We start from the raw sequence: 57325 nt of genomic DNA on the forward strand, positions 1-57325 counted from the left end.
TTCTTGTCTAGCTCCGTGCGTCAGAAACTAGGCGGCTTCACGTATCGCCCTACGATAAGTCATCATCGGCTCGTAACCTCACCGTGATTCCTTTATCTCAGTTGATTCGTTCCATCCGCTACGTTTCTAAGCGACGCACTACGCTTTTCTTGATACTTAGCGATTTGCTCGTACTCATCTTCCAAAGATCTAGAGATCCGTATGAAAATGGCCATCAATTCACGATAAGATTCCGCGTGTGCGTTATCTGGCTCATGTTTGTTTGTATAGCCGATTAGGTCTTCTGCCACATCAAAGGAGTCAATTTTCCCTTCGGCATAAAGGCCTAATAGACAGGCACCAAGACAAGATGACTCATGGCTTTTCGGGATGATAACATCCTGATCAAAGATATCCGCCATCATTTGGCGCCATAACTCTGATCTGGCAAAGCCGCCTGTTGCCTTTATGGCCGTTACATCGGTATCCATGACCTCTACCAATGCTAGAAAGACAGAGTATAGATTAAAGATGACACCTTCTAATGCTGCACGTACCATATGTTCCTTTTTATGATTTAAGGTTAATCCAATAAAGGAACCGCGAACATTTGCATTCCATAGCGGTGCACGCTCTCCAGCTAAGAATGGATGGAAGAGTAACCCGTTTGCGCCTGGTTCAACACGACTAGCAATCCTCGTCAGAACCTCATAAGGATCGACACCTAAGCGTTTTGCCGTTTCTACTTCACTTGCTGCAAATTCATCACGAATCCAGCGCAACACCATGCCACCATTATTGACTGGACCACCAATAACCCAATGATCTTCAGTTAAGGCATAGCAAAAAATTCTGCCCTTTGCATCTGTTCTTGGCTCAGGGATCACGGTACGAATGGCACCACTTGTCCCAATGGTGACAGCAACTTCCCCTTCCTTGATGGCGTTTACACCAATGTTAGAAAGAACGCCGTCACTAGCACCGATAACAAAGCGCGTATCCGTTTTAATACCCATCTCACGAGCTAAATCAGAGTCACATCCAGTTAGAATCTCCGTCGTGGAAGCAAGACGTGATAATTGGTCTGCTGAAATCCCTGCGATTTCCAAGGCTTCCTTATCCCACTCCAATGATTTAAGGTTCATCATCCCTGTTGCTGATGCAATGGAGTGATCTACTACATAGTCGCCAAACAATTGATAGAAAACGTATTCTTTAATGCCAATGTATTTTTTGGCTTTCTGCGCAATTTCCGGCTTATCGTGCTGTATCCATGTAATTTTACTTAATGGGGACATCGGATGAATTGGTGTGCCTGTTCTTAAATAAACGTCATGCCCGTTCAAATCTGATTTGATTTTCTTAGCCCAATGGGCACTACGGTTATCTGCCCACGTAATACAACGGGTCAGAGGCTGATTCTTTTCGTCCATGGCGATCACACTATGCATGGCACTGCTGAACGATACAAACGATAGGTTATCAGGATCAATGCCTGAATGGTTCATCACATTTTTAATGGATAGGCGGACAGCTAAAAATATTTCTTCCGGGCTTTGCTCAGCTGTTGAAACATCTGGTGTACTTAGCTCATAACCATTGTTCTCCTGTGCCACTATTTCGCCCGTCTCACGATACAATACTGCTTTTGTGCTTGTTGTCCCAATATCGACCCCAAGCATATATTTATTTGAATTCAATACTTTCCCTCGCAATCTTCATCATTTCTTCATTACTCCATATCTTTTCTACTTTATTCTGGACATCATTAAAGTTTTTATAAAATGCTTGATTAATTAAATCGGTATCCTTGTTTTCGATGGATTCCATGATTAATTCATGATTGGCAATCACACGCTCAAAGTCTTTATCGTTTTCTTCCAATCGGTAGCGCATGGATAGAAGAATTAAACACTCCATTACGGGTTTAATGTTCGACCAAAGCATGGAGATATAACGATGATCAATGGATCGGATGATCGTTTCATGAAACTCTAGGTCGAGAAAAGAAAATTCGTCGATATCCTTATACTTGACCGCGATCTTCATCATTTCAATTAACTTTTCAAGCTCACCGACCAGTTTGCCGTTATCCTTATGCAGCAATCGCTCAAAGACAAAGGATTCCACCATCAGGCGTATATCATATATTTCTTCGATATCTTTTTCGGAAATTCCAACTACCACGACACCCATTCGTTCAGGTCGAACAAGGTTTTCAGTGGTTAATGTCCGGAGTGCTTCTCTGATGGGTGATCTACTTACTTGAAATTCTTTGGCAAGCTGGTTTTCGGTTAAAACGGTTTCATCTTTAATAGCCTTTGTAATAATCCGCATACGCAACTCTGCCACTACTCGTGCACCCATTGACGCATTTACTAGTCTCTTTTCTGGGTAAAGGGCTTTCATATGAATCAACATCCTTTAAATAGAAGATGAATACTTGTATACAAGTATCCTAACATATGTATTTTTTGTTGTAAACGCTTTTAATTGACTCTATTTAAGTTTGGATAATCGATGCTGTGGATGAAAGTATTGGTGTATAGCTTGAGCAGCCATTGGTAAATAACATTGTTAAGGAATGAGTTAAAGAGAACTGGTGCAAATTGCCATTGGTATTTTTAAAAAGGATTGTAATATCTTAAGGTACAACTTCCTGTATGATATTAATCTGCTGTGTAATCTACGGTTCTTATTAATAGGGGCACCTTCAAGTAGAATAATAGGTACATAGTTGGAATACAACATAATAATGATAGACAGCCCAATAGGTGTCTAATTGGGCCTTCATTAATTGGGCTAAGATGTTATTGTATCAACGTTGTAAGCGTTTTATAATTTGGAGGAGAGGTGGAGGGGTACTTTTGTTTGACCAGAGGTCCTATAGGCTTTTTGAAGAAATAACAAAACATGAACAGATTACGAAACAGGAGTTAATGAGGCAATTAAATTTGACTGATAGGCAGTTAATGTACGACTTGGAAAAAGTTAATCACGCATTAAGTTGTAATAAACTTCCTAAGTTTGATATTCATCATCCAACAATTCACGTTGACGATCAATTGAAAAAACTTCCCAAGGCAAACTTACTTCTTGAAATGCATACAAATCCATTCACTATTTCTGAACACGATAGAGTTTATCTGATTTACTTATATACTTTTATACGCAAGGAGCCAGTATCGAATTATCATTTTCAGCTAGTGCTACGTGTAAGTAAAAATACTGCACTAACCGATGTTAAAAGGTTAAAAGACATTTGTAAACAATGGAGTAGCGAATTTAATTACACGAGAATGGATGGCTATCATATTGTCGGACATGAGATGGACAAACGCAGAATGGCAATCTTCAGTGTGAATCATTTGCTTTCTCAACCTCTCGGAAAAGAAATTATTGTCTTAGCATTAAAGTCATGGGGAAATACAGAGATTTTAATAAAAACACAGCAGATAATAAATACTTTTTTGAAAGATAAGGGACTGAATCTTGTAAAAAGCAGAAAAGCGGAAATGATAATTCATCTGGCATTTATAAATGTACGTAATCAACATATGGATTTGTTGTTAACTGAATTTGAAAAGCAATTACTTGAACGGCAAAGCATGTTTAATTATGGGAAAGTATTGGCAGAAGAACTTTTCTCTGAAGGAGGTGGGAATGAGAGCTATTATGTAACGATTCAATTATTAACAGCACTTCAAGTTGTCACAAGTAAAGATAACCGCCCTTTGGAAGTTCTTGCGGGGCAAATCGTAGACGAATTTGAAAGAAATACACTCTTACCCATAAAGCAGAAAGAATTTTTGAAACAAAGTTTATTTGATCATCTTGTTCCTGCGTTTTTTAGAATTACGTTTGGAATACCATTAGTCAATACCCTAACGGAAACCATTAAAGCTGAGTATACCGAACTATTTCAATTCGTGGAACGGTCACTCGCTCCATTGACGCTCTGGACAGGTAAAGATATCAGTGAAGCTGAAATTGGATACTTTACAATGCACTTCGGAGGCTTTCTAGAAAACACGAAAAAACTTAAGTCCGATAAGATAACTGCTCTAATCGTTTGTTCAAATGGCTTAAGTTCGTCTATTATGCTTGAGGCCCAATTGAAAGATATGTTTCCTGAAGTAGTTTTTTGCAGAGTGAACAGCGGCGATAAGCTGGAGGATATTTCTACCAATACGTATGATTTGGTATTTTCAACTGTTCAGGTCGTATCTGTTAAGCCGTTATTTATTGTTAAACCGCTGTTGTCATTGGTGGAAAAGAACTATCTAAACCAATCTGTCATTAAGCAGTTCCCTAGCTTAAGCGAACGTAATTTCTCAGTAGATCAATTGATGGAAGTAATTAAAAAGCATACAGAAATTAAAAATGAAAACAAATTGTTTTCCGACCTAGTTAATCTATTTTACTCACATAACCAGAGCAAGGGGATGCATAAACCAATGTTATCAGAGTTACTGACACAAGAAACTATCTGTTTTACAGATGAAATTCTGGATTGGAAAAATGCAATCATGGAGGCATCACAGCCATTGATTCAATCCAATAAAGTAGATAAACGGTATGTTAATGCCATGATTACGAATGTAGAAGAAGTAGGGACATATATTCATATCGGTAAAGGAATTGCTATCCCACATGCTAGACCGGAAGACGGCGTTAACCAACTGGGCATGTCTTTCTTGAGAACGAGAAAACCGGTTTTATTGTTAGACCAAGATGATCATAAAATTGATATTTTTATCTGCCTAGCAGCTGTGGACAGTGAAGCACATTTAAAGGCGTTAGCGCAGTTGACTAAAATTTTAGGTGACAAAGATCTGCTTGAATCCATAAAGAGTGCAGAAACTGCTGAGCAGGTCATCGAAATAATAAAAAAGGGGGAGGAATAATGATGAAAATTTTAGCAGTGTGTGGATCCGGTTTGGGGACTAGTTTTATGGTAGAAATGAATATTAACCAAATTTTGGGTGAGTTAGGTGTTACGGATGTAGAAGTCTCGCATTCTGATTTAAGTTCAGCAGTTCCAGGAGATGCAGATGTATATTTCCTTGCAAAGGATATAGCGGATGGTGGGGCGCACCTGGGAGATGTTGTAGTCATGGAAAGTATTATTGATATGGATGAATTAAGAACAAAGGTAAAAAAGGTGTTGGAAGAGAGAGGAATCATTCTTTGAAAATAATAAGATCTTGGGGAGGATATGCTTATGAGTACACTGATTGATATTTTAAGTCAACCAGCAATATTAGTAGCATTAATTGCATTAATAGGTCTTGCTGCACAAAAGAAAAAAATGTCGGACACAGTCAAGGGAACGACCAAAACATTCGTCGGTTTCTTGGTGATTTCAGCTGGTGCGGGTATATTACAAACCGCTTTAACTCCATTTGGGGCAATGTTTGAAGAAGCATTTAATGTTTCCGGTGTTGTGCCTAATAATGAGGCAATTGTGGCACTCGCTTTGACTGACTATGGTACAAATACAGCACTTATTATGTTTTTTGGAATGGTTGTCAACATCTTAATTGCAAGATTAACTCGTTATAAATATATATTCCTGACAGGACACCATACTTTATACATGGCAGCTATGTTAGCAGTGATAATGGCCGTTGCAGGATTTAACACATTCGGATTAATTGCTGCGGGTTCTATTGCATTGGGTATTATTATGACTTTATCTCCAGCTATTCTTCAACCATTTATGCGACAGCTTACAGGGAATGACAATGTTGCTTTAGGGCATTTCAGTGCAGTCGGATATGCTGCAAGTGGCTTGGTTGGCAAACTGTTCAAAGGAAGTAAAGAAAACAACACTGAAAATATCAACTTTCCGAAGGGTCTTGGTTTCTTACGTGATAGTACGGTGAGTATAGCACTAACAATGATTATTATGTATGTTATTGTAGCTTTGTTTGCTGGCCCTTCATTCATTGAATCTGAATTAAGTGGCGGTACAAACTTCCTAGTATTTTCATTCATACAGGCTGGTAGCTTTGCAGCTGGTGTATTCATTATTCTATCAGGTGTTCGTTTGGTACTTGCGGAGATTGTACCTGCATTTAAAGGAATTTCTACCAAACTTGTGCCTGATGCCAAACCTGCATTAGACGTGCCTATTATATTTACATTTGCACCAAATGCTGTTCTAATCGGATTTTTTGCAAGTTTCATTGGTGGGATCTTTAGTATGGTAATTATGGTTTTCGCTGGGGGTGTCATTATATTACCAGGTGTGGTTCCACACTTTTTCACAGGTGCAGCTGCCGGAGTATTTGGTAATGCAACTGGTGGATTTAAAGGTTCCATTGCAGGGGCTTTTGTAAACGGAATCATTATCTCGTTCTTGCCTGTATTCTTAATGCCGGTGCTTGGAGAGCTAGGCTTTGCAAATACAACATTCTCCGATGCGGATTTTGGGGTTTCAGGCATATTCTTTGGTACATTGGCAAACTACTCCGGGCCAATAGCCATTACCATTGGTTTAATTGTAATTATTGCTTTAATGGCAATCCCTGCTAAAAAGAAAAAGTCTAGTCATAAAGGGGAAGAAAAAGCTGTTTAATTCAGGTTGTACATGGTGAAGTTCTGTTGAGCTTCACCATGTTAATGAATGAGCTACAGATAATTAATCTCTGGAGGTTTTGCAATGACAATATTACATTCAACAATACAGGACTTATCCATTAATACCATTCGTACTTTAACAATCGATAGTGTCGAGAGAGCACAGCATGGGCATCCTGGAATGCCGATGGGGGCAGCTCCCATGGCATATAGCTTATGGAAAAATGTGATGAATATTAACCCCGAAAATCCAAGTTGGTTTAATCGCGATCGTTTCGTATTATCCGCTGGGCATGGTTCTAACTTATTATACAATTTACTTCATCTTTCGGGATTTGACGTAACAATGGAAGATTTAAAGAATACAAGACAATGGGGAAGCAAAACTCCGGGTCATCCGGAATTTGGAATAACACCTGGGGTGGAAGCAACAACAGGGCCTCTAGGGCAAGGTATCCCTGTGAGTGTTGGAATGGCTTTAGCTGAAAGGCATCTTGCTGAAACGTACAATAAGTCAGATTATCCAATTGTAGACCACTACACCTATACAATATGTGGTGATGGTGACTTGATGGAGGGAGTATCTTATGAGGCAGCATCACTGGCTGGCCATCTAAAGCTTGGCCGTCTAATCGTCCTCTATGATTCTAATGACATCAGTTTAGATGGCGAATTAGATTTGACCTTTTCAGAGGATATTAAGAAGCGCTTTGAATCATATGACTGGCAGTATTTAAAAGTTGCAGACGGCAATAATGTAGAAGCGATCACAAAGGCCATAGAGGAAGCGAAAGCTGATGCGGAACGCCCTACGATTATAGAAGTGAAAACCGTTATTGGCTACGGTTCACCAACCTTGCAAGGTACACATAATGCACATAGTGATCCATTGGGAAAAGAAGAGATTGAACGTACCAAGAAGTTTTATAGTTGGAATCATGAAGATTTCTATGTCCCAGAGGAAGTCTACAAAGACTTTGGAAGTATAAAAGAAAATGGGTTGGCAAGAGAAAAGGAATGGAATAAGCTACTTGCTGAATATCAGCAGGAATACCCTGAACTTGCAAACGAGTTGGAAAGAGTTGAAGCCAGAGATTTACCTGTTAATTGGACTGATGAGTTACCAGTTTATGCAGAGGGTGATGAGCTCGCCACACGTGTTGCTTCAAGCGAAACGTTAAATGCTTTGGCTGAGAAACTAACCGAATTAGTGGGAGGGTCAGCTGACCTTGATTCATCTACCAAAACTAGATTAAAAGAATACGTTGACTTAAACAGCAAGGATTATTCTGGTAGAAATATCCGTTTCGGTGTACGAGAGTTTGCCATGGGGGCTATTTCCAATGGACTCGCGTTACATCACTTACGCCCATTTGTAAGTACATTCTTTGTTTTCTCAGATTACCTGCGACCAGCAATACGTTTAGCCTCGTTGATGAAATTGCCGGTAACCTATGTCTTTACTCATGATTCAATTGCAGTTGGCCAGGATGGACCGACACATCAACCCATTGAACAGCTTGCATCCTTCCGAGCAATGCCAGGGGTTTCTGTAATTCGTCCAGCAGATGCAAATGAAACTAGAGAAGCTTGGAAAGTAGCTATTGAGGAAACGGGTAATCCTACAATGCTAGTTTTGGGAAGACAGGGTTTACCAACATTAGCTAACACAGATAAATTGGCTACCAATGGAGTTCGAAAAGGAGCCTATACCGTTTCGGAAGCAGCAGGTAAAGCAGTTGGTATTATCATAGCAGCGGGTTCCGAGGTTTCGTTGTCAATTCAAGCTCAATCGTGTCTAGCTGAAGAAGGTATATTTGTAAATGTAGTTAGTATGCCATCGTGGGATTTGTTTGAAAAACAATCACCTGAGTATAAAGAAAGTGTACTGCCAGCCAACCTACCAAAACGCTTAACGGTTGAAATGGGTGCCAAAATAGGGTGGAGAGAATACGCAGGCTCAGAGGGGGCAGTGATGAGCATTGATACTTTCGGAGCATCAGCACCTGGTAATGAAGTTATAGAAAGGTATGGCTTCACTGTAAGTAATGTGGTTAATAATTTTAAGCAACTATTGTAAACTATAATGAGAGGGTAACCTTTTACAGGGTTGCCTTCTTGCTTTTGTAATGACAATATTACCATTCAATAGTTTTATAGCTAAATAGTCATAGGAGGAGACAAGATGTACCTTACAGATTATCATCATCATACAGATAATTCTTTTGATTCCAAAGCTAGTATGGATAAAGTATGCTCGGAAGCAATAAAAAAAGGGATTAATGAAATTTGCTTTACTGAACATTATGCAGTAAACCCTAATCTGCCTACATATGGTCATATGGATTTTCAAAGGTACTTTAACCAAATTGAACAAGTACGAAATAAATACGGCAAACATTTAGTAATTAAAGCTGGTATTGAACTTTGTGAACCTCATTTAATGATGGACACCTATAGGGAGGTTCTACAGGAACTTGAACTGGATTTCATTCTAGGGTCTGTACACAATATTAACGAAATAAAATTAAGAAAGTTTATGAGTGGTAAAACACCTGTTGAAGTTTATCAAAGCTATTTTAATGAAGTCTTCTCATTAGTGTCAAATGCTGATATAGACGTTATTGCACATTTGGATTTGATGAAGCGCTATGCTATCGAGGCAAAAGGTAATTACGATTTCAATTATTTCCGAAAAGATCTCGAAAGAATTCTCATTAAAGCAATTGAGAGAGGGATAGGCCTAGAAATTAATACATCGGGAATTTCTAATGTAAAGGTAAACGAAGCATTTCCGAACATAGACGTCTTAAAGCTTTACCATTCTCTTGGCGGACAAATACTGACCATCGGGTCGGATTCTCATCTTGCTGAAACAGTGGGCGCTCATCTTAAAGATGCTTTGTCAATTGCAAAAGAAGCTGGCTTTGAATACATCTATACTTTCGAACAAAGGCAGCCAAAGAGAATAAAAATTTAGCTTCCCTCCATGTCGTGCAACTTGTACTGGTATTCGTTATTGGGAAACTGTCAGAAGCAAATAGGATTGACATGTAAAAATGATTATGGTATTAAAAACATAGAGGGATTAGCACTCAAGCTAGTCGAGTGCTAATGAACAAAATACGAAGGGGAGTTATGTTACATGGCAAAGATGGAATTTAAAGCAGAATCAAAAAAGCTTTTGGATATGGTAATCAATTCGATTTACTCCAAGCGTGAAGTTTTCTTAAGAGAACTTGTTTCAAATTCAAGCGATGCAATGGATAAAATTTATTATCGCGCTCTTACAGATGATCAGATTTCGTTTGATCAAGATAACTACTACATAAAACTTGTCCCAAATAAAGATACACGAACTTTAAAAGTAATGGATACAGGGATTGGGATGACAAAGGAAGAACTGGAATCCAATTTGGGAACCATTGCTAGAAGTGGATCTTTTAACTTTAAAAATGAAAATGAAATTAAAGATGGGCACGACATTATCGGACAGTTTGGTGTTGGCTTCTATGCTGCGTTCATGGTGGCAGATAGAGTAACGGTCACTACAAAATCTATTGATAGTGATGAAGCGTATCAATGGCAATCTCAAGGCTCTGATGGCTACGAAATTAAACCAGTACAAAAGGACGAGCCAGGTACTGAAATAGTTTTAGAGATTAAAGAAAACACCGACGAAGATAATTATGATGAGTTTCTTGAAGAATACCGTTTACGTCAAATCGTGAAGAAATACTCTGATTTCATTCGCTACCCGATTAAAATGGATGTTACAGAAAGCAAACCAAAAGAAGGGTCAGAAGGAGAGTATGAAGAGGTTGTCTCCGAACAGACGATCAACTCTATGGTTCCAATTTGGAAAAAGAACAAGAGCGAGCTTACGGATGAAGACTATGAGAACTTCTATAAGGAAAAACATTACGGCTTTGATACGCCACTGAAACACCTTCATATTAACGTGGATGGAAGCATTCGCTATAATGCAATTCTGTATATACCAGAAAATGCTCCATACAATTATTACACGAGAGAGTATGAAAAAGGCCTAGAGCTGTACTCAAATGGTGTTCTAATTATGGACAAGTGTGCAGATTTGCTGCCAGATTACTTTAGTTTTGTAAAAGGGATGGTAGATTCTGAAGACCTATCCTTGAATATTTCCAGAGAGATGTTGCAGCATGACCGTCAATTGAAACTAATTGAAAAGAACATTAACAAAAAGATTAAAAAGGAATTGCAAAGCATCCTGCGAGATGACCGTGATAAGTATGAAAGATTCTTTAAAGCATTCGGACAGCAGCTGAAGTTTGGTGTATATAGTGATTATGGTGCAAATAAAGAGGTATTGCAGGATCTACTATTGTTCCATTCCTCAAAAGAAAAGAAACTAGTAACGTTAGAAGAATATGTATCAAGAATGCCAGAGGATCAGAAATATATTTACTATGCAATCGGCGACTCTATTGACCGGATTGATAAGCTTCCGCAAACAGAAATGGTAGCCGAAAAGGGCTATGAAATTCTTTATTTCACAGATGAAATTGACGAATTTGCTATTAAGATGCTTATGAACTATAAGGAAAAAGAATTTAAATCTGTTTCAAGTGGAGACCTTGGAATCGATGAAGAAGAGAACGAAGAAGCGAAAGAGAAAGAGGAAGAAAACAAGGAATTATTTGATGCAATGAAAGAAGTATTGGCTGGTAAAGTGAAGAATGTTCGTGCATCAAAACGATTAAAATCACACCCTGTCTGTTTGACTGCAGAAGGTGATATCTCTATTGAAATGGAAAAAGTTATAAATGCGATGCCAGATAACCAACAGATTCAAGCTGATAAAGTACTGGAAATCAATGTTGATCATGAGGTGTTCCAATCCTTAAAACAATCGTACGAAAAGGATAAAGACAAATTAAATTTATTTACAAACCTGCTATACAATCAAGCATTACTTATAGAAGGATTACCGATTAATGATCCAGTTGAATTCACACGAGATATTTGTAAAGTGATGGTTTAATAGAAATTGACCGGGTTCCCCACAAAGATTAAAAAGTAACAAAGGCGACATCTTCACAAGAAAAGAAGATGTCGCCTTTGTTTTTTACCTTAGTAGGGGCTGCTTTTGTAACTACCAATAGGTTATATTCCCTCTTTCATGTGAATATCTTTTACGATATCTTCAATTGTTACATGTTGAAGTACCTTTTCTAATGCTAACTGGGCGCTTGAGAGGATTGGTACAATCGTCTCCTGAATGTTTCTACCAACCTCGCATTTGGGACTTGGACTAGGGTGCACGTTAAATAGTTCGTTATCTTGTACGACATCAACTGCCTGATATACGTCCAGTAATGTAATATCTGAGAGCTTTCGAGCTAATGTTGTGCCAGCAACCCCTGGTCGCACCTCTACTAATCCGGCTTTTTTAAGCATGCCTGTTATTTTCCTAATAAGTGCAGGGTTTGTATTCACACTTGCGGCTAAATAATCTGACGAACTAACTCCGTCTTTATTGAATGCTATAAGCGTGAGAATATGGATTCCTACAGAAAACCTGCTGCTAATTGCCATATTAAATCACCTTCCTTGCAATATTATACCAGTATTTAAAAGTCTTGTAACGATAATGGTTACAGCACTTTAGTTGACATCTTTACAAGTTGTAATTAATATGATTACAAGTAACCAATGTGGTTACAACAGCCCTCGGGGGAGATCAGGAGGAGTCACAATGAAATTCTTAGTAACAGGAGCGACCGGAAAACTTGGTAGTAAGATAGTGGAGAAAATACTGGAGACTATTCCCGCAAGTCAGTTAGTGGTAAGTGTACGTAACCCGGAAAAGGCGACACATTTAAGCGAACGTGGGGTAGAGGTTCGCCATGGTGATTTTGACCAGCCTGAATCGATGGATGCAGCATTTACAGGGATTGATCGCTTGTTAATTATTTCCGCAGATGGTGATAATGAAACAAGGATTAGACAGCATACGGATGCGATCGCGGCTGCAGAACGGGCGAAAGTGAAATTTATTGCCTATACAAGTATAGCAAATGCAAGTGAAAGTAAGATGATCCTAGCGCCACCCCATCAAGCAACAGAAGCGGCGATTCTGAAAACCGGTATTCCATATGCCTTTTTACGAAATAATTGGTATTTGGAAAATGAAATTGCGAGTACTCAGGGGGTTCTTGCAGGTGCACCATGGGTTACCTCTGCCAAAACAGGGAGAACTGGTTGGGCATTGCAGCAAGATTACGCAGAAGCAGCTGCAACTGTTTTAATCGGAGAGGGTCATGAAAATAAAATCTATGAGTTATCTGGCACCCCGTTGACTCAAGAGGCTTTAGTGTCTGCTCTCGAATCGGTTCTTGAGAAAGACATAGCAGTACAACAAGTAGATGACGATACCTATGCAGATACAATGAAGGATGCAGGAGTACCAGAAGCTGTTATTCCCTTCCTGCTTGGAATACAAGAAGGTATACGCGAGGGAGAGTTAGACGTAGTGAGTAGTGATTTTGAAAGCGTGTTGGGACGTCCTGCAACATCAATCAAGGAAGCATTACGAATCATATTAAACCAAATTTCTTAAATGACATGCTGAAGCGAATATCACTAGCTTCAAAGTATTAAAAAGGCCGGGCGAATTGACTTCGTCTGGCCTTTTGCTCTTATAAATACTTATGGGTCTGGTTCTTGGTTTTGTTATTTTTTTGAGACAGTAATAAAACCAATTGATAAATACTTGAGATAGCGATAACAGACCCAATGATTACATATGCTGCTTGAAAGTCGTTTGCTGCATATGCATAGACAATAACGGAGGCAATTAGGGCAATAATAAGATGGAACCCTATCTGAAATTTTCTATACCCTTCTGACTTATTCATGATTCATTTCCCCCTGCTAAATTTTTCCTTCATTCCATTATACCAAGCGGCGGGACCATAGAAAAGTTTCTCGTTTAGAACACGAACACTCATTCTTTTTGCTCTACTCCCTATATGATACAATTAGAATACCAATTTGATCGGAATCTGATGAAAAGCAGGCGAGATGCTGTGAAAATTACGCTAACTGACAAAAAAATTATAGAACGATGCGGAGCGGTTTCCTTTAAAAAAGGTCACGCGTTTTATAGTGCGACGAAAGTAACGTTGGATACTGTCACAACAACTCATTGTGAAGCTGTTGTTGCAGGCAAGGAAAACTTTTATGTGACGATTGAACAAGCTGAAGGAGAAAAACTGCATACAACTTGTAGCTGTCCTTCTCTTGCTTCTTTTAACAAGGATTGCCAACACGTCGCGGCAGTGTTGCTTGCATTACGTGAGCGGCATCGTGAGGAGCTTGCCACAGGGTTTATAAACCTGTTTGATAACAAACCCGTTCGCCATAGTGGGGAGCAACGACATTTCGAGAACCGGGAAAACCTTCGTGTATCCTTTACGTTTAAGCCTATTAGTCTTAACACAGGAGAGACCCTTTTTGGAGTAGCATTACAATTGGGAAATGAAAATGTGCGAGATGTACGAGAATTTTTAAGACAGGTAAAAGCAGGGGGCTCCTATGTCCTGTCAGATAAGCTTACCTATGATACCACTAGCCATTACTTTTCCACAGAGGAAGATGCCATTATCCAACAGCTAGTCCGAGCGGTCCAGGATGAGATGGCGTATTTGGAAGGAGATACTGCCGTGACGGAGCGGGAGACACTTCTCCTCCCAACTTCTTCATGGAAAAGGCTCTTGCCACAAGTCCTTGGGATTTCTTCGATTACGGTACAAGACGGCGGACGAAGTTATACAGGGATCCGTTTGGCAAAAGGACCATTGCCATTACAGTTTAATTTTTCCGAAACAGATGGGACCCACTATACACTTGCTATTGATGGGTTCGAAGAGTTGACGATTTTACATGCTTACGAGTCTGTTCTAGCATCCGGGAATATCATTGAATTGAACAGGAAGGATTATACCTATTTGATTGAGCTTAAAAAGATGCTCGAGAACGCAGGGACAACCGACCTTCCAATCCCAGAAAATCAAGCAGCCTTTTTCACAGAGAAAGTCGCTCCAAGTCTAAATAAAATTGGCACCGTAAATATGGCCGGGACAGTAACAGACCACTTGCCCAAAACGCCGTTAGTGGCGAAGCTCTATTTAGATCGTGTGAAAAATCGTCTGCTTGCAAGCGTGGAATTCCAATATGAAAACAATACAATTAATCCATTAGAAGAAGAAATAGAACCTCATGGCATTATCATTCGCGATATGGAAAAGGAAGAGAAGATTATCGAGTTGATGGAGGAGGGCCAGTTTGCTAAAACAGACGGTGGTTACTTCTTACATAATGAGGAGCTGGAGTATAACTTTCTCCATCATCTGCTTCCAAAGCTACAGAAGCTTGTTAATGTGTATGCAACCACAGCGGTCAGAACCCGAGTAATGAAAAGCCCAGTTAAACCAAGGATAAGGGTAAAGCCCCACCGTGAGCGGACGAACTGGCTGGAATTTAAGTTTGAAATGAAGGGTTTTCCCGAGCGAGATATCCGGGAGGTGCTAGCAGCACTAGAGGAAAAACGAAAGTATTATCGGCTGCGAGACGGTTCCCTGCTCTCATTAGAAACAAGGGAATTTGAAGAAATTAAACGCTTCTTGCACGCAGTACCTGACCAGCATAACGAGCTAGATAGTGGGTTAGATGTACCGTTGCTTCAGGGTCTCCAGCTGCTTGATGTGGTAGATGACGATGTATTTACAAAAGAAGACTCTTTTCGGCGTTTTCTTGAACGCATTTCACACCCTGAAGCTAGCTCGTTTTCGATTCCAAAGAGCTTGATAGACGTGTTAAGAGAGTACCAGAAGGATGGGTACAGGTGGATGAAGACGTTAGCCAGCTATCAATTTGGTGGAGTGCTTGCAGATGAGATGGGATTAGGAAAAACGTTACAAAGTATCGCCTTTCTTTTATCAGAGCTTCCGGAAATTCGTAAAAAGAAGCTCCCCGCTTTGATTGTGTGTCCTTCCTCGCTTACCTATAACTGGCTACATGAGCTAAAGAAATTTGCACCAGCTATCAATGTCACCATTATAGATGGAAGTAAGGAAGCGCGGACTAACATGAGGCGACAGGCAATGGAATGTGATGTTGTAATTAGCTCCTATCCATTGTTACGACAAGATATCCATTGGTATGAAAAACAAGCATTTCATACCGTACTGTTTGATGAAGCACAAGCCTTTAAAAATCCGATAACCCAAACAGCACGTGCCGTGAAAAAGATTCAAGCAGATTACCGGTTTGCGTTAACCGGAACACCGATGGAGAACTCACTCGAAGAATTATGGGCTATTTTTCATGTTGTTTTCCCTGAGCTTTTTCAAGGGCTAAAAGAATACAGCAATCTAACGCAAAAACAGGTTTCCAGGAGAATTCGTCCATTTATGCTACGCAGGGTAAAACAAGAGGTCCTTGCTGAACTTCCACAGAAAACAGAGGAAGAGGAATCTGTGGAATTGCTAGAAGAGCAGAAAAAGCTTTATGCTGCCTACCTGGCTAAACTGCGCCATGACACTTTAAAACACCTGGACAAAGATACATTAAGGAAAAACAAAATAAAAATACTTGCAGGATTAACGCGTTTACGTCAAATTTGCTGTCATCCCGCATTATTCGTTACAGGTTATAAAGGAAAGTCAGCTAAGCTGGAGCAACTAAAGCGCTTGGTTGAGGAATCACGCCTAGCGGGCAGAAGGGTCCTTGTTTTCTCACAGTTTACCCAAATGTTATCCATTATTGGAAAAGAGCTGAGCCAAGAAGGCATCCCATATTTTTATTTGGACGGCCAAACGCCATCAGAGGAACGTGTGGATCGGTGTAATCGATTTAATGAAGGGGAGCGGGATATGTTTCTCATTTCCTTGAAAGCTGGTGGGACAGGTCTCAATCTTACAGGTGCGGATACCGTTATCTTATATGACAGCTGGTGGAATCCTGCTGTTGAACAACAGGCAGCCGATCGTGCGCATCGGATCGGGCAGCAAAATGCTGTGCAAGTAATTAAGCTTGTTGCACGCGGTACGATTGAGGAGAAAATGAATGAGCTTCAAGAAAGGAAGAAACAACTGATTGAAGCAGTTATTGATCCGAAGGAAAAGCATGTTGCTTCACTTACAGATGAGGATATTCGGGAAATTTTGCAGATGTAGAGCAAGAAAGAAACATTTAAGATATAGCGTATTCAGTCCTACGGAAAGTAGTACACTCTAATCCGACCCTGTTACGTAATCTAGTTTACCCACTCCTAGTTGTCAGGAGTGGGGTTTATTTTTGGCATAGATCTCCTACTTCTTCGGTAGTTTATCCTGATAGTCCTTTCTAACTTGGTGTAAATCGTGGAGGTTTTGTAGGGCATGTTCTCCCATTTGCTTTCCTACGTTAATCACAATGCTTTCAATTAATGCAATTGGCGCCACCATGGAATGGAAGTCCCCCACATCTCCTCTGCTTGTGAACAGCACATGATCCGCCTGTTCTAGCATGGGGGAGACAAGGAGATCGGTCATTAAAATGGTCCGGACTCCTTTTTTCTTGGCATAATCCAATAAAACATTGATTTCCACGGAGGCTTGAACAAACCCAAAAATAAACAGTACATCCCCTTCCTTAATATGAATGACCCCTTCAAATATCTCATGTCCGCTTGGTGCAAGGGTGTATACGTGTGGATTAAAACGTTTGAGGCGAAAGCTGAGCAATGTAACAAGACTTTGTGCTGAACCAGCACCAAATAAATGTACGTTTTCCGCTTCGGCAATACTATTTACTGCCTGCGTGAAGTCATCATCGGCCAAGTGCTTTTTTGTTTCCGCTATATAGGTGGTAGCATGATCAAGCATTACTTGGACATAGGATTGCTCATGCTGCTTCAATGCGGATTCTACTTTGCTTGCAGGTGTGACGGAAGCGTCTTGCAAAAGGGAGTGTTTGAACTCACGTAGGTTTTTAAAACCAATGGCACTCCAAAAGCGAGATACTGTCGCAGCGCTTATATTGCAAGCTTTTGCTAGCTCGGATTCAGTCATATATGGGACAACGTCTATGTTTTTATGTAAGTAGTCTGCTATTTTTTGTTGGCTTTTAGAGAGGTTCCATTTCGAGAAGTCTACCAAATTCCTCATCTCCTTTATAAAATCCATTATACAACAAAAATGAAAGAAAAATTTCATATAATACAAAAAGAAATAAAATTTACACACAGTTAAAACTGGCTTCATATTTACCCCTTATACTGAAAGTACAATACAAGAGGGAGTGAATGAAATGAAGAGTATTAACCAGGAAAGAAAGTTAACGCAGTCGCAAAAAATGATGGTGTTTGTTTTGTCCATGTCACTGTTCGGTTTATCTAAAATGATTACAGAAATTCTTCCTTCCAATGAAGTAGGTCCGATTGAGTTTTCGATTTCCTATTTTGCATTTATTCCACTTATCTTGGCAGCTTTGTTTCATCCTTTGTATGTAGCGCTTGGTGCTTCCGTTGGTAATATTGTTTTCGCCGGATTGTTAATGGGTGACTTCGGTGGGATTGGAGAAATTGAAGGGTTCATTGAATTTACGTTGGCAATTTATGTAGCTGGTCTGCTTGTACGTAACCCGTTAAATAAAATGCAGTTAGCAGTTGCAGCACTCGTAGGAGTTGGGATTGATCAGTTACTTAGTACAATCGTCGATATTGGGAAGGTTTGGTTTGGTGTCGAAGGCTTTGATGCAGTTCCTGGCCTACCGGAAAGTATTGTAGTACTAGAAGGTGTGAGCTTCTTAAATGAAATGATAATCACAGGTGTGTTATTCGGACTAATTCCAACATTACTTCTTACGCCTAAACTTTACGGTAAAATTGAACCATTATTGGGCATGAATCCACGAAAGGCTAAAGTACAAGTATCGGTTGGTGCTTATATAACACCAGGACTAATTTTCTCCATAGTGGTCTTGACCTTTGTGGCTATGATCGCAGAGTTTATTGCAGAGATGGATATGAACCTAGCCTTCTGGTCTGGAGACTTTATTGCGCAATTTGCGGACGATCAAAAATGGATAGGCTATAGTGCTTGGGCCATTTTAGCAGTAGGTATTATTTATGTAATCTTTAAGTTTGTGAAAAAGAATAAAAACAACAAAATGGACTTAGACGAGGCAGCTTAATTTATTTATGGAAAGGAGAGAGATTATGATAACGTTCGATCACGTATCATTCCGCTATCCTGGCACAGAGGATTGGATCTTAAAAGATGTATCTGTGACGATCGAAAAACATTCGTTTACCGCGATCATTGGGGGAAATGGTGCAGGGAAGTCCACGTTCTGTAAAGCAATTAATGGCTTAATTCCCTTTTACTATGTAGGTGACTTTGAAGGGAAAGTACAGGTGGATGGGATTGACACGGCTACGGCAAATGTCGCTTCCCTTTCAAGAAAAGTCTCCTATGTCTACCAAGACTTTGAAAACCAGCTCGTAAGACCAAGAGTAATTGATGAGGTCATTTTCTCTCCTTTAAATTATGGCTATGAAGATTTTCAGGAGAGAGGAAAGCGTGCACTCGAACTTCTCGATTTAACACACCTGGCAGAAGAATATGTGTGGCAGCTAAGTGGTGGACAAAAGCATCTTGTGGCGTTAGCTGGAGCTTTGGCACTGAATCCGGATGTTTTAATTATTGATGAGCCTGTTGCCCAATTAGATCCAGCACACGCTATTGAATTGTATGAAAAACTAAAAGTGTTACATGAAGACCATGATATTACCATTATCGTAATTGAGCATCATACGGAATTTATTGCCTCCTATTGTAATGACGTCATTTTATTAGAGCAGGGGAATGTGAAGTGGAAGAAACCTGTGCGGGAAGCCTTGAACGCTGTTGATGAGCTTACAGAAAAGCAAATCCATCCACCACAGGTAACAATGGCAGCAGCGAGCCAAATGCAGCAGGAGAGAATGCTTCCAGTGACAGTCAAAGAAGGTGCTGAATGGTTTAAGGAATATAAAAATCACCCGCGAAAAATGCCTAAGTTGGTGGTTCAGCCTGGTTCAACGCCGCTTATTGAATTTGATCAGGTGAGTTATGGGTATAAAACATTATCACGCAAGCGTGTTCCAATTATAAAAGACTTGCAAATGCAAATTAGGCAGGGAGAGCGAATTGCCCTCGTAGGTAGTAATGGCGCGGGGAAGTCAACGATCCTTAAGTTGATTTCTGGACTGTTGAAGCCCCTAAGTGGTGAAATATGTTTCCAAGGAAATTCCACAATCAAGACTTCACCAGAGAAACTTGCGGAAAAGATTGCGTACATTTATCAAAAGCCTGAAGAAATGTTTATTGAAGACGAAGTGGTGAAGGACGTGGCATTCTTTCTGAAAGTCAGAGATAACCCTAATCTGGAACAGGTGACAGAAAAAATTATGCATCAGTTCCACTTAAATGAAATTAAACATAGAGACGGAAGACTGCTAAGTGGAGGACAGCAACGAAGGGCTTCACTTGCGATCGGGCTGGCGATGCAGCCAGAGTTGGTTTTGTTGGATGAGCCAACAGCGAGCTTGGATATTGCCACCAAGCGAGAAATGATCTCCATGCTTCAAAAGCTAGATAGTCAGGTGAAGGCCTCTGTTGTGGCTACCCATGATATGCAGCTTGTGGCCGAGTGGGCAACAAGGGTTGTTGTACTCAATCAAGGACGTATTATTGCGGATGTTTCCCCTATGGAATTGTTCTCGAATGAAGCGCTATTAAGGAGAGCCTCCTTAGTCGAACCGCAAATTGTTTCCCTTTGTCATCAGCTGCAGATCCATCCAATTGAGTTATCCATAGAAGGATTTTTAAACAGAATTTATTTGGAGGAGGCAGCCAGTGAGCGTTTTTCAGAAGTTTTTTAGTAAGTTGACAGTTGAAAATATAAAAATTGAGCTAATGCGGACGGCATACGGAAATGAACAAACGCCACTAGCCAGACTCGATCCTAGGATGTTGATTCTGTGGGTACTTGTCTATTCTATTATCCCGTGGCTTACCCATAATATGACCATTCTTATTGGTTTAACACTTTTCACAGCAGTATTGGCATACTTGTCTAGGGTTAGTCCGCTGCTTATTATCCTACTTATTATAGGGGTTATTTCACAGTTTACGTACCTCGTATTTGCGGCCACGTTTTTAGGAAATAGCTATGCTGCACTGATTGCGGTTATACCAGTAGCACTTAAGGTTTCCTGTGTTTCGCTTGCTACAATGGCAGTCTTCACAAGTATGGACCCAGAAAAATTCAGTGATGCCCTATTGAAAATGGGGGTCCCAGGTAAATTCAGCTTTGGGGTCTCCTATGGCTATCGGATGCTACCAATACTGATCGAAGAATATCAAAGTATCATACACTCCTTTCGATTACGAGGAAAGCAACCAGAAAAGCCGGGCTTCTTGTATGTAAGGTATATATATTATTACGCAAAAATGTGTGTGGTGGCATTTTATCCTATGATGCTAAACACGGCAAAGCGTACGCGGACTACAGTTGAAGCACTGGAAGTAAGAGGATTCAGCTACACCTTGGAAAACAATGTAGCAAAGGATTTAAAGCTTGGTTATTTAAAAATGAAAAAGTATGATGTGCAGTTTTTAGCAATCACATTATTGGTGACAGCTTCAGTTTACACAACGGGCGTCCTTATGCCTCTATAGGAAGGATTGGTTTAATTGAAAATTGATTTTCATACACATGTAAAGTTAGCAAAGCGAGTAGACTTTGATATTAAATTTTTTAACGAGGTTATCTTAAATGCACAGGAATCAGGCTTGAACGCGTTAGCGATGACAGAGCATTTTAACACGAAAAATTTCTATGAAATTTATGAGCAACTTGATCAGCATTATCCTTATGTCGATGACTATTACAACGTAAATGGCTTTAAAGTATTTACAGGAATGGAGATTGATGTAAAGGAGGTTGGCCATATCCTTTGTATCGGAAATAAAACGAAGCTGCTAACAATTAGAAGGTTGCTTGACGGACATACAGATAAAGATAACTTTGTTCTATTTGAGGAGCTACTACAGTTAGGTGAACTGCATAACTTATTGCTTATCGGCGGCCATCCATTGAGACCTTCAACACCATTACATCATCATGACCCATCATTACTGAGGAGGCTTGACGCCTTTGATTTAAATGGAAAAGACATGCATGAACATGGAATTGACCGGATGAGAAAAGATGTTAAAGCATTTGCTGAAATAATTGGATTACCTGTTGTATATGGTAGTGACTCTCATCATCCGATCCACATTGGAGCTGTGCAAAACACGTTTGAAGGTGAGTTTAATACGGTAGCAGAATTGAAAAAAGCTATTGCAGAAAGAAACTATACGAGCTACATATCTCCGGTTTTGCACACGAAGATAAATGCAGCTAAGATTGTAAAGAAAAAAATGAAGGAAGCATTAACGATCTAACGCATCACATCAATGGAAATTTTTTAAACGAAACGCTTTCCACTTTTTTCTATTCGCTTTATACTTAATGAAAGAAAATTAACTGGATAAAGTGAAACTTCAAGCAGTGGGGTTTTCATTCTTCCCCCACTGCTTGTTAGTTGAACGAATCGGGGTGTTAGCGTCCGTTTACTCCCACTAAAAACTAACGGCTTCACTTCATGTTTTGAAGTGGGAGTCTTACGGACGGTTGCACCGGGATAAAAAGACCTTTCACTTTAATAGTGTGGAGGCGTCTTTTTATCTTTTTACTTAATTATAGATAAAGGAAGAGCAGTGTTTTTCGAGGAGGGATTGAAATGGGTGGAAAGGTAGCAGTCGGAATGGTTTTATTTGCAGCAATGCTCTGGGGGACAACGGGGACGGTGCAAACTCTTGTTCCAGAGGGCGCACATCCTGTGGCAGTGGGTACTGCCCGTTTAGCAGTAGGTGGTATCGCGCTAACCATTATTGTCTTACTAATGGGGAAATTAGATCTCAAAAGCTGGCCACTCAAGCCAACTATTTTGGCTGCGATCAGCATGGCTGCCTATCAGCCGTTTTTCTTTACTGCAGTCAACATGACAGGCGTGGCAATTGGGACAGTAATCGCGATAGGTAGTGCCCCCATTTTATCTGGGTTACTGGAATGGGTGATCTGGAAAAGGCGTCCTGTAAAGGTCTGGTGGATTTCTACACTTTTAGCTATTCTCGGCTGCCTGTTGCTTTTTTTAAACCAATCATCTGTTTATGTAGATCCTCTTGGTATTTTATTAGCACTTGGTGCAGGACTATCCTTTGCAATTTACACGCTTGTTAGTAAGGACTTAGTAAGGGAATTCACCTCTATCTCCGTAGTTGCTGTGGTATTTACCCTAAGTGCTATTTTGCTGTCACCTTTATTGTTTATCTATGATATGACATGGGTTACAGAGCTAAGTGGAGCAGCTGCTAGCCTTCACCTAGGATTAATTGCGACTGCCTTGGCCTATTTTCTATTTGCAAAAGGACTCGCGCATATCCCATCTTCTACTGCTGTCACATTGTCGCTTGCAGAGCCCTTAACGGCAGCATTTTTAGGAGTTTTCTTTGTTGGGGAAGAATTAAGCTTCATTTCCTGGATCGGTGTCAGCTTTCTTCTGCTAGGAATCGGCTTTCTCATTAAGGGCACAGAAAAAGAGGTACCTCGGCGAAGGGAAGATAACGGGTTCGAAAAAAGTGAAAGCACTCAATAGTGAATCGAGAACGAGGCAAAGTGAATCGAGAAAGCCAGAAAGTGAATCGAGAACATGGCAAAGTGAATCGATAATACCAGAAAGTAAATCGAACCACCCCAAAGTGAATCATCAATGAAAAAGCCGTGCGATTACCCGAATTATGATAGTGAATTCGAGTAATGCCGGCTTTTATTCCCTTTACAATATGTTCTAGTGTACGTTGTTCCCTTGTTGGGGAACGGTGGCATAGCTGTTAAGCATTTGCTGCATGTCTTGTTCCATTAGCTGTGGGACCTGGTAGTAGCCATGTTTGTTCTGGTACAGGAAGATTTCGTAGCTGAGCTCAATAAAATTGGGGACACTATCGGCGACCACACGACGTAATACAGGATTCGTGATTTCGGCGGCTGTCATGGCAAGCAGGGACGTTAATGATTTTATGTTCCCGAGCATGTATGCAGAAAGGCCTTGGTCAGAAAGCTGGCTGACAGAGCTGTTCGGTTTCTTTGGTTGCCCTGGCTTCAATCCGTAAACAACTTCATTTTCCTGTTGCATATGATATTGCTGAGTTGGAACAGAAGGATCCTGCCCTGTTTTAAAGCACTCCACCATTGTATTATACAATTGGGTAACAAAAGTGTATTGTCGGTGGGCAATGTTCTTCAGTTCTTGATCTTGTATATGTTGATCATACATTTGATATTGGTCAAGCATACTAATGATCCCTGCAAGTACTTCATGGGCGTCAAACATTTCATGGCCACCGTGGTTTTTAGACATCGCTTGATTCATGGCAGCATTTGGATTGGATTGTTGGTTCTGATTTTGCATCATGATGATTCCTCCCATTTATCAATATTTCTTATTTATCCCGGTGCAACTGGCCGTTAGACTCCCGCTAATCGAAGTCTCACTTTATCTTCTCCCTGTAAGCCATCTTCATGTATGGATAATCCTACTAGAAAAGATTAAATGACCTCTCCCCATTAGCGTGTATCAGGATAAATAAAAAGCGGCCCCTTTTAAAGGGACCGCTACTCGTTACTTATTCGTTTTGTTTTGAATTCTGGCTTCTTCTGGGCTTGAAAACTTTGTTGTATCTGTTTTATGCATGGCTTTCTCGCGGCCAGATTTCGAACGACTTGTTGCTTTTGCATGTTTATCCTGGTGGTCTTTATTCAACTGTAACACCTCCTAGATGGAAAAAAGGTACAAAATTCCGCATTATCGGTGACATCTAATTTTGTTTGTCATAGTTTGCTGATTCCATGTTAGGTGGTGCGGGCTTTGTTGGGTCTGGACTGTTATGAATATATGCAGGTGCCTGTTGCAGTTGAGGAATCTGCCCCATTGCTTCAGGATTTGCAACATATTCAAAGTTGCTTTGCTTATCCATGCTTTCGCCACTGGCCCAACGACCTTGTGCACTTTCTTCCCCTTGGGAAAAGTTCATAAAGGAATAGGAAACCTCTTGCTTTTCCAAGTTCTGTGGGAAGGTACTTGGTACAATCGCCTTTTGTGCTTGTTCCAGTTCTTCAATAGCAGCCATCCACTGGTTTTGGTGCATGGTATCTCTTGCGATAAGGAAAGATAGCATGTCTCTTACACCAGGATCAGTAGTTGATTCATACAAACGGACAACCTGTAGACGTCCTTGAGATTCAGCATTTAAATTGGCTCGGAAATCAGCCAATAAATTCCCACTTGCTATTGTATAACGTGCATTCCATGGGTACCCAACACTGTCTGTCGGCGTTGCGCCAAGTCCAGATACGATGACATGCTGTGGGTTCATCCCCCCAAGTACTGCTTCAACTGCCGGATTTTTAGCAGCTTCTTCCTGGTCTCTAGCAGGCGCCCCGTCCAGTAACTGTGCGATCATAGTCGAAATCATTTCTACATGGGCAATTTCTTCTGTGCCGATATCGAGAATCATGTCTTTATATTTTTGATCTGCTCGGCAATTCCATCCTTGGAAAAGGTATTGCATCATAACGGTAATTTCACCAAATTGGCCACCGAGAATCTCTTGTAGCTTTTTAGCATAGACCGGGTCTGGCTGAGTAGGTTTAGCGTTGTACTGCAGTTCTTTAATATGCTTAAACAAATGTATTCCTCCGTTTTAATTTATTGTCTTTATTTATCGTAATTATCCTGTGGATCAAGCTCTTCAGATGCCTCTGTACCTAAGTTCATTCTCCCTGTTGCATTAGGTGTGGAAGAGTTGTTCTCCATCTGCCTGCTCACATACTTATGGAAGAATGCTTCAAATGCAGCGACACCGATGGAAGAAATTAGTGCAGGAATCATCCATTCGCCTGCTGGTTCTAACCCTTCACTCATCATATATATAACAGCGAAAGCAAGAACAAAGTCAGAGATAGAAGCTACTGTATTATTGGTTCGGGGAAGAATGAATAGGTCTCCAATCAAGTATGATAGAACGCCTAAGGTTATTGTAATAAACAAAACGTCGCCAAATGGCATCTCGTAGACAAGCCCTAACACAACAAATAGTAAAACAAGTGTGGCGATTGCCTTAATTGCAATGGATTTTATGTGGTTCATATAGATCCTCCTTTTTTTGTAGCATTTGTAAAAAAGGTAAAAGCTATGCGTTGCTGTAATAGCGTAAAAGGAAATGAGGGCCACCACTCTGTGAGGACCCTCGTATATAGGTTTACTTATGGCCGTCGTTTAATCTTCTGGCTTCTTCTGGACTAGACATTTTAGTTGAGCCGGGATAACGTAGACCGGTATCACGATCGGACTCCACACGCCCACTAGCCTTTAACTTCTTTTCTTGACGATCTTTCCCCATAAATAGCACCTCCCACACTTAAGTTGGATGTTTTCGCCTAGATTATTCGTAGAGTGAAATGAAGTTTTTGAAATGACAAGCACTGTCCATAGTGGGATAATACTATAAGGGGACAGCATATAAGAAAAAAAGAAAGAGATGATTAGAATATGAAGAAATTACTTTTAGCCGGGGCGCTAATGTTACTATTAGCAGCCTGCGGAAACGAGAATGACGAGGGTGCAAAGGAAGCAGATAATAGCATGAATGATACAGACACTACAGCTGAGGATACGGATGAAAATGCTGAGAATGAGGGCAATGTGGAAGAAGAAACAAACATGGATGAAGAAAGTGATACAACAGCAACGGAAGAACAGGAAGAAGATAGCGAAGTAGCGGAAGAGGGAAATTCAGAAGAAGCTGATTCTGATATGAAAACAATCTATCGTAACAAGCTAGTCGATTTAGAAGAAGAATTGGCGGCTGAGGAACAGGAAATAGGCTCTACACAGCGCGCATTAACTGAATTTGCCGGGAAGAGCTTTAATATGTGGGATGATGCATTAAACGAAGTATATGCTGAATTGGAGAAGCAGCTTCCGGAGAAAGAAATGGAAAACTTGAGAAAAGAGCAACGGGAATGGATCAACATTAGAGATGCAAAAGCAGAAGAAGAGGCAGCCAAATATGAAGGTGGCTCCATGGAAACCATGCAATATATAAGTACACAAGCACAGCTAACAAAAGAAAGGTCTTATGAATTAATTACGAAATATATGGACTGATACCGTAACCTACTAGCAGTAAAAGGAAGGGAATGAGACAATGCAACAATTAGTTTGGGAACAAGCATGGGATAAGACTATTTCACTTGGGGATAGAAAACAGATAGAAATAACATTTGAACAGGCTAACGAAGAAGCTACCCGTATAAAATATATTCCTTTTTGGCAAGCGCGTAACTATCGTGGAGAGCTGCTTATTACAGTAATTGTCCAAAATTTTAGTGATGAAGCTATGCCCTTCACTCAGCTGCCATTAAGGTACATGGAAGAAGGGGAGCTTGTTGCTAGTCATACTTTTTCCTTTCCTAACCTGGAGTTAGCGGAGAGAAGCAGTATGCCATGGACATTTATTTTTCCAGAAGACACCATTGAGCGAGAACCTAACCTGATTGAAGGAAAGTTAGAGGATATAGATGCTTAGCCCAAGGGTATGGTGCATATCATCAGAAATTAGGGTATAGAGTAGATAAAACAAACTTTTAGAGGAGAGGGTTCGTAATGTCCAAGCGTAAAATTGTAGTCAATCTTGATCTAGATGAAAAATACATCGATGAAATCAAAGAAGTAGCTCCCGACTGGGAAATTGTTTCAGGGAAAGATACGGATGAACTGCAAGAAGATTTAAAAGATGCAGAGGTCATCCTACACTGGAAAAAAGCAATCGAGCAAACGGTTTTGGAGCAAAACAATGACCTGAAATGGGTACAAACTTGGAGTGCTGGTGTTAATAACTTGCCACTTGAACAACTAAGTGAGCGTAACGTATCCATTACGAGTGCTAATGGTGTGCACGCCTATCCAATTTCCGAAACGATTTTTGCTTTGATGCTTGGACTTACGCGCAAAATTCATACATATGTCCGCCAGCAACAGCAAAAGCAATGGGAGCATGCAGATCTAAAACTTGAAATTCATGAGAAAACAATTGGAGTGCTCGGTGTTGGAGCGATTGGTTTGGAGACAGCTAAAATAGCCAAGGCTTTTGGTATGAAAGTACTCGGCGTGCGACATTCAGGAAAAAGCACAGATTATGTGGATGAAATGTATACACCTGATCAGTTATCTGATGTGCTTCCACAATGTGATATTGTCGTAATCACACTGCCACTTACAGATGAAACAACAAACCTATTCGGGAAAGAACAATTCGAGCAAATGAAAAATAGTTCTATTCTGATCAATATTGGCAGGGGGCTGATTGTAAAAGAAGATGAGTTAGTTGAGGCCCTCCAATCTGGCAAAATTGCTGGAGCAGGACTTGATGTGTTCGCAACAGAACCATTACCGGAAGATAGCCCACTATGGGACATGGAAAACGTGATTGTTACACCACATACTGCTGGGTCAACAGAACATTATACGGAGCGTGTTGTGCGGGATGTCTTCATTCCAAATCTTAAGAATTACCTTGAAGGGGAAAAACCTTCTAAGAACCTAGTTGATTATGATAAGGGATATTAATAACGCTAAAATGGCATACGAAACGTCGTATGCCATTTTGTTATGATAACAATATTAATGCTCTCTTTTCTCAACAAACAACAAAATGAGTGTTGCAATCGGGCCTAATATAAGAGAGAGCAAAAACCAGTTTAATCCTGTTCTATTCTTGCCTTGTGCGAGCCCAGCGTTTATTAACGCTAGAGTACCCCATCCTACAAAGTATTGATCCATTGACCTCCCCCAAAAACTATGGTAAGCACGAAGCAGGGCTAACAAGTAGCTATAAACCGCCATAGTTGCGAAGCACCCAATTGGCGAAGATGATTCCCCCAATTGTATTCACTACTGCTAACACCAATTATCTTCCTCTTAATAAAGTTCACTATCTATATGAATCGTGAGTTGGAGAGAATAAGTCTTCCTCCGCGTCTCTGACTACTGAAAAATGTTCAACGTTATAATGACCATGAAGGGTTTCATTATGATGTTTTATAATCTGGGCTGCACTTAATGTAACACTGTCCGGCGTCGAATGCCCATCACCTACCAATGTGACATCAAAACCACTGATAGTTGCTGTTCTAACTGCACTATCTATACAGTGTTGGGTTGCACATCCCATTATAACGATATGCTTGATTTCTTGAGATGTTAGATGATTTAAAAGCCCGGTACCATGGAAGGAGTTCGTAGCAGCTTTATCAAAAAACATTGCTTTAGTGGGTGAATGAATTTCTTTATGAACCTGAAAACCTTCTCCTTTGCCTTCAGCTACTTCTAGATCCCTAACAAAAACAACAGGGACACTTAATTTAATCGCTTTTTCAATAACTAGATTGATATTCCTAATAAGTTGCGCTTTATTATAAACAGCACTTTCTTCACGGTTTCCTTCAATTAATTCTTGCTGTGCATCAATGATTAATAATACTTGGTTCAGATGATTTTCCCCCTTTAAATTATTGGAAAAGCTAGCTACATGTAACTAGCGCTTTCCCCTTAATATACGTTACGTCATTGCTTTTTGGTGTATGTGATAATTATCGTTCCTATAAGAGATTTATATAGTAAACTGCAAGAAGTGTGTTACTTGGATGGTTAGTTGATATCCACGTGTAGTAACGGCTTTTCTTCACTGTATCTAGAATAGGTCCATCCTTCATTTGATACATTTGTACAATTTTCATCGGTACATGTAAAAATATAAGACTGTTTCTCAGTTTGAACAGAAACTTCATAATGAAATATCGAAGACGGATCGGAGACATTGAATCGACTTACACCTTGTTTAATCGCGTACACCTTCTCATTAGAGGCAATCTCCTGGTATTGCTCATTTTCTAATACCATCTTTGTCATTTCTCCTAATATCTGCTGGTCATCTGGATTGGGAGTGTAGGTGCTTTTAATATAACTCGTAATTCCCAAATAGAGATTTAAGACAACGCTAACAGAAAACAGGATAGTTAAAATAATAAGCAGTCGTTTCTTGTTCATTTACATACCTCACTTTATTTTGAAAAGTCGCTTAGATTAAAGCGCCCCCAAAAGTGTTAGGGATTTTTACCATTTGTTTTGCGGTTTTAAAAAGGTATGTATTGTTTGTTTAAAGGTTAAAGATATTGTCTACCAGTGATTCGGCATCATCAGCCCCGTTGGTAATATCGTACTCTTATCTCCCTTAGCTGCATTCACTTGCGCTTGTGTTAGGAAAATACAGTCCCGAAGGTTTGCTCCTCGAATGTCAGCATCACGTAAATCTGCTCCGATAAAATCTACCCATCTCAGGTCTGCCTTTCGTAAATCTGCTGCTAGCAGCAAAGTACCTCGCAGGTTCGCTCCGCGTAAATCTTTTCCTTTCAGATTGGCGCCAATCAGATCTCTTCGCTTAGATGGATTTACCTTTACAGGAGATTGTTTCCGCACCAGATCACTAACTTGTATCAGTAAAGTATTTACTTCTGTTCGGTGGTCCATAACAGAGAGTTTGAGTAAATCTGTTGCCGGTAATCTTGTAAGCTCTTCTGTTTTATCTAACATGTGCCGTAATGCAGACTGGATAGTTGCTGTAGCTTTATTTTCAATTGCTTCAACCAAATAATAAAGCATCTCATGCAACTGTTGCATAACCGGGAAGACGTCGAACATTTCCTCAGCGATTGTAGGGTTTTCTCGCCAGCTTACACCATTATAGGTTACCTGAGAAACCTTTTGCCCTGCTCCAAAACACTCAAAGACGCTACATCCCTTAAAGCCCTTCACACGTAAATTTTGGTGAATCCCACATTTAAAGTCCTCTCTTAGATTGCGGCAGGGACTACCACCTTGTTTATCAAAAGGAAAATCAGCAGACTTTGCGAAGGGTAATGCTGTGCAGCAAAGTCCAAAGCAATTTGCGCAATCTGACTGCAAACCTTTTTCCATAGTCGAGTCCATTTCATCCACGTCCTTCGGCTGTCTCTATTAAACTAATATTACCACAAATTAAAATAGTTTAGCCGACTTTTCTGACTTTTAACACCCACCAAATTAACACAAATTGCAGGGGTAGACGTAACCATAATGCAAAGGCAGGAATACTGTACTGCTCTGGTTCTAACGCCATATAAATATTCACTGGGAAGATTAATACTAAGAATATTGCAATGAGAATTCCTACTTTTCTCCGAGTCGGCTTGTATAGCAAGCCAATGCCTAGTAGGATCTCGATGACTCCTGAAATATAAACAATTGCAGGTCGGAAGGGAACCCAATCAGGCATAGCCCCTGTGAAGAAGGGTTCCAGCACAAAATGGGATATCCCAGCCAATATAAAGAGAATGGCAAATACATATAATGCTATTTTTTTCATATTAAGACTCCTTTACTGTGGCGATACGATCTGCGATGCTATTCCCTTTAAAAGCTTCCACTACACCAATAAATGTTTCTACGTTCTTTTTGCTTCGCATAACAGGAGAATAGATATAGGAAAGAGTTCGTGTGAATTGCACATCCTCCACTTCTAGCACCGCCAGTGATCCATGCACCTTTTCCCGGGAAATAACACTGCGGGATAGCAGAGACAAGCCCATGCCTCTCATGACACTCTCTTTGATTCCCTGGTTGCTACTGATGCTAAGTAATGATTTCACAGAGAGACCGTTGCTACGAATCACATGGTTCAAGAACTCCCTGGTCCCCGAACCATCCTCTCTTGTAATCCATGTTTGCTGTTGCAAATCCTTGATTGCAATATGCTCTTTCTCAGCAAGTTCATGGTCATTAGAGCAAATGACCGAGAGTTCGTCCTTCATAAACGGCTGGACTGTAAGTTCTTTTTCATTGCTTTGGCCTTCAATCAAGCCCACGTCAACCTGGAAAAGGCGCACTTGTTCAATAATTTCCTCCGTATTTCCAATGACAACTTCTAATTCCAACGCAGGAAAGTCCTCCTGTAGCCTTTGAAGAAACATAGGTAAAATATATTCACCGATTGAGAAACTCGCCCCTATCTTTAGTTGGCCTTGGATGGATTGATGATGGGTGGCAATATCCTCCTTTGTTTGCTCATACATCGCGATGATTTGTTTAGCTCGATCATAGAGGATCTTTCCTGTTGGCGTAATCTGTACTGATTTAGGTGAACGGATAAAGAGCTCTGTGTGGAATTCTTTTTCCAGGTTTTTAATATGTAAGCTTACACTTGGCTGTGAAATGTGTAAGGCTTGCGAGGTCCTTGTGAAATTGCCAACGTCAGCAAGCGTAACAAAGGTTTTAAGTGCATCGTAATACATGAAACCCCTCCTTGCGATTAGTATTTCTAATCATAACAATAATTTATATGTATTTCACTAATAGATAATTATTAGATAGAGTAGGTGGAGAGAGAAGAAGGACGTGGTTAATTTATGGGTATACATATGGGAAAGACTTTGCAAGAAAACAAGGGGAAAGGTTTTATTACTGGCATTGGGTTAACACTTTTGCTGGCCTTATTGGCAGGATTACTGGCAAAATTGCCCTTATTAGCAATCATGGGCCAGCTCGTTATCGCCATTATCTTGGGAATGATATGGCGGGCGGCATTGGGATTACCTGAAGTTCTACAAAAAGGCGTAACGTTTTCCAATAAAAAACTTTTACGATTGGGGATCATCTTGCTAGGTATGCGTTTAAATCTCGCGGACATCTACAATGCGGGAATAAATGTGTTTATTATTGCATTCCTTAATCTCATGTTTGCGCTTGTGCTTGTTTATTTGTTAGCGCGCTGGTTTGGTGTGGATCGAAACCTAGGAATACTTACAGCATGCGGAACAGCGATTTGCGGGGCGGCAGCTGTTGTAGCCATTGCCCCGATAGTTAAAGCGAAGGAAACAGAAACCGCTGTGGCTGCTGGTATCGTAGCATTATTAGGAACCACTTTCACCTTGGTGTACAGCTTAATCTACGGATTGCTACCATTATCTTCAACAGGCTATGGCATTTTTGCAGGGGGTACCTTGCATGAAGTGGCACACGTAGTAGCTGCCGCGGGTGCTGGAGGAGAAGAGGCCGTTGATATGGCGGTTCTTGTTAAGTTGACACGTGTGGCATTGCTTGTCCCTGTAGCCTTTGTCATTGGTTATCTAGTGCAGAGAGGAAGTAAAAAAACAGCAGGAAACAAACCGGGTCTGTCTATCTTCCCGTGGTTCATTTTAGGATTTCTGGCCATGAGTGGTTTTAATACATTAGGAATTGTTTCAGAGTCTGTAGCAAATAGCATTGTCTCGATTGCTTACATCTTAATTGCAATGGCAATGGCTGGGCTTGGGTTAAATGTAGAGGTCAAGACCTTCCGTAAACTTGGCATGAAAGGTTTCGCTGCAGGTGTGGTTGGATCAGTTTTCTTAGCGGTTTTTGGTTATGGGCTTGTAATGCTTTTTCAACTAAATTAAAGATGAAACTATTTACAGATGTGCTGTATGTATAAAATGGCACATCTGTTTTTTAGTGCGTAAATAGCTATTTGGGGAGGGGTATTGATGGAGTTACTGCCAATTGTCGTTTGGGTGTTATTTATAGAAATGGCTGTTTTCCAAGTATTGCTATCACTTGGCTTTCCGATAGGGGAATGCGCGATGCAGTTTTATTGTTAGGTATGTGCTTTGTTTTAATGCAGTATGCTGACATTGTAAACGGCTTTGACTTTTTTGCAAGTATCTTTGCTGGCGTGGATCATTACTATCATTCTTGGCCTTAACACAATTGCAAACCTAGCTTCTAGAACATTGTAATGAAGCTAATTAACGGAAGTGTATAGTTTAAATGGCAGAAAAAAGGAAATATTTTAAATTTATTATTGAAATATTTGTAAAAATATGTTATATATATCATATACAGCAAATTATGGACTAGATAAGATGTGGAATTAATTTTCTTAATGTTCAGATTGTATGAAAATAAATGGTAGGAGGATTTCTAATGAAAAAAATACTATTAGCTTCACTGTTTACTTTTACACTACTTTTGTGTTTTGCTGGGGTTCAAACTTTTGCTGAGGATACAAAAGAGACAGAAAAGATTGATATTCAGTCTGCTGTTAGAGCATATGTTCCAGGGGTAGTCTATGGAACTCATTATGTGCCAAAAACAGTGACAGTACGTTCAAGTCACGGAGGAAGTAACCACTTTACATTTAGACCGGGTGATGGTAAAGAGTATTCTGGCTATGAAGGTACAAGCAGAAGTTTCACTCATACTTATAAAAACAACACTTACAAAGAGTATACAATATCTGCAAGAGTAACTAACATGGAATATGGTCCTAGTCCATGGGCTTACGGTACAGCCAGAATTTCATATTAGGTGTGAGTATATGAATAGTAAAATAAATTTATACAGCAAGAGAACTTTCTACATAATGATAACGGTGCTTGTGCTAATCATAAGCACCGTTTCCTATACCTTGGCTACTTTAGCGGATGCGAACGAGCAAGTAAAGCAGAATATTACCAATTTTTCGAGGGGATCCTACGATATTTTGCTAAGACCACCTGATGCCAGGACCGATTTAGAACAAAAACTGGGTATCATTGAAGAAAATTATCTTGGCTCAGGGGAGGGGGGGATCACTACAACACAGTGGGAGGATGTAAAAGAACATCCACAGGTAGAAATTGCTGCGCCAGTTGCATCAGTTGGACTATTTACGGCTTTGAAACGTACCTGGATGATCAAAAAAGAAAATGATTTGAGATATTATGGAGTGGATTACAGTACAAGTGATGGCGTAAATGATTATACTTATGGAAAAGAAACTTATATGTATGATTTTAGCAGTGATATGAAATCTATTCACCAATATCCTTCCTCTCTGGAAGTCTTAAATAACTTTTTTATGGAAGAGATAGCATCTTTCTCCTTTCCTATTTCCTATCATCAGGTTGTAGCGGTAGACCCGGTAGAGGAAAGTAGATTAACGGATTATAATTTAAGTCTGTTAAATGAAGGTATAGACGATGGTCTTACTTTAAAATATATAACGAAGCAGGAGCTTGCTATTCCTATTATAAGTTTAAAGGATGTCCCGGTCCCTAATACGATTAAATTAACAGTGGATTCATTAGAGGAACCTACAGAAGAAGAGGTAAAAACATGGTCAAGTAAATTTGTAGACAGTAATCCGATAAAAACAATGGATCTAAATCCGATTCAATATGAAAAAGTGATACAAAACTATATTAGTAAGAAACGTCGACATAATGAAGAGGTGTACGTCTTCCGTCCGGAAGATGGGCCGTCGCCCTTTGAAATTTTACCATTTTATGTAGATGAGAAAGGAAAACTTTCTCCAGATGATGGAACAGGGGAAGACTATTTAGGCGGGAGTAGAACTCCGTTTTCTCAGCAAATTGGTTATAAACTATCTCCTGTCCGATACGATATCAAAAATGAAAAGGAGCTTTCCGTAACCCAAACGGGGATCAACGATGATTATCACGCACCTACATATAGGGAAATTGAAGAGGTAGAGTATTTTAAGCTTAATGAGAATGACGATCCTGTAAACGAACAAGAAGCTTTTGAATTCGCCAATGTAGGTTTTTTCTCTATTAAAGAAAATACGGATAAACTAGCTTCGGCTCCACTTGGTATTTATGGTAGTACCTCTCCATATTTGGCTTCTGACCCTTCAAAGAAGCTTCACCCTTCAGCGGTACCAGGAAGCTTTATTACGACGCCTGCTCATGGGCTTATATCATTGAACTGGGCAGAAAAAATAAAAGGAGAGGCGCCAATAGATGCAATTCGGGTGAAAGTAGCTGGGCTCACAGGGTACGATGAAGAGGCAGCAGCGCTTATTCGAAAACTGGCAAATGAATGGGAAAAGGGCGGATTCACGGTCGATATAGTAGCAGGGGCTTCTTTACAAGAGCTTTCGGTAGATGTAGAGGGTATCGGGGAAGTAATGCAATCCTTTACGACATTAGGAGCAGCAGATACGGTTGTATCTAGTTGGAATCTGCTGCAAGTTGTGATTACAGTACTTTATGTATTGGTTGCATTTATATTTATTGGGTTTACGTTGTTTCATTTACTTGAAGATCGACAGAGAGATGAGCAGCTATTGGCAAGGCTTGGCTGGTCTCATAAACTCATACGCCGGCTACGTTATAAGGAATTAGGGCAAATCCTAGTTATTCCGATGTTACTTGTTTTTATAGGTTTTACTGTCTATGGCATCATCCAGGAAGAATGGCTGCCCCTTATCCTAGCAGTTGGTGTCAGTCTTTTAACCCTTTTAGTATATGCTTTTACGACAAGCATACAGAAACGTAAGCCGAAAAAAGTGAAACAAAGCGGAGGAACTGTTACACAGCAAAATATTTGGTTCTATCGGTTTCGATTATTGGCGTCTGGGTTACAACTTTTAATCGTTACCATTTTGACATGCTTCTTACCCTTTTTCTTATTACAAAGTGTGGAACAAACTACGCAAACGAGACTTGGAAATTACGTTCATGGGGAAGTAGAAGGCTTATTCATTCTCATAATTATCCTGTTGTATGGACTTAGTCTAACTACAGTTTATCAATCACTCAAAAGACTTTGGGAAAAAAGAGAAAATGAAATACAGTTATTCCTATATCTAGGTTGGGGAGCAGGTGCTATTAGAAAATATTACTTAAAAGAAGTACTGTTCTGGGCTGGAATTGCTATTTTGGCAGGATGGATAGGAAGTATTTGTATATCACTTTATTTCTTGGATGTTTCAACTGTCAGCGTTTTGATAGGTGTACTGGGAGCTATTTTCATTTTAGCTCTAACCTTAGCTGGATCACTCTATATATTGCGTTGTTTAGAGAAGAAAGGGGGAAGAAATTTTGCGAATTGAGGTTAAACAAATGAGTAAAACATATCAATCAGGAATAGAATCGGTTAATGTACTAAAAGATATCACGTTTACGATTGAATCAGGAAGCTGGATGACCATTACAGGGCCATCTGGTTCCGGGAAGACGACTTTTTTACGTTGCTTATCGACCATTGAAAAGGCCGATAAGGGTATTGTCAAAATCGGGGACTTAAATGGAATGAACGCAACTGAAGAAGAACGTAGTCATTTTCGCAGAACCTCGCTAGGTTATATCTTTCAGGATTTTCAACTTTTTGAGCAATTTGATGTACTGACAAATGTGATGATCCCTCTATTACCATATATGCCAAAACAAGAAATAGCGGAAAAAGCAAAGCAAATGCTGGAAAGTGTTGGTCTCCTCGAGAGGAAAAACTTTATGCCTAATCAGCTATCTGGTGGGGAAAAGCAACGAACTGCTATTGCACGGGCATTAATGAATGATCCGGAGCTATTACTCTGTGATGAGCCTACTGGGAATCTTGATTTAGAAAATCGTGATAAGATGATTGCAATTTTGCAACAAATTAATAGAAGTGGAGTAACTGTTGTGTTGGTAACCCATGATCCAGAACTTGCTGGAAATGGTGATATTCATGGTTTGATGAGGGACGGGGAATTAACTGAGAAATCGTTGGAAGTATTGTAAAATATTCGGAGGGTGGGACACCTATAGAGAGATCATCTTCTATAGGTGTCTTTTGGTATATATGAAAGCTCGCCAGTTTTTAAAGTCGACCTGCTTGAGATATGGTAAACTAACGGTATGTTAAAGGAGGTTCTACCTATGAACGAACTACCAAGTTGTCCAAAATGCCATTCAGAATATACATATGATGATGGGAACGTTTTTGTTTGTCCAGAGTGTGCACATGAGTGGACGGGAGAAGCAGAAGCGGATCAGCAAGATGAAGTGAAAGTGTACAAAGATGCCAATGGAACGTTGCTTCATGATGGAGATGCCGTTACGGTAATCAAGGATTTAAAAGTAAAAGGTACATCCTCAGTCGTAAAAAGAGGAACCAAAGTTAAAAACATCCGTTTAATTGATGGCGATCATGACATTGATTGTAAAATTGATGGCCTTGGCGAAATGCAGTTAAAAACCAAATTTGTGAAAAAGCTTTAAAGAATATCTCGTACATATCTATAGTGTTACTATAAATTATTCTTCCATTAAGCAGTGTGATCTTGTGCGTTAATGATTCAGGGCTATTCATAGCGTAGGAAATACATGAAGACTCCGGCGGGATTAATAGGCATAGGTGAGACCCCCTTGTGCGAAGCACAAGGTGGCTCACCAGCCGCCCGCGGAAAGCGAAATGTATTTCTGGAGCGGTAATTATAGATCTTACCTAGTTCGCTTAACTTATATAATTAGCCTTATAAAATGAAACTTCAATCAGTGGGGGTTTTCTTTCTTCCACTGATTGTTAGTTGAACGAATCGGGGATGTTAGCGTCTGTTTACTCCCACTAAAAACTCGGCTTCACTTCATGTTTAGAAGTGGGAGTCTTACGGACGGTTGCTCCGGGATAAAAAACTATTGTCTTTTCTTCGTTTTTTTGTTATTCAACTTTTCTGCTGTGGTTAGTGGCTCGTTAGCAAATTCATGGTCAAATTGCTTTGACAATTTTCCTCTAACTGCTTGCTCATCACTCATACCAGCACGCTTTTTCTTTGATTCACTTGGCATTTCAACACCTCCAGGATCTTATTATGACACGGAGACAAAAAAATATGATTAGGGTGTAGAAAAGTGCAGAGATTGGAGACGAATAGAAATAACATAAAAAAGAGGTGCACATTCAAATGTGCACCTCTTTTTGTCTTATATTATTAGGGATTTAGTATACTTTATCGCCATTAAAAATGGAGTTTTTCACAACAACATAATCAACAGTACGGATAGAATCCAGTGTGCTGCCTCCAGCATAAGAAATGGAGGACTGTAGATCCTGTTGCATTTCAGTTAATGTATCGTCAAGAGAGCCTTTGTGCTCGACATACATTTTCTTGCCTTCCACGTTTTTCTTTTCGCCTTTTTGGAATTCAGAAGCAGAACCAAAGTACTCTTTATAAAGCTTTCCTTCTTTTTCAATTGTTTCTCCTGGAGATTCTTCATGTCCAGCGAAAAGGGAGCCAATCATCACCATCGTAGCGCCAAAACGTACGGATTTAGCAATGTCTCCATGCGTACGGATCCCGCCATCCGCAATAATTGGTTTCGTTGCAGCTTTGGCACACCAGCGCAATGCTGCGAGCTGCCAGCCACCTGTACCGAAGCCTGTTTTAATTTTTGTGATACAAACTTTCCCTGGGCCGATTCCGACCTTGGTAGCGTCTGCTCCCGCATGTTCCAATTCTCTAACTGCTTCAGGAGTCCCTACATTTCCTGCGATGACAAAGCTTTTTGGTAAATGCTGTTTAATATGCTTAATCATATTAATCACGGCATTAGAATGTCCATGAGCGATATCGATCGTAATAAATTCTGGAACAACTTCTTCGTTTGCTAATTGCTCAACAAAGCTATACTCTTCATCTTTAACCCCTACGCTGATAGAGGCAATTAGTCCACGGTTTTGCATGTCTTGGATAAATCCAAGGCGCGTTTCTGGTTCAAAGCGGTGCATGACATAAAAGTAACCTTTTTCGGCTAAATGCACGGCAATTTTTTCATCTATAATAGTCTGCATATTTGCTGGTACGACTGGTAATTTAAATGTATGTCCGCCTAGTGTAACGCTTGTGTCACACTCTGAGCGACTGTTTACAACACATTTTGCTGGAATTAATTGAATATCTTCATAATCAAATACGTTTTCCACTTTATACACTCCTAAAACCGAATGTTATTTACGAACTAATAATTATCGTTCGTCTATTGCTTAATTTACACCATTTGCGAGTGAAAGTCAATGAGCTTAGAAGTTACAGACAGAGTGATTATTCGGTTCTGGGGAAAATAGTGCACTATCCAGCCTGGATTATAAGAATACAACAGGCTTTTCCCGGATTTTGTAATCCGAGTCTGTTCGATTACTTCAACTCAATTTCTTGATTTCTATCTTGGTACCATGCAAGAAATTCGTCAGCCCATTCTACCGGTACGTCATCCATGGTAGTGTGTAATACTGGCTTGGCACGGTTTACGGTTGCGAGTGATGCCAACCCAAGCTTCTTTTGTATGATATTTCGTGAGACACCAACCTCTATAACGCTACTGCGCTTGGAAAGAAACAAATTTGTTCCGAAGCCACCTGTTTTTAACTGAATAAATGTATCATTTATGGTGTAGCGTGTATGCTTATAATCCAGAACCCGTGACATAACGATTAGTATTAGTAGGATAATCGAAAAAGCCCACCAATATTCAGAAAGACCAAAAAGGTCAGGCTTCCAGACAAAAAGCACACCAGTAGCAATGATCCAAAACCAACTTGGGCGCAGCATGCGGAACCAAAATGATTCACGAGGTAGGGACTCCATCGAATCTGTCAGTCGATAAGACGGCAGGATTTCCTCTACGAGTTGTTGGGCTTTCTTTACTGGTAAAAAAGGATAAAGGCTATTAACGTCCGCACCATCATCTCCAAGCGCCCCTGCGACCACGAGCTTCACCTCTGCTAGTCCAAGTATCCGCTTCATAAAGGACTGTTGAATTTGAATGGCCTGTACATTTTTCTTCGTAATGGAAAAAGCAGTCTCTTCCAATACCCCTTTTGTGATATACACCTTATCTTTATCAGAAGCAATTTCATATTTGCCATACTTTAAAAAGGTCCAGATTACCCCGCCGATCATTAATAGGCCAACAATTAATATAATTGTCAGGGCAATTAGCCACCAACGATCAAGAATAAATCCAACCATTCCCTCTGCTTGCTGATCGTTAGGAAGAATATCATCAAACTTATTTACTTGGGATCCTAAGATGGGAATTACGGCAAGGAAGCTTAAGGAGGTAAAGGAGGCCTTTATCACCTCTTTTTTCGTTGGACTAAAGTGAACAATACGACCTGTTTCTGCCTCTGATTCAACTTCTGAACCTGGTTTTGTCTCATCCACGGAGTCGACAACGGCTTGATCCGCATCTTCCACCCCCGCGTTTTGCTGAGAAACCTGATTTTCCAGCCGGATTGCCTCAGCTGGTGTCACAACATGAAATGTCACAGAGCTATCATCCCCTTGTGAGCTTGTTTCAAATGATATGGAAGTGACACGGAAAATCCGGTGGAATAACTTGGTTTCTCGCTTCGCATGCTGCACTTTGGAATAAGGTACGGTTTTTCTTTTCTTTGAAAAAACCCCCTCAGTTAAGACGAAGGCTGTTTGTGTAAGTGTATATTTGTTTGTGAACCATTTAAACACGAGATAAATGATTGTTACGGCAACCAATGTCAGAAATGCGATCCTCCCATACTTGACCAGCCAGGAGTCTGAACCTGCTTGAAAAACAAACAGGATGACAATAATAAAAAAGGTGTTTTTAATAAATCCCCAAAGATCATAGGCGATTTGCAAGGGATGGTGTCGTTTGGCTTCATTCATTCCTCCATCTCCTCCACCTTTGCATACTTGGCAATGGTATTTCGCAATTCAGTTGCAACTGCTTTTTCTAGTGCCGGGATGGTATGGGTAGACCCCATCGTTTGGACGGTTACCGCATATAACCCATATTTACGCAATAATGGCCCTTGTTTCGTTGAGACAGATTGTATCTTTGTCATGGGTACAAGCTGGTGTTCTTCCTTTATAGCACCGGATTTCAGCTGGAGAAATTCCTCGCTTATATCGTACCTCCAATGCTTGTACAATAATCCAGGTTTAATATATCCCCAAATGCCGCCAACAATCCCAATAACGACTAACCCGATAAGAATCCAACCAATCCAATAAACCCAAGAAAAGTAATAATCCAAATAAAACAGTATAGATAGCACGATAATACTAATAACGTTGGAAAGGCTTTCGGTAAGCCGCCAGACCTTTACTGCTTTCTTGGAAAGTTTTTTGTTGGGAGATAAAAGACTTTCCGACATATGTAACACTCCTTTTCTACTACGTTGCACCACCATATTTGGTGGAATGTTGCTCATGTGTTTTAACGGTACATGACGTATTACGAAAAGATCAGCTCAAATGTTTCAGCGTATCCAGACGATTCAATAAGTTCCTGGCGTAAAAGCGTCAATATTTTGTTAGAATAGTTAATAGAGAGGGAAAAGACTGCAAGTTAATAGGAGGGAGGCTGTACGAATGCAATGGGAGGATAAGCAAACGTACCTGGAAGCTGGAAGTCCGAGTCACTTTCGTTTTGATGAAACGCTTGTTTTCTTAAAAAGGTCTGATCAAGAGATCCTTCATTTGGTTAAAGGGAGAACCGTTTTTAAAGCGTTGAGGTTGGAGGACGAAGTTGTCTTATTTTCGATTACCGAAGAGGATGGCAAGCTATACATTCAGTTTTTAAACGGAAAATTCAACAAAGCAATCAAGGATTTTGTTGCTGATTATGTAACAAAGTGGTTTGATTTGGAACGTGATGTAGAGCCTTTTTATCAACTAGCACAGCAGGATCCATATTTAAAGGACCTTGTGAAAACGTATAGTGGATTAAGGGTGGTAGGGATTCCTGATCTTTTTGAAGCATTTGTCTGGGCCATCGCAGGACAACAAATCAATCTGACGTTTGCGTATACATTAAAACGCCGATTTGTGCAGCGCTTTGGGGAAAAACTGGATTGGGAGGGAGAGACATACTGGATATTTCCCCAACCGGCAGTTATCGCTGACGTGAACATCGAAATAGTAAGAGACTTGCAGTTTTCTTCCCGAAAAGCGGAGTATGTACTAGATATAGCAAAGAAAATGCGAGATGGTACCTTATCATTACAAGAGCTTGAAGAGAAAAGCTATCCAGAATTGAAAAAAGCGTTACTTTCCATTCGGGGAATTGGTGCTTGGACAGCAGATTATGTGCTTATGAAATGTTTTCAGATGCCCAATGCTTTCCCTATTGCAGACGCCGGCATTCACCAGGCATTAAAACAACAACTTAGCTGGAAGCCAACTGTCGAAGAAATAGCGAACATTGCGAAAAATTGGGCAGGGTGGGAAGCTTACGCAACGATATTTTTATGGAGGTCATTATATGAATAAAGTAGATTATAAGTCGCCAATAGGTGTAATTGAAATAACGGGAACGGAGGAAGCGATCTATGAAGTATCCTACACAGAGAAACAGCAGGTAGAATACGCCTATTCGGACAGCCTTCCTCAGACGCTGAAAGATTGCTATAAACAGCTGGATGAGTACTTTAACGAGGAACGTTTGGAATTTGACCTTCCCTTTAAACTGGAAGGTACCCCTTTTCAACAAGAAGTTTGGCAAGCATTAAGACAGATTCCTTATGGGGAAACAGGTAGCTACAGAGATATTGCGATATCCATTAAACGTGATAAGGCAGTACGGGCAGTGGGAAGTGCGAATAGCAAAAACAAAATTAGTATTATATTCCCATGTCACCGTATTATTGGTACAAGCGGAAAGCTAACTGGCTATGCGGGCGGTTTGTGGCGCAAAGAATGGCTACTGGAGCACGAAAAAAGAATTATTAATAAATGAAGTGGCTCTTCTAAAACTAGTATATAAGGGTAACTTTAAAATTTATTAAGGGGAAATGCTAGGAGAAGAAAGCGTTGGAATGTATAATGCTTTCTGGGGAGAGTTAGTCATACAGACAGCATTTGCTTTAAGTTTAATTTATGAATTCTTATAATAATATGTATAATTTTTAGATTTTCCCTTCCGCTTACCTATAAATATAGTATAATCAGCATAGGTAAAAACAACCAGATTCACAAAGGGAGAGAGAGTATCATTGTTAAAATATATTTTATTGGCAGGTGCCACCTTGCTTATTCTTTTTTTAGTTGCTTGCGCCGGAGAACAAGGGCTGGCAGAAAACCGTAAACGAGCAGCTGATCAGGGTACGCCGACAAATGAAATTAAGGAAGCCGACATAGACTTTTTTACATATAGTGAACAAGAATTATTAGATATTGCACAGGGACTAAAGCAGAAATACGATCAGCTTTTAGGCGCGCAAACAAAAGAAGAGTTTGATCAAGTGAAAATGGATTTATTTACGAAAGAAATGTTAGAAGAAGAGAGTGAACTTATTCAATTCACTGGTCCTAAACCAAAACTAGTTACAGAAGTTAGAAATGAAGTTGTAACGAAAGCTACATCTTATTTCCTTTATGATTTTGAGTATAAAGAAGTCTATGAGGAAGAAGATGGAACGGAAGTAGAGCAAGAAAGCTATTTTTCCCTTGAGATAAAAAAAGAAGGCGATAAATATAAAATTAGTGCAATCCGTTAATCTTTCGCTTAGTAGAAATGAGGGTTGAGAATGGAGCATTTTCATACAATTAAAAGTCCCGGTAAATATTGGCTTGTAGACCAGTTAAAGAAGGACGGCATATCCAAAGAATTATATGAGACTTCATTACACAAACTCGTTAAGGAATGGAAATCGAAAGAGTATGGATTCATTTCAGTGCTTTTAGAGGAAACCTCTGAAGCAGTATTGTTGGATGAGGGATTTAATAAGGTATCGACGATCGTAGAGTATACACGAACGTTGGATAACATAGAAGAACATGCTTTTCCCATTCGCTGGAACAACTTAAGTGAAGGGCGCCTAACGGATCAAGATTATGCAAGCCTCTATGAGCGATGTCGTTCCGGCTCAGCGAATAAGAATAAAAAACAGCCGATAGAGGAAGTAATGAACTCGATAAAAAGCGAGCTTGGTCCTGCTTGGCGAGATTTTTGTTATTCCTTTACTTACGAGGGAGAGGCGTGCGGCATAAGTATCCCTCATATTGAAGAAGGAACAACAGACGAGGGCAGAATGTTCTACTTTGGCGTTGTCCCAGAAATGAGAGGACGTGGATTAGGAGCTTCTATGCATCTAGCTTCCCTATCCCTTCTTAAAGAGAAGAACGCAACCTATTATGTTGGCAGCACGGATACTAGCAACCAAGCTATGATAGATATTTTTATAAAAATGGCTGTACACTCCGTGACCGTAAAGGAATATATCGATTAGAAAAAAAGAGAAAGTAAGAGAGGCTTCCGTAAAGGGAAGTCTTTTTTTCTGTCTAATAATTTATTGAAACTTTTTGAAGGTCTGCTTGCTCTAATGATTGAAAGGGGGCTTGGAAATGGATATAAAACTTGTCAAAAAGGCAATTAAAGGAAATGAAAAAGCATTTGAGATGCTAGTTAAGGCAGACAGTGAAAGAATCTATAAAACGGCTTTTCTATATGTGCGAAATAGAGAAGATGCATTAGATGTAATGCAGGAATCGATATATAAAGCATATATGTCTGTACGATCAGTGAAACGGCCAGAGTATTTCAAAACGTGGCTGACAAGTATTGTCATTCGGACTGCTTTAGACATATTACGAAAAAGAAAGCGACTTATATTAGACGAAGACATTGTACATATGGCCGAAAGTGACCCGGAAAACTTAGACGAAAGAATAGACCTACTTCAAGCAATTACAAAGCTAAGTTCTGAATACCAAACAGCAATTATTCTTTTCTATTTTCATGACATGACAATTTTAAAGGTAGCTGAAACGATGGGAAAATCAGAAAACACGGTTAAAACTTATTTGCGCAGGGCGCGAATTGAGCTTAAAAGTATTCTAAAAGGGGCGAGGTACTATGAACAAGAAGCATTTTCAAACTGAAATGGAGAACATTGATTTCCCCAAGATGGAAGCAGATACAGCAATCGATAAAGGGATACAACGTGCAAGGGATCAGAAAGGAAAAGAGCGAAAAAAGAAATATAAACTTATTTCAACGGTATCCTCAACAGCTGCTGCCTCCTTTTTAGCAGCAGGATTAGTTTTTGCTCCTGTGTCTAATGTACTTGCAGCTGTTCCGGTTATAGGGTCCATCTATGAGAAATATGGATTAAATATTGGTGAGAATTTGTGGAAGGGAAATCTAGTAACAGAGATAAATGAGTCTACTTCTAACAAGGGAGTAGATATCACAATATCGAATGCTTATTATGACGGTAACGTAATTGGAGTGGCTTTTAAGGCAAATGGAAAAGCACTGTCATTAGATAACCTCGGAGAAAATAAAGGACCGGAAATAGGTTACAGCTATCATCTATTTAACGGTGATGAACAAAACCAGTGGTCAAGTGGTGCTACAGGAATAACAGAGACAGAGGAAGGTTATGTCGGTACCATGGAATTTTATAACCCTAAAGCAGATCTTTCCGATATAGAAAGTCTACCATTAACGTTTACATCCATATTAGGAAAAGAAGGAAATTGGCAATTTGATGTTCCAATAGAACAAATTCCAGCGGTAGAAAGTGATGTAGAAGGCCAAGTTGTATGGGGAGGTTACACGCTGGAATTAGAAAAGCTTGTTAAAGGAAAAGCAACCACTATGTTATCTTATCGTACTACACTTCCAGCTAGTGGAAAGCATGATAATATTCAATTGACGGTAACAGATAACCTCGGTAATCGTTTATTCAAGCACCATGCAGACACCATTTCGGCCGAAGAGAATGGAGATTCCGTAATGAAAAACATACGTGAATTGTTTGGCAGCAAGGTAGAGGGAGATGCTAGTAAACTAATCATTCAACCAGAAATCAGACAGTATGAGCAGGAGACAACCGCGTCAATTGATCAGACACTCCCTTTTGAAATTGAAAGTGAACGATTTAGTTATTTTATCCGTGTTACAAATACACAAGTAAAAGATGGCCAGCTTGTTGTTGATTATGCATTAGTGAATGTGGATGATCAAAAACTGTCCCAGGATATAATCGATAACTTTGCCAACTATATTATGCTAATTGAAACAGATGATATACAGACAGGGGAAAGTGGAGAGACAGATCCAAATCAAATGATCAACCATCAAATCAGGAGTGTTAAAACAGAATTGATTAACAATGAATCACTCCAATTTCAATCAAGCTTTCCGGTGGATGCTGCTTTAACTATGAGTGATTACTCGCTAATTGTCCCATTTGGTACATTAAGTTCGAATCAGCCTATTAAAATGGACCCGTTAGAAATAAACCTGGAGGAAAGAGAATAAAGTGAGTACACAAAAGCGATCTGGTAGCTATACCAGGTCGCTTTTGTGTTTGTCTAGAAAATTATAAAATATGTGTTGTGGATAACTAAACAACTGAATTTGCCACGTCCAGCTCCAGCACCCAGAGACTAGCGCGACTTCCCTCACCTCCGTACGATAAGTCAACAGCAGCTCCCTACGGTCGCTGTGTTTCCTTTATCTCCTGTGGCTCAGTCCAGTCCGTACGTCTCTAAACGGGTGCTTGCACTTTTGTTCCTAGTTATTCAAGATGCTTTCTTCAAGTACTTCAGTTTTATCTCCATATACCTTCGTAATGTGGGTTTCGCCCCATGCACATAATGAATCAAGAATCACTTCAAGGCTACGTCCGTACTCGCTTAGCTCATACTCTACTTTTGGGGGCACCTGGTTGTATATGATCCGGTTGATAATACCGTCCTCTTCTAGTTCGCGGAGCTGTTGAGTTAACATTTTTTGCGTAATAGTTGGCATTAATCGCTTAAGTTCACTCGTGCGCTTTTTCCCATGTGTTAGATGACATAGAATGACACACTTCCATTTTCCGCCGATAACCTCCAATGTGGCTTCTACTGATATATTGTATTTTTTCTTCTTCATTATTTGCCTCCTTCTTATAGGTACTAAAAAGTACCTACATTACAAAAAAGTATCTATAGCACTTTAAAGTGCGTTCTTTTCTTTTATACCTGTATGTTACATAATATCATTTGCCGGCAACAATTTACCATCTTTTTTTAAAAATTTAAATACAGGAGGTCATTTTATGGCTTTAGATAAGAAAAGAAGCTTTTTCGCATTAATGGCCTTGGCGGTTAGTGCATTTGCTATTGGAACGACAGAATTTATTAGTGTCGGTCTTCTCCCGCTTATTGCGGATGATTTAGAAATATCCGTTACCACAGCTGGTTTAACGGTTTCCTTATATGCACTTGGCGTAACGTTTGGTGCTCCAATTCTTACAGCGTTGACATCCACTATGTCCAGAAAGGCATTGCTGTTAGGCATTATGATCATTTTTATTGTGGGAAATAGTGTCGCGGCAGGAGCAACCAGTATTGGCGTGCTGCTTGTAGCAAGGGTGATATCTGCTTTTTCCCATGGTTTATTTATGTCGATTGGATCGGTAATTGCCGCAAGTCTTGTAACACCAGACCGGCGTGCGAGTGCGATATCTATTATGTTTACTGGGCTTACAGTAGCGACAGTTACAGGTGTCCCGATCGGAACATTTCTTGGTCAGCAATTTGGTTGGCGATTGGCCTTTTTAACGATCGTAGGAATAGGAATCGTAGCATTTGTGGCTAATAGTATCCTGGTTCCAGCCAATTTGAAACGTGGAACCAAGTCAACGTTTGGTGATCAATGGAAGCTCATTACCAATGGTCGACTACTGCTTGTCTTTGTCATTACAGCTTTAGGTTATGGTGGGACATTTGTGGTCTTTACCTATCTTTCCCCATTGCTTCAGGAGGTAACAGGATTTTCTAGTGAAGTGGTAGCTGTTTTACTTCTCCTTTATGGAGTGGCCATAGCTGTAGGGAATATGATTGGAGGGAAATTATCCAACAAAAACCCGATAAAGTCCCTATTCTTTATGTTCATATTTCAAGCGGTAGTCCTTTTTCTTCTAACCTTCACTGCACCTTTCAAAGTGGCAGGGTTGATCACCATCATGCTTATGGGGTTATTTGCGTTTATGAATGTGCCAGGACTTCAAGTGTATGTGGTGATGCTTGCAGAGCGATTTGTTCCTGGTGGGGTTGATGTAGCTTCAGCGATTAACATTGCTGCATTTAATGCTGGTATCGCAATTGGTTCCTTCTTAGGTGGAATAATTACGGACTCAATTGGTCTATTGCACACAGGTTGGATCGGTGGATTAATGGTCACAGGAGCAGTGTTGCTGACAGCTTACAGTCGAAAGCTTGAAAACAACGATGTAGCAAAGGAAGAATCATTACAGAAGGGTAGTTAAAAAAAGGAGATGGAATTTAAATGGAAAATTTACAAAGTAAGCTGACATTACAAAATGATGTGGAATTGCCTTGGCTCGGTTTAGGTGTCTTTAAAGTAGAAGAAGGGCCAGAGCTTGTGCAAGCTGTAAAGGCAGCTATAAAGAATGGGTATCGCCTAATTGATACAGCGGCTATTTATGGAAATGAGGCTGGAGTTGGCCAGGGCATTCAGGAAGGACTTCAGGAAACGGCTATTAGCAGAGAAGAGCTATTTATCACCTCCAAGGTATGGAATGACGGGCTAAGTTATGATGAGACCATTTCAGCTTTTCATGAATCATTGGAAAAACTAGGATTAGATTACCTTGATCTTTATCTCATCCATTGGCCTGGCGTCGATCAATACAAGGAAGCGTGGCGAGCGTTGGAGGACCTGTATAAGCAAGGGCTTATTAGGGCCATTGGAGTGAGTAATTTCCAAGTACACCATCTGGAAGATTTGGCTAAAGTAAGTGAGGTTAAGCCAATGATCAATCAAGTCGAACACCACCCGAAACTAACTCAAGGAGAGTTACGTCGTTACAGTAAAGAAAATGCTATTCAGTTACAGGCATGGTCCCCACTTATGCAAGGCCAACTTCTAGATCATCCGTTGCTTCAAGAGATTGCAGTGAAGCACGGCAAGTCTGTTGCACAGGTGATTATTCGCTGGGATCTGCAGAGTGGAATAGCAACAATACCAAAATCCACGAAGGAGCGCCGAATTATTGCAAACGGTGATGTGTTTGATTTCAAATTATCAGGAAAAGATATGGAATCCATAAATGCTCTAAATGAAAATCTTCGGGTAGGTCCCGATCCAGATACGTTTAACTTTTAATATAAGGAGGCTCCCTAATTACTTAGGGAGCCTTATTTATCTGTTAAGGCATGAACAGAGGGGGCAATCGATACTTCTAAATCAAATGCCAGGTCTTTTAAATCTTGCAATACATGCCGCGCTTCCTCACTATATTCCGTTAAAGGGCTACCACTACATAAAGGAACCTTGCTATATATCTTTCGAATAGCAATCGGATAGCCGTCCCCTGTTTTGGCTGAGTTGATCTTAATTCTATGAGGTTCATAATGAATAATATGTAGGAGGGATCTTGCTTCGTTTCTTTAGGAGACATGGAAAGAGTTATTTATTTTGTATTCTTTAGCTCTTCATTCCACAGAGAGGCTTTTGCAAGTGCCATGGTGTCTTGTACCACTTCTTTTGGTTTGTTTCCTTTGGCGATAATATAATCGGCAAACTCCATCCCCAAATACTCACAAATTGCTTGAAACTGTAATATTAAAGGAAGAGCAGCTGTTCTAGGGTGAGGATTTTCTCCTGCTGTGATGACATATATTTTTTTACCCTTCATTGCTTCTTTAAAATTTATCCGTTTGTCCTGCATATATTGGCTCCACCTATCAATGAATGCTTTCATCTGAGCTGACATCCCAAACCAGTACAATGGTGTTACAAAAATGATAATATCCTGCTCCAGAAATTCAAAGAACAACGCTTCATAGTCATCCTCTACCTTATCAAATCCACTTGGTACATGGCGTTGATCTATAATAGGTTCAATCTGCTTTTCACGCAAGTAGATCTCTGTATGTTTAATTCCTTCTACAGCTTTATTAACAAGATACTCCGTATTGCCATCCCTGCGTGAACTACCCAATAGTGTCATAATCTTCATAGATACTCAGCTCCTTGTGTTATTGCTAATTCCATCATATAGTATATATATAGTTCAGTAAAACGGATGTTTTTGATATTATAGTTCAATAATATTGAACTTTGGAGAGGGATGCAAAATGGAGCTTAGACAGTTAATAACTTTTATAACGATTGTTGAATTGGATGGATACAAAAAAGCAGCAGGTGAATTGGGGTATGCGCAGTCATCGATTACTGCACATATGAAAGACTTGGAGCAGGAATTAGGGACACCTATTTTTGATCGCCTGGGGAGGAAGATGGTTTTAACAGAAGCAGGGAAGAAATTCCTTCCCTATGCAGAGAAAATCGTCAGGCTCTATGCTAAATCAAAGGAAGCCATTCAGAATACCACAGAGCCTTCTGGACAGCTGACTATAGGAGCTAGTGAATCATTAATGATCTACTGGCTTCCTACGATCATCAAAAGATTTCGCGAAAAATATCCACTTGTGGAACTGACCATGAAATCTATTCAATATGATAATCTCACCGGCCAATTAAAGAAAGGGGATATAGATGCAGCAATTTTGGTCGAAACGTTAAATTTCAATCCTACTGAGTTAGTAACAAACCTGATTAAAAAAGATGAACTTATCCACGTTACAGCTGATGCTGCTATAATGCCAGATACCATGCTTGTAACGGAATATACGTGCAGTTGGCGGCCGTTAGTAGAGGAGTATTTAAAGGGAGTAGGAAAAGAGTTTATATCACGAGTTGAGTTGCCCAGTGTTGAAGCCATCAAGCAAAGCGTACTATGTGGGCTAGGAAACGCGATGCTACCTACATTTACAGTGGAAAATTTCATGAAAAGTGGAGACCTGCAGGAAGTACACAACTCCAAACGTGAACAGGTGGGGATATTTACCGCTATGCATAAAAATAAATGGGTCTCTCCTTCTATGAGAGCGTTTCTAGAAGTACTTGAGAGTTAACCCCAAGAAAAAAGCAGCACCATCGTTCGGTGCTGCTCCTCAAAATACTAAATTTCATACCACTCGCTTACGCAAGAATCCTGATATCATATCAACGAGCACGACCATTACGATAATACCGAGTAGAATAATGCCCACTCGCTCCCAATCTCTCGACTGCATGGCGAAAATTAATGGTGTTCCAATTCCACCAGCGCCGATGATGCCAAGAATGCTTGCCGAACGTAGGTTAATCTCAAAGCGGTACAATGTATAGGATATGAATCCCGGCAGTACTTGAGGGAGAACAGCTAAACGAAGTGTCTGAATTTTGTTCGCACCTGTAGCAGCCAAGGCTTCGGACGGGCCGGGGTCAATTACTTCAACTTCCTCAGAAAATAATTTTCCTAGCATTCCAATGGAGTGAAGGCCTAAAGCTAAAACCCCTGCAAATGAGCCTGGTCCTACTGCTTTAATAAACAGGAGTGCCATTACTAGCTCGGGGAAAGTACGGATAAAACTAAGCATAAATTTCCCAGTGCCTGTCGTAAATCTCGCTCGATTCATATTCTTTGATGCCCAAAAGGCGAACGGAATACATAATATAGCAGATATAAACGTTCCTAGCACTGCTATTGCTAAGGTGTCGAGCAGCCCACGGAGTAGATCCTCGCCCTCAGGCAAGTAAACATAATCCCAGTCTGGTGAAAATATCCCACTAAAAATAGCTTTTGAGATCTGACCGGCAGTATCTTTAAAGCCATCCATGGGAACACCGGAAAATGCCCATATGTAAAGTAGTAAAAGCGATCCATAGATTAATATATATAGTCCAATTTTCTTCTTCGGTTTTTGTGGTCGAATCATAGTAATTTCTCCCTAAGCTTTCCACTAAAGTAGTCAATGATAAGCACAACAACTAGAGTAAAGAGAATAATCGTACTTACCTTATCGTATTCCAAGAAACCAAGCGTACGGTCGTAGTAAAGACCGATTCCTCCGGCACCAACAAGGCCGAGAATTGCTGCGGCACGTATGTTTACTTCAAACGTGTACAGTACATATGTAATAAAGTGAGCGGAAATCTGTGGGATAACCGCACAGCGAATCCATTGCAGCTTATTTGCTCCAACAGCTGTCATAGACTCCAGTGGTCCTTTATCAATCGATTCAATCGCCTCGTATGTTAGTTTAGCAATAATTCCAACAGAAAAAATCCCCAATGCAAAAATCCCAGGCAAGGGACCTAAACCAAAGATGGCTACAAAGATTGCAGCAAGTAAAAGTTCAGGAATCGTACGCACAAGGTTAAGCACAAAACGAACCGGATACCAAATCCAAAAGCTTTGAAAGACGTTACTTGCAGAGAAAAGCGCAATTGGGATTGCGAATACTGCTCCAATGGTTGTTCCTACTACGGCCATACGAATTGTTTCCAGCATTGCTGGTGTGATGTTATTAATATAAGCCCAGTTTGGTGGTACCATATCCACAAGGAGCCCCGTCATATTTGGTAAGCCTGTTAATAACTCTGAGAAAGTGCTATTCGTTTGGTAGGCACTTGCAAAAAGAAAAAGTGCTAGTAAGAAGATGGTGAAGTAAAGCTTTAGTTTTCTTGGTGGTGTCGGACGTAAAGGTTCAGCTAGTTGCGACATAAGGCACCTCTTTTGCTTCTTCCTCAGTGGTTTCTAACTTTTGGCCATAAATTTCTGCTAATTTTTGATCTGTTGCCTCTTCTACCGGTCCATCAAATACAATTTCTCCGGCATTCAGGCCGATAATTCTGGTGGCGTATTGTCTTGCTATATCGATGAAGTGTAAGTTTACTATTGTGGTAATACCAAGCTCTTGATTGATCTTCTTCAAATCATCCATCACTTGCGTTGTAGTCAAAGGATCAAGTGAAGCTACTGGTTCATCAGCCAAAATCACCTTTGCCTCCTGGGCAAGTGTGCGGGCGATGGAAACACGCTGTTGCTGTCCACCAGAAAGCTGATCAGACCTAGTATAAGCTTTCTCTACAAGGTTCACGCGTTCAAGAGATTGTAAGGCAAGCTCCGTATCGGCCTTTGGATAAATACCAAGCATGGTACGGAAGGTAGAATGATAGCCAACACGTCCAGACAGAACGTTATTTATAACCGTTGTTCGTTTTACTAGGTTAAACTGTTGGAAAATCATGCCGATGTCACGACGCATTCTCCTTAATTGCTTCCCGTTTGCTTTTGTAATCGAAGTTCCTCCAACAAAGATTTCCCCTTCGGTAACTTCATGCAATCGATTAATGGAGCGTAAAAACGTGGATTTCCCTGCCCCAGACAAACCAACAATAACGACAAACTCTCCCGGATTGATGGTAACATTGATATCCTTCAATCCCTTTGTGCCATTAGGATACGTTTTGGATACATTTTTAAACTCTATCATGTTAAAACCAACTTTCTTTAGAAATAGGTAGCCAGGACGAAGGATCGCCTGGCTACGTTTTAAGCATATAGGTGGATGATGTAAATGCTATTCCGTCTTTACCTTTTCTGCGTAATCGCGAACGATATCGAAATTGCTATCTTCTGATTCTACATAGCCTTCATGTGTATAAATCTCTTTAATAATTTCATGTCCTTCTTCGTCTTTTCCAATGTCAATAAATGCTTCGGTGATCTTATCTATCCATTCTTGGTCCATATCAGATCTTACAGCAACAGTGTCGTTTGGAATGCCTTCGGTGAATTCAATAATCTCGGTTTCATCAAATACTTCTGGATAATCGCCAGCAACGGTATTACGTGCATCCTGGAATACAACAGCCGCGTCAACGTCACCGTTTAATACGGAAATAATTCCTTGGTCATGCCCTTTTACTGTAATTCCCTCTACATCTTCAAGTGGATCCAACCCAGCATCCATCAATGATGCGGCCGGCCATACATAGCCTGCTGATGATGTAACATCCTGGAAGGCAATTTTCTTTCCTTTTAAATCTTCAAGACTTTCAATACCAGAATCCTTTTTTACAACAAAGATAGATTTATAAAAATCAACAAGTTCATCTGTTGGTTGTCCCGTTTCGTCTTCTACTCCGTAGCGTTGTGCCTGGAGCATTACCTCTGCGGCACCTTTATCTTTTGCAAGTACGTAAGCTGTTGGTGGTAAGAAGCCCACATCAACTTTTTTAGAGTCCATTGCTTCAATGATTGTATTGTAGTTGGTTGATACACTAACTTTAACTGGGATATCCAGTCTCTCGGAAAGCAACTCTTCCAGTGGTTTTGCCTTCGCTTCCAATGTATCTGCGTTTTGAGATGGAACGAATTGAACAGTTAATTCCTCTGGTTTGTAGCTACTTGACCCCTCTGCCTCTCCAGAATCTCCACACCCACTTAGAATTCCAGCAGCTAGTCCGACAGTTAAACCTAATGTTGCAAACTTTTTAAGCATATTCTACCTCCACATGATAAATGTTTTGTGCCTCTTTAATATAACAAGCAATTATTAAGCCAATTTACAGTTAGTGTAAACAATATGTTAAAAATTTCTAGAAGTGTGAAAGCTGCATATACCTTCTGTTGCCTTATGGAATACCTTGTACAAAGGAGGTGGCAATAGTGAGAGGGAGGAGTTGCAGGGGGATTTGTTTCCCGAAAGGATATAGGTACTGTGGTCCGGGGTGTAGCGGACCGGGACCGCCAATTAATGCGGTTGATGCTGCATGTCGAGAACACGATCGTTGCTATAAACATTATGGTGGGCCGAACTGTATGTGTGATCGCGTGTTTATGGAACGGTTAGCTAAAAAAATTAATCCATACACGAAAGAGGGTCGACATGCACGCATTCTCTACCAATATATGAAAGTACAATCCTTTGTTGGGTGTGGGTTTCATAAAAGGTAAGGGTTTTTCTGAAAAAAGGCATAAAAAAGAACCGTCTCCTTGATGATCTGGATAACGATTCTGGTGTTTCGTACGATATAGATGGTCTTTTTTTGTCTTGGTTTTTCTTGTTTGGAGATCTAGCTCAGTATATGGACTGCGTAACTTTGCTGGATCCATTCTACCTTCCCTTATCTGCTTTTGCCGATATTTTTGTGCTTTTGATCTACTCATGTTATCACTCCTCAAATGTCGTTCTTCTAAAGTATACCTTATCTTACCAGGTGCTGCGAGCTGTTTAAACGCAGCACCTGCAAATTATGCCTGCATATTTTGGAAAAGAGAAATGGTTAGTATTAGAGTCGATAAGCAACCTGCATACATTAACGTTATTATTTTTCTTTTACTTATCTCTTTTTTTGGATTTAAAAGCTCTCGAGACGCTGCAATCCATATAACAATCGAAATGAGAGATATTATTGTAATAACATCTGTGGACATAATTAGTCCTCCCATAATTTATATTCTTCAATTCTGTTGCTTTGTTTCTAAACGAGGCAATGCGTTTATGTACGACTATTTACTTTTTTTTGCTGTGAATAGAACATATGCACCAATTCCAGCATAGGTGATGATCGTACTCCAAATTAGCATTGTCTCTTCGTTCATACTCGTAAATCCAAGTAGGTATTCTGGTAGAACGAGAAATGCAGCAATTACTGGTAGAACGAGCGTTTTCGCCCATATAGATATGGATATTAGAAAAACAACTGTGAGGCCACCGGCTATCCATGTTCCAATTAAGCCGAACTCTACTACTGGTGTGGTGATGGATCTAGTTGCAAATTCAAGTCCAATAAATAACCCCAGAGGGACGATTGCGAGTAGGAAAAATAACAGTCCTTGTATACCGTAAGTAAGGGATCGAGACGAAACGAGCTTAAATACCCAGAAGGTAAGCATAATAAAAAGCAAACTAATTACAAGAGAACCACCGATTTCTAACAAGGAATATGAAATTGGACCATTAAGTATGTCACCAATAATAGAAATCGAAAAGACGCCGGCAATGATGATCACAAAATACTTCATCCATGTTTTATAGTCAATTTTCATTTCGTTTGATAATTGCTGCATGTAGGTTTTCGGAGATTTGCCGATAATATCCTCGGTGGACTTCCCTCGCTTCTCTGCTTCTATTAAATGATCTTCAAGCTCTGTGACGATTTCCTCGATTTCCTCTTCCTTTTTTCCACTGGAAAACAAATAAACACGCAAGTCTTCAATAAATGTCTGGCTTCTTTTAGACAATATAACTTCTTTCATCCATGATTTCTCCTCTCTTACTATATTTTTTTGTTTAAAACGTTGTTAACCGTCGTTTGTAGGTCGCTCCACTTGGTTATGAAAATTTCTAGTTCCTGTTCCCCTTTAGGTGTCAGGGTATAATACTTTCGTTTTGGACCCGCAGTAGATTTCTTTAAAGTAGATGTTACGAGCTCTTCCTTTTGCATTCGCAGTAGTAGTGGGTAGATGGTTCCTTCGCTAAAGGAATGGAATCCATAGCCTTCTAGCTTTTCTGCCAACTCATATCCATAAACCTCTTTCTCGCTTATGATTGAGAGCAGACAACCATCAAGAATCCCCTTCATCATTTGTGTTGTGGACAAGTATTTTTCACCTCATTCATCTATATCTTGTTATACAAGGTATACAGTGATTATAAAACCATTTACCTTGTAATGCAAGGGTTTTTTTATTTGAACTTTGTACTTTTACTTGATACTCTATAAAATTTAATCCGTTTCAAGTATAATGGAATTATACGGAATAAAAGGAAGGTAACCCATGACGGAAGAGAATATAACGCGAATACATATAGATGAGAAAGAATTCATCCTTATCGGCACGGCG

62 protein-coding genes (1 of these 62 running past the window's edge) are annotated in these 57325 nt (G+C 40.1%); 33 read left to right on the top strand and 29 right to left on the bottom strand.

Going from position 1 to position 57325, the window contains the following annotated elements:
• Positions 1-92: 92 nt before the first annotated feature.
• Both gntK and K3T81_RS00575 read right to left on the bottom strand, forming a co-directional pair.
• Positions 93-1661 carry a gluconokinase gene (gene gntK, locus K3T81_RS00570; RefSeq protein ID WP_238017947.1) on the bottom strand — a complete coding sequence of 523 codons (1569 nt, stop codon included), beginning with the start codon at positions 1659-1661 and terminating at the stop codon, positions 93-95.
• 4 nt (positions 1662-1665) lie between these two features.
• Positions 1666-2400: a GntR family transcriptional regulator gene (locus tag K3T81_RS00575; protein ID WP_238017448.1), complete on the bottom strand. Its 735-nt coding sequence runs from the start codon at positions 2398-2400 to the stop codon at positions 1666-1668.
• A 446-nt stretch (positions 2401-2846) separates the two neighbouring features.
• Here K3T81_RS00575 and K3T81_RS00580 point away from each other — a divergent pair, with 446 nt between their 5' ends.
• From K3T81_RS00580 to htpG, 6 genes are all read left to right on the top strand, one after another.
• A complete protein-coding gene (locus K3T81_RS00580) occupies positions 2847-4886 on the top strand; it encodes a BglG family transcription antiterminator (protein WP_238017450.1) in 2040 nt (679 codons plus the stop codon).
• Between the two features lie 2 nt (positions 4887-4888).
• Positions 4889-5173: a PTS sugar transporter subunit IIB gene (locus K3T81_RS00585; RefSeq protein WP_161464000.1), complete on the top strand. Its 285-nt coding sequence runs from the start codon at positions 4889-4891 to the stop codon at positions 5171-5173.
• Between the two features lie 30 nt (positions 5174-5203).
• Positions 5204-6562 carry a PTS ascorbate transporter subunit IIC gene (locus tag K3T81_RS00590; RefSeq protein WP_238017452.1) on the top strand — a complete coding sequence of 453 codons (1359 nt, stop codon included), beginning with the start codon at positions 5204-5206 and terminating at the stop codon, positions 6560-6562.
• Positions 6563-6646: 84 nt separating this feature from the next.
• Positions 6647-8644 carry a transketolase gene (gene tkt, locus K3T81_RS00595; protein WP_238017454.1) on the top strand — a complete coding sequence of 666 codons (1998 nt, stop codon included), beginning with the start codon at positions 6647-6649 and terminating at the stop codon, positions 8642-8644.
• Positions 8645-8749: 105 nt separating this feature from the next.
• Positions 8750-9544 carry a histidinol-phosphatase HisJ family protein gene (locus K3T81_RS00600; RefSeq protein ID WP_238017455.1) on the top strand — a complete coding sequence of 265 codons (795 nt, stop codon included), beginning with the start codon at positions 8750-8752 and terminating at the stop codon, positions 9542-9544.
• Between the two features lie 165 nt (positions 9545-9709).
• The gene (gene htpG / locus K3T81_RS00605; RefSeq protein WP_238017457.1) at positions 9710-11587 is read left to right on the top strand and encodes a molecular chaperone HtpG; all 1878 of its coding nucleotides are present in this window, start codon (positions 9710-9712) and stop codon (positions 11585-11587) included.
• Between the two features lie 122 nt (positions 11588-11709).
• Here the strand turns inward: htpG and K3T81_RS00610 are convergent, their stop codons facing one another.
• Positions 11710-12141 (bottom strand): Rrf2 family transcriptional regulator, encoded by a 432-nt coding sequence (locus K3T81_RS00610; protein WP_058950290.1) that lies wholly within the window; start codon positions 12139-12141, stop codon positions 11710-11712.
• Positions 12142-12301: 160 nt separating this feature from the next.
• On the opposite strand from K3T81_RS00610, the gene K3T81_RS00615 reads away from it, so the two are divergent.
• A complete protein-coding gene (locus tag K3T81_RS00615) occupies positions 12302-13165 on the top strand; it encodes an SDR family oxidoreductase (RefSeq protein WP_238017459.1) in 864 nt (287 codons plus the stop codon).
• 79 nt (positions 13166-13244) lie between these two features.
• On the opposite strand, the gene K3T81_RS00620 is transcribed toward K3T81_RS00615, so the two are convergent.
• On the bottom strand, positions 13245-13463 hold the full coding sequence (locus K3T81_RS00620; protein ID WP_238017461.1) for a hypothetical protein: 219 nt from the start codon (positions 13461-13463) through the stop codon (positions 13245-13247).
• A 171-nt stretch (positions 13464-13634) separates the two neighbouring features.
• On the opposite strand from K3T81_RS00620, the gene K3T81_RS00625 reads away from it, so the two are divergent.
• Positions 13635-16784 carry an SNF2 helicase associated domain-containing protein gene (locus K3T81_RS00625; RefSeq protein WP_238017463.1) on the top strand — a complete coding sequence of 1050 codons (3150 nt, stop codon included), beginning with the start codon at positions 13635-13637 and terminating at the stop codon, positions 16782-16784.
• 135 nt (positions 16785-16919) lie between these two features.
• Here the strand turns inward: K3T81_RS00625 and K3T81_RS00630 are convergent, their stop codons facing one another.
• Entirely contained in the window at positions 16920-17747 is an 828-nt protein-coding gene (locus K3T81_RS00630; RefSeq protein ID WP_238017465.1) for a MurR/RpiR family transcriptional regulator, read from the bottom strand.
• A gap of 151 nt (positions 17748-17898) precedes the next feature.
• On the opposite strand from K3T81_RS00630, the gene K3T81_RS00635 reads away from it, so the two are divergent.
• The 5 genes from K3T81_RS00635 to K3T81_RS00655 all read left to right on the top strand — a co-directional run bounded on the left by K3T81_RS00635 (position 17899) and on the right by K3T81_RS00655 (position 23338).
• Positions 17899-18783 carry a DUF8171 family membrane protein gene (locus tag K3T81_RS00635; RefSeq protein ID WP_238017467.1) on the top strand — a complete coding sequence of 295 codons (885 nt, stop codon included), beginning with the start codon at positions 17899-17901 and terminating at the stop codon, positions 18781-18783.
• A gap of 7 nt (positions 18784-18790) precedes the next feature.
• Positions 18791-20515 (top strand): ABC transporter ATP-binding protein, encoded by a 1725-nt coding sequence (locus K3T81_RS00640; protein ID WP_275949810.1) that lies wholly within the window; start codon positions 18791-18793, stop codon positions 20513-20515.
• Positions 20490-21314 (top strand): energy-coupling factor transporter transmembrane component T family protein, encoded by an 825-nt coding sequence (locus tag K3T81_RS00645; protein ID WP_238017469.1) that lies wholly within the window; start codon positions 20490-20492, stop codon positions 21312-21314. Before K3T81_RS00640 ends, K3T81_RS00645 begins: the two co-directional genes overlap by 26 nt.
• A gap of 15 nt (positions 21315-21329) precedes the next feature.
• Positions 21330-22085 carry a PHP-associated domain-containing protein gene (locus tag K3T81_RS00650; RefSeq protein ID WP_238017471.1) on the top strand — a complete coding sequence of 252 codons (756 nt, stop codon included), beginning with the start codon at positions 21330-21332 and terminating at the stop codon, positions 22083-22085.
• A gap of 338 nt (positions 22086-22423) precedes the next feature.
• On the top strand, positions 22424-23338 hold the full coding sequence (locus tag K3T81_RS00655) for an EamA family transporter (RefSeq protein WP_238017473.1): 915 nt from the start codon (positions 22424-22426) through the stop codon (positions 23336-23338).
• 192 nt (positions 23339-23530) lie between these two features.
• Here the strand turns inward: K3T81_RS00655 and K3T81_RS00660 are convergent, their stop codons facing one another.
• The 5 genes from K3T81_RS00660 to K3T81_RS00680 all read right to left on the bottom strand — a co-directional run bounded on the left by K3T81_RS00660 (position 23531) and on the right by K3T81_RS00680 (position 26141).
• Entirely contained in the window at positions 23531-24154 is a 624-nt protein-coding gene (locus tag K3T81_RS00660; protein ID WP_420830764.1) for a spore coat protein, read from the bottom strand.
• A 207-nt stretch (positions 24155-24361) separates the two neighbouring features.
• Positions 24362-24502 carry a YpzI family protein gene (locus tag K3T81_RS00665; RefSeq protein ID WP_238017475.1) on the bottom strand — a complete coding sequence of 47 codons (141 nt, stop codon included), beginning with the start codon at positions 24500-24502 and terminating at the stop codon, positions 24362-24364.
• A gap of 55 nt (positions 24503-24557) precedes the next feature.
• Complete coding sequence (locus tag K3T81_RS00670; protein WP_036577879.1) at positions 24558-25427, bottom strand: manganese catalase; 870 nt, start codon at positions 25425-25427, stop codon at positions 24558-24560.
• A 29-nt stretch (positions 25428-25456) separates the two neighbouring features.
• A complete protein-coding gene (locus K3T81_RS00675) occupies positions 25457-25888 on the bottom strand; it encodes a YndM family protein (RefSeq protein ID WP_161464373.1) in 432 nt (143 codons plus the stop codon).
• A 112-nt stretch (positions 25889-26000) separates the two neighbouring features.
• The gene (locus K3T81_RS00680; protein ID WP_081779480.1) at positions 26001-26141 is read right to left on the bottom strand and encodes a YpzI family protein; all 141 of its coding nucleotides are present in this window, start codon (positions 26139-26141) and stop codon (positions 26001-26003) included.
• A 149-nt stretch (positions 26142-26290) separates the two neighbouring features.
• Between K3T81_RS00680 and K3T81_RS00685 the strand changes: the two genes are divergently transcribed.
• The 3 genes from K3T81_RS00685 (at position 26291) to K3T81_RS00695 (ending at position 28369) form a co-directional block, all read left to right on the top strand.
• Positions 26291-26908 carry a lysozyme inhibitor LprI family protein gene (locus tag K3T81_RS00685; protein ID WP_238017477.1) on the top strand — a complete coding sequence of 206 codons (618 nt, stop codon included), beginning with the start codon at positions 26291-26293 and terminating at the stop codon, positions 26906-26908.
• Positions 26909-26948: 40 nt separating this feature from the next.
• A complete protein-coding gene (locus K3T81_RS00690) occupies positions 26949-27329 on the top strand; it encodes an SLAP domain-containing protein (RefSeq protein ID WP_238017479.1) in 381 nt (126 codons plus the stop codon).
• A gap of 77 nt (positions 27330-27406) precedes the next feature.
• Complete coding sequence (locus tag K3T81_RS00695) at positions 27407-28369, top strand: D-2-hydroxyacid dehydrogenase (RefSeq protein WP_238017481.1); 963 nt, start codon at positions 27407-27409, stop codon at positions 28367-28369.
• Between the two features lie 54 nt (positions 28370-28423).
• Here the strand turns inward: K3T81_RS00695 and K3T81_RS00700 are convergent, their stop codons facing one another.
• The 6 genes from K3T81_RS00700 to K3T81_RS00725 all read right to left on the bottom strand — a co-directional run bounded on the left by K3T81_RS00700 (position 28424) and on the right by K3T81_RS00725 (position 32127).
• Positions 28424-28582, bottom strand: coding sequence for a hypothetical protein (locus tag K3T81_RS00700; RefSeq protein WP_238017483.1), 159 nt, complete (start codon positions 28580-28582; stop codon positions 28424-28426).
• A 151-nt stretch (positions 28583-28733) separates the two neighbouring features.
• Complete coding sequence (locus K3T81_RS00705) at positions 28734-29291, bottom strand: isochorismatase family protein (protein ID WP_238017950.1); 558 nt, start codon at positions 29289-29291, stop codon at positions 28734-28736.
• Positions 29292-29449: 158 nt separating this feature from the next.
• Positions 29450-29848, bottom strand: a complete 399-nt coding sequence (locus tag K3T81_RS00710; protein ID WP_238017486.1) for a hypothetical protein — start codon at positions 29846-29848, stop codon at positions 29450-29452.
• A gap of 129 nt (positions 29849-29977) precedes the next feature.
• Positions 29978-30787, bottom strand: coding sequence for a pentapeptide repeat-containing protein (locus tag K3T81_RS00715; protein ID WP_238017489.1), 810 nt, complete (start codon positions 30785-30787; stop codon positions 29978-29980).
• A gap of 58 nt (positions 30788-30845) precedes the next feature.
• The gene (locus tag K3T81_RS00720; protein WP_238017492.1) at positions 30846-31202 is read right to left on the bottom strand and encodes a DoxX family protein; all 357 of its coding nucleotides are present in this window, start codon (positions 31200-31202) and stop codon (positions 30846-30848) included.
• Position 31203: 1 nt separating this feature from the next.
• Positions 31204-32127, bottom strand: a complete 924-nt coding sequence (locus K3T81_RS00725) for a LysR family transcriptional regulator (RefSeq protein WP_238017495.1) — start codon at positions 32125-32127, stop codon at positions 31204-31206.
• 114 nt (positions 32128-32241) lie between these two features.
• Here K3T81_RS00725 and K3T81_RS00730 point away from each other — a divergent pair, with 114 nt between their 5' ends.
• The 6 genes from K3T81_RS00730 (at position 32242) to K3T81_RS00750 (ending at position 37860) form a co-directional block, all read left to right on the top strand.
• Positions 32242-33270: a YeiH family protein gene (locus tag K3T81_RS00730; RefSeq protein WP_420830765.1), complete on the top strand. Its 1029-nt coding sequence runs from the start codon at positions 32242-32244 to the stop codon at positions 33268-33270.
• Between the two features lie 176 nt (positions 33271-33446).
• Positions 33447-33575, top strand: coding sequence for a hypothetical protein (locus K3T81_RS19440; RefSeq protein ID WP_275949811.1), 129 nt, complete (start codon positions 33447-33449; stop codon positions 33573-33575).
• A gap of 221 nt (positions 33576-33796) precedes the next feature.
• The gene (locus K3T81_RS00735; RefSeq protein WP_036577865.1) at positions 33797-34180 is read left to right on the top strand and encodes a hypothetical protein; all 384 of its coding nucleotides are present in this window, start codon (positions 33797-33799) and stop codon (positions 34178-34180) included.
• 10 nt (positions 34181-34190) lie between these two features.
• Positions 34191-36710, top strand: a complete 2520-nt coding sequence (locus K3T81_RS00740; protein ID WP_238017498.1) for an ABC transporter permease family protein — start codon at positions 34191-34193, stop codon at positions 36708-36710.
• Positions 36700-37380 carry an ABC transporter ATP-binding protein gene (locus K3T81_RS00745; RefSeq protein ID WP_238017501.1) on the top strand — a complete coding sequence of 227 codons (681 nt, stop codon included), beginning with the start codon at positions 36700-36702 and terminating at the stop codon, positions 37378-37380. Before K3T81_RS00740 ends, K3T81_RS00745 begins: the two co-directional genes overlap by 11 nt.
• A 138-nt stretch (positions 37381-37518) precedes the next feature.
• Positions 37519-37860 (top strand): zinc ribbon domain-containing protein YjdM, encoded by a 342-nt coding sequence (locus K3T81_RS00750; RefSeq protein ID WP_238017504.1) that lies wholly within the window; start codon positions 37519-37521, stop codon positions 37858-37860.
• A 414-nt stretch (positions 37861-38274) separates the two neighbouring features.
• On the opposite strand, the gene sspO is transcribed toward K3T81_RS00750, so the two are convergent.
• From sspO to K3T81_RS00770, 4 genes are all read right to left on the bottom strand, one after another.
• Positions 38275-38427 (bottom strand): small acid-soluble spore protein O, encoded by a 153-nt coding sequence (sspO, locus tag K3T81_RS00755; RefSeq protein WP_036577858.1) that lies wholly within the window; start codon positions 38425-38427, stop codon positions 38275-38277.
• 151 nt (positions 38428-38578) lie between these two features.
• The gene (gene guaC / locus K3T81_RS00760; protein WP_238017507.1) at positions 38579-39562 is read right to left on the bottom strand and encodes a GMP reductase; all 984 of its coding nucleotides are present in this window, start codon (positions 39560-39562) and stop codon (positions 38579-38581) included.
• Positions 39563-39773: 211 nt separating this feature from the next.
• On the bottom strand, positions 39774-41285 hold the full coding sequence (locus tag K3T81_RS00765; protein ID WP_238017510.1) for a PH domain-containing protein: 1512 nt from the start codon (positions 41283-41285) through the stop codon (positions 39774-39776).
• Complete coding sequence (locus K3T81_RS00770; RefSeq protein ID WP_238017513.1) at positions 41282-41776, bottom strand: PH domain-containing protein; 495 nt, start codon at positions 41774-41776, stop codon at positions 41282-41284. The genes K3T81_RS00765 and K3T81_RS00770 overlap by 4 nt, the downstream gene beginning before the upstream one ends.
• 217 nt (positions 41777-41993) lie before the next feature.
• On the opposite strand from K3T81_RS00770, the gene K3T81_RS00775 reads away from it, so the two are divergent.
• The 6 genes from K3T81_RS00775 (at position 41994) to K3T81_RS00800 (ending at position 46890) form a co-directional block, all read left to right on the top strand.
• Positions 41994-42893, top strand: coding sequence for a DNA-3-methyladenine glycosylase family protein (locus K3T81_RS00775; protein WP_238017516.1), 900 nt, complete (start codon positions 41994-41996; stop codon positions 42891-42893).
• The gene (locus K3T81_RS00780) at positions 42886-43359 is read left to right on the top strand and encodes a methylated-DNA--[protein]-cysteine S-methyltransferase (RefSeq protein WP_238017519.1); all 474 of its coding nucleotides are present in this window, start codon (positions 42886-42888) and stop codon (positions 43357-43359) included. Before K3T81_RS00775 ends, K3T81_RS00780 begins: the two co-directional genes overlap by 8 nt.
• 256 nt (positions 43360-43615) lie before the next feature.
• Positions 43616-44119 (top strand): hypothetical protein, encoded by a 504-nt coding sequence (locus K3T81_RS00785; RefSeq protein WP_238017522.1) that lies wholly within the window; start codon positions 43616-43618, stop codon positions 44117-44119.
• 30 nt (positions 44120-44149) lie between these two features.
• A complete protein-coding gene (locus tag K3T81_RS00790) occupies positions 44150-44851 on the top strand; it encodes a GNAT family N-acetyltransferase (RefSeq protein ID WP_238017525.1) in 702 nt (233 codons plus the stop codon).
• A 115-nt stretch (positions 44852-44966) separates the two neighbouring features.
• Positions 44967-45503: a sigma-70 family RNA polymerase sigma factor gene (locus K3T81_RS00795; protein ID WP_238017528.1), complete on the top strand. Its 537-nt coding sequence runs from the start codon at positions 44967-44969 to the stop codon at positions 45501-45503.
• A complete protein-coding gene (locus K3T81_RS00800) occupies positions 45478-46890 on the top strand; it encodes a DUF4179 domain-containing protein (RefSeq protein WP_238017531.1) in 1413 nt (470 codons plus the stop codon). Before K3T81_RS00795 ends, K3T81_RS00800 begins: the two co-directional genes overlap by 26 nt.
• Before the next feature lie 255 nt (positions 46891-47145).
• Here the strand turns inward: K3T81_RS00800 and K3T81_RS00805 are convergent, their stop codons facing one another.
• Complete coding sequence (locus K3T81_RS00805; protein ID WP_106898262.1) at positions 47146-47508, bottom strand: winged helix-turn-helix transcriptional regulator; 363 nt, start codon at positions 47506-47508, stop codon at positions 47146-47148.
• 166 nt (positions 47509-47674) lie between these two features.
• Here K3T81_RS00805 and K3T81_RS00810 point away from each other — a divergent pair, with 166 nt between their 5' ends.
• Both K3T81_RS00810 and K3T81_RS00815 read left to right on the top strand, forming a co-directional pair.
• Positions 47675-48886 carry an MFS transporter gene (locus tag K3T81_RS00810; protein ID WP_238017534.1) on the top strand — a complete coding sequence of 404 codons (1212 nt, stop codon included), beginning with the start codon at positions 47675-47677 and terminating at the stop codon, positions 48884-48886.
• A 20-nt stretch (positions 48887-48906) separates the two neighbouring features.
• Complete coding sequence (locus K3T81_RS00815; RefSeq protein ID WP_238017537.1) at positions 48907-49746, top strand: aldo/keto reductase; 840 nt, start codon at positions 48907-48909, stop codon at positions 49744-49746.
• Between the two features lie 307 nt (positions 49747-50053).
• Here the strand turns inward: K3T81_RS00815 and K3T81_RS00820 are convergent, their stop codons facing one another.
• The gene (locus K3T81_RS00820; protein ID WP_249226000.1) at positions 50054-50602 is read right to left on the bottom strand and encodes a flavodoxin family protein; all 549 of its coding nucleotides are present in this window, start codon (positions 50600-50602) and stop codon (positions 50054-50056) included.
• A gap of 118 nt (positions 50603-50720) precedes the next feature.
• Here K3T81_RS00820 and K3T81_RS00825 point away from each other — a divergent pair, with 118 nt between their 5' ends.
• Positions 50721-51560, top strand: a complete 840-nt coding sequence (locus K3T81_RS00825) for a LysR family transcriptional regulator (RefSeq protein WP_238017540.1) — start codon at positions 50721-50723, stop codon at positions 51558-51560.
• A 54-nt stretch (positions 51561-51614) separates the two neighbouring features.
• Here K3T81_RS00825 and phnE (K3T81_RS00830) read toward each other — a convergent pair whose 3' ends face one another.
• The 4 genes from phnE (K3T81_RS00830) to K3T81_RS00845 all read right to left on the bottom strand — a co-directional run bounded on the left by phnE (K3T81_RS00830) (position 51615) and on the right by K3T81_RS00845 (position 54977).
• The gene (phnE, locus tag K3T81_RS00830; RefSeq protein ID WP_238017542.1) at positions 51615-52406 is read right to left on the bottom strand and encodes a phosphonate ABC transporter, permease protein PhnE; all 792 of its coding nucleotides are present in this window, start codon (positions 52404-52406) and stop codon (positions 51615-51617) included.
• Positions 52403-53194 carry a phosphonate ABC transporter, permease protein PhnE gene (phnE, locus tag K3T81_RS00835; protein WP_238017544.1) on the bottom strand — a complete coding sequence of 264 codons (792 nt, stop codon included), beginning with the start codon at positions 53192-53194 and terminating at the stop codon, positions 52403-52405. The genes phnE (K3T81_RS00830) and phnE (K3T81_RS00835) overlap by 4 nt, the downstream gene beginning before the upstream one ends.
• On the bottom strand, positions 53178-53966 hold the full coding sequence (gene phnC / locus K3T81_RS00840; RefSeq protein ID WP_238017546.1) for a phosphonate ABC transporter ATP-binding protein: 789 nt from the start codon (positions 53964-53966) through the stop codon (positions 53178-53180). Before phnC ends, phnE (K3T81_RS00835) begins: the two co-directional genes overlap by 17 nt.
• 87 nt (positions 53967-54053) lie before the next feature.
• On the bottom strand, positions 54054-54977 hold the full coding sequence (locus tag K3T81_RS00845; protein ID WP_238017548.1) for a phosphate/phosphite/phosphonate ABC transporter substrate-binding protein: 924 nt from the start codon (positions 54975-54977) through the stop codon (positions 54054-54056).
• Positions 54978-55144: 167 nt separating this feature from the next.
• Between K3T81_RS00845 and K3T81_RS00850 the strand changes: the two genes are divergently transcribed.
• Positions 55145-55432 carry a phospholipase gene (locus tag K3T81_RS00850; RefSeq protein ID WP_238017550.1) on the top strand — a complete coding sequence of 96 codons (288 nt, stop codon included), beginning with the start codon at positions 55145-55147 and terminating at the stop codon, positions 55430-55432.
• 297 nt (positions 55433-55729) lie between these two features.
• On the opposite strand, the gene K3T81_RS00855 is transcribed toward K3T81_RS00850, so the two are convergent.
• The 3 genes from K3T81_RS00855 to K3T81_RS00865 form a co-directional block, all read right to left on the bottom strand.
• Complete coding sequence (locus K3T81_RS00855; protein WP_238017552.1) at positions 55730-55912, bottom strand: hypothetical protein; 183 nt, start codon at positions 55910-55912, stop codon at positions 55730-55732.
• 75 nt (positions 55913-55987) lie between these two features.
• Positions 55988-56737: an HAAS domain-containing protein gene (locus K3T81_RS00860; protein WP_238017554.1), complete on the bottom strand. Its 750-nt coding sequence runs from the start codon at positions 56735-56737 to the stop codon at positions 55988-55990.
• A 20-nt stretch (positions 56738-56757) separates the two neighbouring features.
• Positions 56758-57066: a PadR family transcriptional regulator gene (locus tag K3T81_RS00865; RefSeq protein WP_238017953.1), complete on the bottom strand. Its 309-nt coding sequence runs from the start codon at positions 57064-57066 to the stop codon at positions 56758-56760.
• A gap of 193 nt (positions 57067-57259) precedes the next feature.
• Here K3T81_RS00865 and K3T81_RS00870 point away from each other — a divergent pair, with 193 nt between their 5' ends.
• Positions 57260-57325, top strand: partial view of a TraB/GumN family protein gene (locus tag K3T81_RS00870; RefSeq protein WP_238017556.1) — the start only. It continues 1101 nt past the right edge of the window; 66 of the gene's 1167 nt are visible here — the first part of the coding sequence; it begins with the start codon at positions 57260-57262; its stop codon lies off the right edge, out of view.

Origin of the sequence: Oceanobacillus jordanicus (genome assembly GCF_022095695.1) — a bacterium.
In the GTDB taxonomy this organism is placed as follows: Bacteria; Bacillota; Bacilli; order Bacillales; family Amphibacillaceae; genus Oceanobacillus_B; species Oceanobacillus_B jordanicus.

What these genes read in the sequence shown, in the direction of transcription:
- K3T81_RS00795 (WP_238017528.1), top strand. Translation starts at nt 44,967, where the DNA reads ATGGATATAAAACTTGTCAAAAAGGCAATTAAAGGAAATGAAAAAGCA.
- K3T81_RS00765 (WP_238017510.1), bottom strand. Translation starts at nt 41,285, where the DNA reads ATGAATGAAGCCAAACGACACCATCCCTTGCAAATCGCCTATGATCTT.
- K3T81_RS00710 (WP_238017486.1), bottom strand. Translation starts at nt 29,848, where the DNA reads ATGAACAAGAAACGACTGCTTATTATTTTAACTATCCTGTTTTCTGTT.
- K3T81_RS00845 (WP_238017548.1), bottom strand. Translation starts at nt 54,977, where the DNA reads ATGCTTAAAAAGTTTGCAACATTAGGTTTAACTGTCGGACTAGCTGCT.
- gntK (WP_238017947.1), bottom strand. Translation starts at nt 1,661, where the DNA reads ATGCTTGGGGTCGATATTGGGACAACAAGCACAAAAGCAGTATTGTAT.
- K3T81_RS00640 (WP_275949810.1), top strand. Translation starts at nt 18,791, where the DNA reads ATGGAAAGGAGAGAGATTATGATAACGTTCGATCACGTATCATTCCGC.
- K3T81_RS00695 (WP_238017481.1), top strand. Translation starts at nt 27,407, where the DNA reads ATGTCCAAGCGTAAAATTGTAGTCAATCTTGATCTAGATGAAAAATAC.
- K3T81_RS00775 (WP_238017516.1), top strand. Translation starts at nt 41,994, where the DNA reads ATGCAATGGGAGGATAAGCAAACGTACCTGGAAGCTGGAAGTCCGAGT.
- K3T81_RS00740 (WP_238017498.1), top strand. Translation starts at nt 34,191, where the DNA reads ATGAATAGTAAAATAAATTTATACAGCAAGAGAACTTTCTACATAATG.
- K3T81_RS00635 (WP_238017467.1), top strand. Translation starts at nt 17,899, where the DNA reads ATGAAGAGTATTAACCAGGAAAGAAAGTTAACGCAGTCGCAAAAAATG.
- K3T81_RS00600 (WP_238017455.1), top strand. Translation starts at nt 8,750, where the DNA reads ATGTACCTTACAGATTATCATCATCATACAGATAATTCTTTTGATTCC.
- K3T81_RS00815 (WP_238017537.1), top strand. Translation starts at nt 48,907, where the DNA reads ATGGAAAATTTACAAAGTAAGCTGACATTACAAAATGATGTGGAATTG.
- K3T81_RS00860 (WP_238017554.1), bottom strand. Translation starts at nt 56,737, where the DNA reads ATGAAAGAAGTTATATTGTCTAAAAGAAGCCAGACATTTATTGAAGAC.
- K3T81_RS00780 (WP_238017519.1), top strand. Translation starts at nt 42,886, where the DNA reads ATGAATAAAGTAGATTATAAGTCGCCAATAGGTGTAATTGAAATAACG.
- phnC (WP_238017546.1), bottom strand. Translation starts at nt 53,966, where the DNA reads ATGATAGAGTTTAAAAATGTATCCAAAACGTATCCTAATGGCACAAAG.
- K3T81_RS00800 (WP_238017531.1), top strand. Translation starts at nt 45,478, where the DNA reads ATGAACAAGAAGCATTTTCAAACTGAAATGGAGAACATTGATTTCCCC.
- K3T81_RS00790 (WP_238017525.1), top strand. Translation starts at nt 44,150, where the DNA reads ATGGAGCATTTTCATACAATTAAAAGTCCCGGTAAATATTGGCTTGTA.
- K3T81_RS00720 (WP_238017492.1), bottom strand. Translation starts at nt 31,202, where the DNA reads ATGAAAAAAATAGCATTATATGTATTTGCCATTCTCTTTATATTGGCT.
- K3T81_RS00865 (WP_238017953.1), bottom strand. Translation starts at nt 57,066, where the DNA reads ATGATGAAGGGGATTCTTGATGGTTGTCTGCTCTCAATCATAAGCGAG.
- K3T81_RS00615 (WP_238017459.1), top strand. Translation starts at nt 12,302, where the DNA reads ATGAAATTCTTAGTAACAGGAGCGACCGGAAAACTTGGTAGTAAGATA.
- K3T81_RS00660 (WP_420830764.1), bottom strand. Translation starts at nt 24,154, where the DNA reads ATGATGCAAAATCAGAACCAACAATCCAATCCAAATGCTGCCATGAAT.
- K3T81_RS00750 (WP_238017504.1), top strand. Translation starts at nt 37,519, where the DNA reads ATGAACGAACTACCAAGTTGTCCAAAATGCCATTCAGAATATACATAT.
- K3T81_RS00680 (WP_081779480.1), bottom strand. Translation starts at nt 26,141, where the DNA reads ATGGGGAAAGATCGTCAAGAAAAGAAGTTAAAGGCTAGTGGGCGTGTG.
- K3T81_RS00590 (WP_238017452.1), top strand. Translation starts at nt 5,204, where the DNA reads ATGAGTACACTGATTGATATTTTAAGTCAACCAGCAATATTAGTAGCA.
- K3T81_RS00810 (WP_238017534.1), top strand. Translation starts at nt 47,675, where the DNA reads ATGGCTTTAGATAAGAAAAGAAGCTTTTTCGCATTAATGGCCTTGGCG.
- K3T81_RS00685 (WP_238017477.1), top strand. Translation starts at nt 26,291, where the DNA reads ATGAAGAAATTACTTTTAGCCGGGGCGCTAATGTTACTATTAGCAGCC.
- K3T81_RS00675 (WP_161464373.1), bottom strand. Translation starts at nt 25,888, where the DNA reads ATGAACCACATAAAATCCATTGCAATTAAGGCAATCGCCACACTTGTT.
- K3T81_RS00700 (WP_238017483.1), bottom strand. Translation starts at nt 28,582, where the DNA reads ATGGATCAATACTTTGTAGGATGGGGTACTCTAGCGTTAATAAACGCT.
- K3T81_RS00585 (WP_161464000.1), top strand. Translation starts at nt 4,889, where the DNA reads ATGAAAATTTTAGCAGTGTGTGGATCCGGTTTGGGGACTAGTTTTATG.
- K3T81_RS00655 (WP_238017473.1), top strand. Translation starts at nt 22,424, where the DNA reads ATGGGTGGAAAGGTAGCAGTCGGAATGGTTTTATTTGCAGCAATGCTC.
- htpG (WP_238017457.1), top strand. Translation starts at nt 9,710, where the DNA reads ATGGCAAAGATGGAATTTAAAGCAGAATCAAAAAAGCTTTTGGATATG.
- K3T81_RS00610 (WP_058950290.1), bottom strand. Translation starts at nt 12,141, where the DNA reads ATGGCAATTAGCAGCAGGTTTTCTGTAGGAATCCATATTCTCACGCTT.
- phnE (WP_238017542.1), bottom strand. Translation starts at nt 52,406, where the DNA reads ATGATTCGACCACAAAAACCGAAGAAGAAAATTGGACTATATATATTA.
- tkt (WP_238017454.1), top strand. Translation starts at nt 6,647, where the DNA reads ATGACAATATTACATTCAACAATACAGGACTTATCCATTAATACCATT.
- K3T81_RS00825 (WP_238017540.1), top strand. Translation starts at nt 50,721, where the DNA reads ATGGAGCTTAGACAGTTAATAACTTTTATAACGATTGTTGAATTGGAT.
- phnE (WP_238017544.1), bottom strand. Translation starts at nt 53,194, where the DNA reads ATGTCGCAACTAGCTGAACCTTTACGTCCGACACCACCAAGAAAACTA.
- K3T81_RS00730 (WP_420830765.1), top strand. Translation starts at nt 32,242, where the DNA reads ATGGGTATACATATGGGAAAGACTTTGCAAGAAAACAAGGGGAAAGGT.
- K3T81_RS00620 (WP_238017461.1), bottom strand. Translation starts at nt 13,463, where the DNA reads ATGAATAAGTCAGAAGGGTATAGAAAATTTCAGATAGGGTTCCATCTT.
- K3T81_RS00820 (WP_249226000.1), bottom strand. Translation starts at nt 50,602, where the DNA reads ATGAAGATTATGACACTATTGGGTAGTTCACGCAGGGATGGCAATACG.
- K3T81_RS00855 (WP_238017552.1), bottom strand. Translation starts at nt 55,912, where the DNA reads ATGTCCACAGATGTTATTACAATAATATCTCTCATTTCGATTGTTATA.
- K3T81_RS00575 (WP_238017448.1), bottom strand. Translation starts at nt 2,400, where the DNA reads ATGTTGATTCATATGAAAGCCCTTTACCCAGAAAAGAGACTAGTAAAT.
- K3T81_RS00715 (WP_238017489.1), bottom strand. Translation starts at nt 30,787, where the DNA reads ATGGACTCGACTATGGAAAAAGGTTTGCAGTCAGATTGCGCAAATTGC.
- sspO (WP_036577858.1), bottom strand. Translation starts at nt 38,427, where the DNA reads ATGCCAAGTGAATCAAAGAAAAAGCGTGCTGGTATGAGTGATGAGCAA.
- K3T81_RS00805 (WP_106898262.1), bottom strand. Translation starts at nt 47,508, where the DNA reads ATGAAGAAGAAAAAATACAATATATCAGTAGAAGCCACATTGGAGGTT.
- K3T81_RS19440 (WP_275949811.1), top strand. Translation starts at nt 33,447, where the DNA reads ATGCGCGATGCAGTTTTATTGTTAGGTATGTGCTTTGTTTTAATGCAG.
- K3T81_RS00735 (WP_036577865.1), top strand. Translation starts at nt 33,797, where the DNA reads ATGAAAAAAATACTATTAGCTTCACTGTTTACTTTTACACTACTTTTG.
- K3T81_RS00690 (WP_238017479.1), top strand. Translation starts at nt 26,949, where the DNA reads ATGCAACAATTAGTTTGGGAACAAGCATGGGATAAGACTATTTCACTT.
- K3T81_RS00770 (WP_238017513.1), bottom strand. Translation starts at nt 41,776, where the DNA reads ATGTCGGAAAGTCTTTTATCTCCCAACAAAAAACTTTCCAAGAAAGCA.
- K3T81_RS00725 (WP_238017495.1), bottom strand. Translation starts at nt 32,127, where the DNA reads ATGTATTACGATGCACTTAAAACCTTTGTTACGCTTGCTGACGTTGGC.